Here is a 57671-nt window from a genome sequence, read left to right as displayed (position 1 = left end):
GCCGAAGAGCTTCCGCGACATGCAGGTGCAGACGCGGGGCGAGTTCGGCGGCCTGGGCATCGAAGTCACCATGGAAGACGGCCTCGTCAAGGTCGTCACGCCCATCGACGACACGCCCGCCTTCCGCGCCGGAGTGCGCGCCGGCGACCTCATCACCCATCTCGACGGCGAGCAGGTCCAGGGCCTGACGCTGAACGAGGCGGTGGAGAAGATGCGCGGTGCCGTGAACACCGACATCGAGCTGACGATCCGCCGCGAAGGCGTCGCGGAGCCGATGAAGATCTCCATCACGCGCGACGTGATCCGCATCAAGTCGGTTCGCTATCGCGAAGAAGACGACGTCGGCTATATCCGCATCACCCAGTTCAACGAGCAGACCTTCGACGGCCTGAAGGACGGACTGGAGACCCTTTCCAAGAAGATCGGCAAGGACAAGCTCAAGGGCTTCATCCTCGATCTGAGGAACAATCCCGGCGGCCTGCTGGATCAGGCGATCGCCGTCTCCGATGCTTTCCTCGACCGCGGCGAGATCGTTTCGACGCGCGGCCGGAATGCCGACGAGACCCAGCGCTACAATGCCCGGGCCGGCGACCTGTCGAGCGGCGCTCCGGTCATCATCCTCGTCAATGGCGGTTCGGCCTCCGCGTCCGAGATCGTGGCCGGCGCATTGCAGGATCATCGCCGCGCGACGGTGCTCGGCACGCGCTCCTTCGGCAAGGGTTCGGTGCAGACCATCATTCCGCTTGGCGCGAATGGCGCCATCCGCCTGACCACGGCGCGCTACTACACGCCGTCGGGCACATCGATCCAGGCGAAAGGCATTACGCCGGACATCGAATCGCTGCAGGAACTGCCCGAGGAACTGAAGGGCAAGGCCGAGACGACGGGCGAAGCCGGCTTGCGCGGTCACCTTGAATCCGAGGACGGCGCGGAGAACGAGGGCTCGGGCAGCCAGGCCTACGTGCCGCCGGATCCCAAGGACGACAAGCAGCTGAAATTCGCGCTCGACCTGCTGCGCGGTGTGCAGGCGAATACCGCCTTCCCGCCGATCGGCGACAAGAAGGCAGCCGTTCCCAACTGATCGGCTGGATCGCACGCCGGATTACCGAATATGGATGCGCGGGCAGAGCCCGCGCATCTTTCGTTTGGGAGGACGCATTTTCCGCAGGAATTTGCGCAGGGGTGGCCGAATCACGCCGCAAATGCGAGAGTGCCGGGGCGACGATGCTTCCCGCGCGCGCAGATGCGGCAACTGGCGGCGCGGAGTGGCAGGTCGCAGGACGAATGGGCAAGGCGCCGCCGAGAAGACGGCTTGCCTCGCAGCTGTTGATAGGGTCTCGGTTTGATCTGGAGGCGATTTGACCGGACATGGCGGCAAATGATCTGTCCGCACCGCTCGGGCTTGGCAAGCGCAAGCTGCTGAGCCTTCCCCTCGGCCTGGTAGGGGCCGGGCTCATCGCAATTATCGTGACCACGGCCCTCGTCTGGATCGGCGTCGTCGACGACCCGCTGGGCGGAGAGCCGACGGCCGTGGTTCGCCTGGAGCGTACGGTCGAGGGTCTGTCGGCGCGCGATATCGGCGTTGCCAACGTCGGAGCCGAAGGCGACACCATCGAAGGCGGGGAAGACGCGGACGGCAAGAAGGCGGCGGACGAAGCGACGCTCGGTCCCCGTTTCGAGCCTGCGCCCCAGGAGCAGGCCCGGTCGCAGCAAACGGCCGACGCACCCGCCTCCTCGCCCGTCACATTGTCGATCAGGCCCGATGCGCGCGTTCAGGAGGAAGGTCCCTTCGGCTCCCTGCCCAAGGTTGCCGACAACGGATTGCGCCCGCTCGACATCTATGCGCGGCCGGTCGACACGACGTTCCCGAATATTCCGCGCATAGCCATCATCGTCACCGGCCTCGGGCTTTCCCAGTCCGGCACCCAGTCGGCGATCGCCAAGCTCCCCTCCGAAATGACGCTCGCCTTCGCACCTTACGGCGGCAGCCTCGACCGCTGGATGCAGCAGGCGCGGCGGAAGGGTCACGAGCTGCTGCTGCAGGTGCCGCTGGAGCCGTTCGACTATCCCGACAACGATCCGGGACCGCACACGCTGCTCGTTACTCTCACGGGCCAGGAAACGGCCAAGCGCATCGACTGGCTTCTCGGGCGGATGACCAACTATGTCGGCGTGATCAACTATATGGGCGCACGCTTCACCGCCACGCGCGAGCCGCTGGAGCGCTTCCTCAAGGAGGTGACCCGGCGCGGGCTCATGTATGTGGACGACGGATCGTCCTCGCGCAGCCTCGCCAACGAGGTGGCCAGCGGGGCGCGCACGCCCTATTCGCGGGTGGACGTGGTGATCGACGAGGTGCCAAGGGCGGCCGACATCACCTCCCGCCTGCTGCAGCTTGAAGGCATCGCCCGCGCGCAAGGCATTGCCGTCGGCTCCGCTTCCGCGCTTCCTGTCACCGTGGATGAACTCGTCAAATGGTCGAGGGACCTTGAGGAACGCGGGCTTCAACTCGTTCCGGTCAGCGGGTCGATCGATCGCTCGGTCAGATAGGCCAACGAAAAACCTTTGCCCGAATCAGGGGATTTCCAGCCAATGGCGATTGACGCATCCGCCCTGCCCTATCGCCCTTGCGTGGGCATCGTGCTGCTTAACCGCGATCGTCTCGTGTGGATCGGCAAGCGCAATCCCAGGCATGACGCCGACGCCGCCTATGCCTGGCAATTGCCCCAGGGCGGCATTGACGAGGGCGAGGATCCCTATCATGCGGCAAGAAGGGAACTCTACGAGGAAACCTCGATCCGTTCGATCTCGCTCATCGGCGAGGCTCCGGACTGGTTCACCTATGATTTCCCGCCGGAGATCCTGAAGAACACGCGCAAGTCCAAATATCGCGGCCAGGCGCAGAAATGGTATGCCTTCCGCTTCGACGGCGACGAGAGCGAGATCGACATCCTGCAGCCGCCGGACGGCCATCGGCCCGAATTCGTCGACTGGCGCTGGGAGCATGGCGACCAGTTGCCCGACCTGGTCATCCCCTTCAAGCGCGACGTCTACCGGCAGGTGGTCGACACCTTTTCCCACCTCATGCTGTAGCGCCCGACGCCTTTCCTTTTGACGTGGAGCCGTCGCAGCCTAATCTTCCCTACAAAACAGGGAGGACTGGGAGCGATGGATCTCGGCGCGAAACTCAAGGGCAAACGGGTGCTGATCACCGGCGCGTCCGGCGGCATCGGCGCCCATCTGGCACGCGTTTCGGCGCGCTGCGGCGCAAGGGTTGCAATCGCCGCCCGCCGGCAGGACAAGCTGGAGGAACTGGCGAAGGAGCTTCTGGACCTCGGCGCCGAACGCGCGCTGGTGAGCTTTCTCGACGTGAGCGAGGAAGAATCGGTCGAAGCGTGCCTGTCCGGGGTCGTTGCGGCCTTCGACGGGCTCGACGTGCTGGTCAACAATGCCGGCGTAGCGCGCGATGCCATGGCGCTCGACCAGAATGCCGAGGATTTCGACGCGGTTCTCGACGTGAACCTCAGGGGCGTCTGGCTGATGGCGACCGCCGCCGGCCGGCACTGGCGGGCAAGCGGCACGCCCGGCTCGATCATCAACATCGCCTCGATCCTCAGCGAAAGGGTCGCCAAGGCGGTTGCCGCCTATGCGGTCTCCAAGGCCGGCGTGGTGCAAATGACCAAGGCGCTGGCCCTGGAACTTGCCCGCCACGACATCCGCGTCAATGCGATCGAGCCCGGCTACTTCGCAACGGAGATCAATGCCGGTTTCTTTGAAACGCCGGCGGGCGAGACGATGATCAAGCGTATCCCGATGCGCAGGATCGGCGCGATGGACGAACTGGACGGCCCCTTCCTTCTGCTGGCCACGGATGCCTCGCGCTTCATGACCGGGGCGGCCATACCCGTCGATGGCGGCCATCTCGTTTCCTCGCTCTGACCCAGGACAAAGCCCATGGACTTTACCCTCGACCCTCGTCACGACGGGCTCCGCCGCAAGGTTCGCGCCTTTGTCGAGGAGCATATCCTGCCGCTGGAATCCGACCCGGCGAGCTTCAACGAGCACGAGAACATCAAGATGAGCCTGCGCGACGAGGTTCGCGCCAAGGCGAAGGCCGCGGGCCTGTGGGCGCCGCAAATGCCGCAGTCGCGCGGCGGCCTCGGCCTGCCGATGGTCGGGCAGGCGGTCTTCTACGAGGAGGCCAATCGCTCGATCTTCGGGCCGTCCTGCTTCAACTGCGCGGCGCCGGACGACGGCAACATGCGCACGCTGGAAATGGTCGGCACCGAAGCGCAGAAGGAAAAATGGCTGCAGCCGATCATCGACGGCACGGTCAATTCCAGCTTCGTCATGACGGAGCCGCATCCCGGCGGCGGCTCGGATCCGTCGATGATCCAGACGAAGGCCGAAAGATACGGCGACAAGTGGCGCATCACGGGCCGCAAATGGTTCATCTCCGGCGCGGCCGTCGCCAGGCATTTCATTTTGATGGCGCGCACCGATCCGAACCCGCAGGAAACGCGCCGGCACCTCACCGCTTTCCTGTTCCATGCCGAGCAGCCCGGCTGGCACATCGTCCGCCGCATCCGCAACATGGGCCCGGACGAACATGGCGGCGTCTGCGAGCTGCAGTTCGACGGACTGGAAATTCCGGACGAGAACCGCCTCATGGAGGTCGGCGACGGCCTGCGCCTCACCCAGATCCGCCTTGGCCCGGCGCGTCTCACCCATTGCATGCGCTGGCTCGGCCTCGCCAAGCGGTCGATGGAGATCGCGCAGGCCTATGTATCGAGCCGCGAGGGTTTCGGCATCCGTCTGGCGGATCGGGAATCCGTGCAGTTGAAGCTTGGCGAGGTCGCGCACGACATCCAGATCGGCCGCCTGCTCGTCATGCATGCCGCCTGGAAGCTCGACCAGGGCGACAAGGCGCGCCAGGAGGTGTCCTCCGCCAAGATCCATGTCGCCGACACGCTGCACAAGGCGGTCGATACCGCGATCCAGCTCAACGGCGCGCGCGGTTATTCGGGCGATACGGTGCTTGAATGGATCTATCGCTATGCGCGTGCCGCGCGCCTCGTCGATGGCGCTTCGGAGGTGCACAAGATGGTGCTGGCGCGATCCTACGCCAAACTCGGCTCCGACTATTGGCAATGGGGCTGAGCCAGCCGCCACTCCTCCGAGACCCCGGCATCTTCCTCGCCCGGCTCGAGGCGGCTGCGCGCCGCCTCGAATTCCGCCTCGCCGGCAAGACGGGATAGCGCCCAGACGGCTGCCCCCCTGACCAGCGCCGCCTCGTCTGCCAGCAGACCCATGACCTGGGGCAGCAGGGTGCGGTCAGCCGAGTTTCCGGCGGCGATCAGCACGTTGCGCAGGAAACGGTTGCGCCCGATCCGCTTGATCGGCGACCCGGTGAAGAGCGCGCGAAACGCGGCATCGTCGAGAGCGAGAAGTTCGGCCAGCCGCGGCGCTTCGAGATCCTCTCGCGCCTGAAGCTTCGCCTCCCGCGCAACCACCGCGAACTTGTTCCACGGGCAGACGGCCAGACAATCGTCGCAACCATAGATGCGGTTGCCCATCGCCGCGCGAAACTCCGGCGCGATCGGCCCCTTGTGCTCGATGGTGAGATAGGAAATGCAGCGCCGCGCATCGATCCGGTAGGGCGCGGTGAAAGCCTCCGTCGGACAGGCCGCAAGGCAGGCGCGGCAGGAGCCGCAATGATCGACTTCCGCCTCGTCGGCCGGAAGATCGAGCGTGGTGAAGATCTCGGCAATGAAGAACCACGAGCCGAGCTCGCGCGATACGAGATTGGTATGCTTGCCCTGCCAGCCGAGACCGGCCCTGGCCGCAAGCGGCTTTTCCATCACCGGTGCCGTATCGACGAAGACCTTCACCTGCGGCGCTGTGCCGTCCTCGCCGGACGCGGCGTCGCGGGCGCGCGAAAGAAGGAACTGCGCCAGTTCCTTCAGCTTCCCCTTCATGATGTCGTGATAGTCGCGGTTGCGCGCGTAGACGGAAATCGTCGCGACATCCGGCCGGCCGAGCGTCGCGTTGGCCTCGCCGTCCGGGCCATAGCTCATCGCAAGCACGATGGCGGTCTTCGCTTCCGGCCAGAGGGCCTGCGGAGTGGAGCGCCGCTCGCGCGTCTCCGCCATCCAGTCCATGCTGCCGTGATGGCCGGCCTCGATATAGGCGGCGAGGCGTTGCCCGTGCGCGGCGTCGAGCCGGGCGGGCGCGATACGGCAGAGATCGAAACCGAGATCGTGCGCCTTGCGTTGCAGGGCGTCCTTGAGCTTTTGCGCGGCGCGCGGGGTCAGAAGTCCAGGTCCTCGTAGGTCGGCGACGGCGGCATGCCCAGGATCTTCTCCGCCAGCAGCGGCCGGAAGCTCGGGCGCGACTTGATGCGCGCGTACCAGGCTTTCACGTTGTCCTCTTCCGCCCATGGCACTTCGCCCAGATAGTCGGCGCAGGAAAGCTCGGCGGCGACGGCGAAGTCCGCGAAACTCAGGCGGTCGCCGGAGAGCCAGTTGCGCGTGGCGGCAAGATAGCCGAAATAGCGCATGTGGTGGTGGATATTGGTGCGGGCAGCACGCAAGACGGCCGAGTCGGGCGCTCCGCCGCCCGCCGACGAGGGCATCTCCTGCTTGTACACGCGTTCGCGCACGAAGGGACCGACGACTTCCTGATCGAGCTTGGCGACGGCCCAGTCGACGAGCCTGCGCGTTTCGGCGCGGGCGTCCGGATGGTCCGGCATCAGCCGGCGGTTGCCAACCGCATAGCCGCGTGTCTCGTCGATATATTCCATGATCGCGAAGACGCCGCAGATCGCCGGACCGTCATTTTCCCGCAATACCGGCACTGTACCGGCAGGATTGAGGAGCAGGAAATCGCGGCGGCGCTCCCATGGGCGCTCGACCTGCAGTTCCGTCTTGGCACCGTATTCGGCGAGAATCAGCCGCACGAAGCGCGCGGACGGCGAAAACGGGTGGTGGAACAGGGTCAGCATGAGGGTGATGGTAACCCGTTCGGTCGGAACAAGCGATGGTACGCGCAAATGCCGATATGCAGATATCTTGCGGCGCTACCGAAGCCCCGTATAGTCCGCGCGGGGGAATCAGACAATATGCCATTCAGGAAACTCACAGACGCCGGCGCTGCATGTCGCGAAATGCCGTTTGTCGAGCCCTACCGTAAGATCGGCGCGGAGACCGCTTTCGAATGACGTCAGACACGATCGCCGGCGCCCTGATTCTCGGTCTCGTCGAGGGGCTCACGGAATTCATCCCCGTCTCCTCCACCGGCCATATCCTGCTCCTGGGTCATTTCATCGGCTTTAACAGCACCGGCAAGACCTTCGAGGTGCTGATCCAGCTTGGCGCGATCCTCGCGATCCTGACGGTTTATTTCTCCCGCCTGCTGAACATCGCCCGCAACCTGCCGAGCGATCCCGTCGCCCAGCGCTTCACCATCGGCGTCGTCATGGCCTTCCTGCCGGCCGCGTTCGTCGGCGTTCTGGCCCATTCCTTCATCAAGACGGTGCTGTTCGAATCGCCTGCGCTGATCTGCTCGACGCTCGTGATCGGCGGGGTGATCCTGCTCCTCATCGATCGAATGAGCTTCAGCCCCAGATACACGGAAGCCATGGACTATCCGGTTTGGCTCTGCCTCGCGATCGGCTGTTTCCAGACGCTGGCCCTCATTCCGGGCGTTTCGCGCTCCGGCGCCACCATCGCCGGGTCCCTGCTGCTTGGCACCGACAAGCGCTCGGCGGCGGAGTTTTCCTTCTTTCTGGCCATTCCGACGATGAGCGGAGCCTTCGCCTACGACCTTTACAAGAACCGGTCGGCGCTGACCTTCGACGATGCCACGGTCATCGCCGTCGGCTTCGTCGCGGCCTTCGTGGCGGCCGTCTTCGTCGTGCGCGGGCTCTTGTCCTTCGTCTCCAGGCATGGCTTCGCGCCGTTCGCCTGGTGGCGGATCGCGATAGGACTCGTCGGCTTCGCCCTGCTGCACTTTCTGGGCTGAGCCGGCTTACGCCCGATAGGTCGCCGCCATCGCTTCCAGACTTCGGGCAAGCTTCTCGCGGAGATCCAGCGGCTTCAGCAATTCGGCTCCTGGCCCAAGCCAGCGGATCAGCGCGAAAAGCTCCCGCTCCGTCGGGTTCGGAATACCAATCAGCGTGTCGCCACTCGCCAGCCGGGTGAAGGCCGCGTGCCGGTAGAACCAGTCGCGCGCCAGGGTCTCCGCCTGTTCCGGTGTCACGCGGATTTCCGCGATATCGCCATCACTCTCCCAACGCCGCATGGCGCTTGCCAGCCAGGTGCGGCCAAGGTGATCGGCAATGTTGAAATCCTTCGGCGGGCGGAAGGAAATTCCAGCGACCTCGATCTCGATCACCCGGTCGGCGCGGAAAATGCGCGCCTCCGTTTCATCGACGCTGCGGCCGACGAGATACCACCGGTCACGATCGAACAGCACCCCATGCGGTTCCACCTCGTAATCGCGCACGCGCCCGCGATAGGGATTCTCATGGCGGAAACGGACGCGCCTCGCCGCCAGCAGCGCCTCCAGGAACCGGTCGACGGCGACCTGCATGTTGCCCCGCTCCACGGTCTGCTTCTCGCTGTGGAAGATATCGACCGGCGCCTGCTCGATGCCGACCACCCGGCCGCCCTCGATCAGGAGCTCCCTTGCGCGTCTCGGCAGTGCGGCCAGCAGCTTGCGCTCGGCAGTGTCGAGATCGGCGGAAAGCGGCGTCGCCTTCAATCCGCGGACCAGCGCCAGGGCGACGAGCAAGGAGGCGGTCTCATTCAACGTCAGCGCCACAGGCGGCTGGATATAGTCCTTGGCAAGCCGGTAGCCGCCTTCCGCCCCGCGCTCCGCATCGACCGGAATGCCCAGCGAAAGCAGGCGGTCCATGTCGCGATAGATGGTACGCAGGCTGACCTCGAAGCGGCGCGACAGCTCGGTCGCCGTCACCAGCTTGCCGCCCGTCAGCATCAGCAGGATGCCCAGCGCCCGGTCGATCGGATTCATGGTTTCTCCCTCTCGCCACCCATCAATACAAAAAAACCGCATCCTGGAACAGACCGTGATCAAACCTGACTCACTGCTGGCAGGATTGATCCGTCATTCTGCGCTCAAGACGGCGGCAGGAGAGATGGCAAGTAGCCGGACATCCTTCCCAAGCTCTTGTTTTGAAGGGCATTCAGGAAAAGGGGTGCATATCCCCGAACATGGAGGCAGACGATGACATCGCGAAGCATATCCCGGCCGATCGGCCTGCTGCGCATCGGCGGCTGGACGGCGACGATCGTGACCGCAATCAGCCGGCCGCTCGGCCTTTCCATCCGCAGCTACCGCACCCGGCGCGCGCTGGACGCTCTGGACGACCGCATGCTGAAGGATATCGGCCTCGCCCGCGGATATGAGGGCTACGAGCGCATCGACGAAATGACCGGCCGGCGCCGGCTCCGGCGCTGACATGAAGATTTCCAGGTCGAAACGAGATCGGGCGCCGGAAGGACACCGGCGCCCGATCTTTCATTCATCTCGATGTCGCGGTCTGGCTCAGGCGGCGCGATGGGCGTCGAACTGGCCGCGCACGCGGAAGCGCTCCAGATAGGTCGGCAGGATCGCCGCCAGCGTCCGCGCCTCGATGGAAAGGCCATCGAGCGTCCGGCTCTCGGCAATCGCCGCCTGCGAGACAACATTGTCCGATTTCAGGAGCGTCACCTGATCGGGCGTGATCGGCGCGCTCGGCAGCAGGCTCAGGATACGCGCCTGCATCATTGCCACGCCGAAGGGGATCGGCAGCAGCAGGCGCTTGCGGCGCACGATCTCCAGCATCAGCTCCATGCATTCGCGGAAGGTCTTGATGTCGGGGCCGCCCAGTTCATAGATCGTGCCGGCCTTCGCCTCGCCGGTCGCCGCCTTGGCCACGGCATCCGCGACATCGCCCACGAAAACCGGCTGGAACTTCGTCTCGCCGCCGCCGATCAGCGGCAGGACGGGAGACATGCGCGCCATCGCCCCGAAACGGTTGAAGAACTCGTCCTCCGGCCCGAAGACCACCGACGGCCGCAGCACGACCGACTGCGGCAGCGTCTCGAAGATCGCCTGTTCGCCAGCGGCCTTGCTGCGCGCATAGCCGGATTGCGAAGTCGCATCCGCGCCGATGGCGGAGATATGCGTCACCGCCGAAAGTCCCGCCGCGCGGGCGGCTTCCGCGATCGCGCGCGGTCCGAAGGCCTGCACCGCATCGAAGCTCTGGGCGCCGGAGGGGTTCATGATGCCGACGCAATTGACGACGGCGTCCGCCTTCTCGATCGCCCGGTCGACCGACCAGCGATAGCGCAGGTTCGCCTGCACCGGCATGATCTGTCCCGGCATGCCGAGCGGCTGGACATGTTCTGCAAGGTCCGGCCGGCGTACCGCCACCCGGATGCGATAGCCGCGCCGCGCCAGCGCGCGCACCACGTGCCGCCCGATGAAGCCCGATCCGCCGAATACCGTGACGAGCTTTCCGTTTACCGGCGCGTTTGCCGACCCGTTCCCCGCTATGGCCATGCCTGCCGCTCCCTTGCCGCATCCGGCTGTTCCGCCGGATCGAATTCCGAAGTCAAACCGCGCCTTGCACCATGCCGGAGCCGGCATGGAAAAAGGCCCGCGCAATCCCTGTCCACAGGGGAAAAGGATCGGCCCTGCGCTCTCTTATCCCCTGCATCGCGTGCTGTGAAGGCACGTTGTGCATGAAAAGCATTTTGTCGCCAAACACTCGTTGACAAGGCCGGGAGCGATGCTTAGAAGCTCCCCTCACGTGCCCAGGTGGCGGAATTGGTAGACGCACTAGCTTCAGGTGCTAGCGCTCGCAAGGGCGTGGAGGTTCGAGTCCTCTCCTGGGCACCAAATCATGGTTTCAGACGATCCAATTCAGTCTGAAATCTCGCAAAAAGGTCCGGTTTTCCGGGCCTTTTTTCGTTTTCAGCGTCCGACGTCATCCAATGACGTGTGTTGGTATCCGGCGCATTTGTTGGTATCTTTTCGGAGAAAGACCAACATTTAGGTCTTTCCTGCATTGTTGGAGACCAACAAATGCCGTTGACCGATGCCAAGATCCGAAACCTGAAAACTCCGGAAACGGAGAAAAAAATCAGCGATGGCCATGGCTTATATCTGCTTCTGAAGCCAGCAGGCGGCAGACTGTGGCGCGTGGCCTACAGGTTTGGCGGGAAGCAAAAGGCACTGGCGCTGGGCCAATATCCGCATGTAAGCCTTGCGGAGGCCCGTCAGAAACGGGACGCGGCGAAAGACCTTCTCGCGAAAGGGGTCGATCCTTCACAGCAGGTCAAAGTCGACAAGGCAATGGCCGCGCTGGCAAGCGGCAACATCTTCGATGTGATCGCTGATGAGTTCCTGGCAAAGGTGACGCGCGACGGTTTGGCGGAAACAACGCTGATGAAAAAGCGCTGGCTTCTGGACTTGGCGCGGCCGGACCTTGGACGCCGCCCTATCACTGCAATTACCGCCTCTGAAATCCTTGTGGCATTGCGAAAGGTGGAAGCACAGGGCAACTACGAGACCGCTCGCCGCTTGCGCGCGACAATTGGCCAAGTGTTCCGATATGCGATTGCAACAGCTAGGGCGGACAATGATCCGACCTTCGGATTACGTGGTGCCCTTACCACTCCGAAGGTCACTCACAGAGTTGCAATAACCGATTGGCAACGGCTTGCAGGACTGGTCCGCACGATCTGGGAATATGAAGGGGCTCTTGAAACCCGCGCTGCCCTGAAACTAATGGCCTTGCTTTATCCAAGGCCGGGTGAGCTACGGCAAGCCAATTGGGAAGAGTTTGAACTGGATAAGGGCGTCTGGACGATCCCCGCGACGCGAACCAAAATGCGCAAGGAACATCGAAAACCTCTGCCAGTCGCCGCAGTCGATATTCTTCGCGACCTCTACAAACTGACCGGAACACGCGATCTGGCTTTTCCATCAATTTCAGCGCCTGCACGCCCGATAAGCGAAAACACATTGAACGCGGCCTTGCGCCGGATGGGCTTCACAAAAGAGGAAATGACATCCCACGGCTTTCGGGCGACTGCCTCAACGTTGTTAAACGAAAGCGGCAAATGGAACCCGGACGCTATCGAAGCGGAACTGGGGCACGTTGGAGCGGACGAAGTGCGGCGAGCATACCACCGGGCTACTTATTGGGAAGAACGAGTTGCCATGGCTGCGTGGTGGAATAGCGAGATATTGAACCTCATGAGGTAAGAGACGAAAAACTATAATCCTTACCGGCAAACGCAAGTATTTTACATACAGCCTACGCACGCTATGCTGGCAAATTACCAAAATGGGATGCGCGCGTCCAATGTCCGACATATCTTACTGGAAATACGTGGACGTTTTCACTATCCACCAAGCTGCTTGCCTTTGGGGTGGTATGGACCCAGCAAGGAACTCCAAGTGGAGTTCGACTTTATCAAGCCAAGTGATTGCAATTAAACAGATGCTCGTTGGCGCCGCTATCAGTGGCGAATTAAATGCGGATTCATCGCGCAATTATTCGGCAAGCATTGGCGATTTATCGGACAGCCTAGTATCACGCGCGGATTTAATAGAGTTCGCACGACAAAAGGAACTCTTTCCAGCGTTCCTTTTTGATACGTTCCTAACTGAACACATCGGCATTGCGGAATCGATTTCACCGAACAAGGACCCTTTGGACGAGTTACTGGACACGTTGACCAAAGTCCCTTTTACCCCGCCCCCACCGCGTGCTGAGCCTATTAACAATAAGAATCCGAAATCCTTGCCGGCACCAAAGCCAAATGAAAAAAATCGCGGGGGACGCCCCCAAGAGTATGATTGGGACAGTTTCACTATGGAAATCGTCCGGCTCGCAAACGGACTAGACGGTCTACCGGATAAGCAAGCAGACTTGATTCGCATGATGCTTCAGTGGTTCACCGACACCTATGGCGCCGAACCTGCAGAAAGTAGCGTGAAAGAGAGAGTTTCTAAGATTTACAATTACTTAGAGAAGGCCAAAAACCCTTCCGGCTGAGTTTTTGGCCTTTCCGGCTTTCTGGCCACGAGAAGTTTGGCAGTCGTTATCCGTCATCACCGGACGGAAAAGAATCATGCCGGACCACAGCGAACTTCCCCAATCAGGTTTCCTTCGCCTGTCATCCATCCTTGCTCCCAATGGGCCCATTCCCGTTAGTAAATCGACGTGGTGGGCGGGAATAAAGGATGGCCGCTTCCCAAAGCCTGTGAAACTGGGCCCCCGCATCACCGTCTGGCGCGTTGAAGATATCCGCGCGCTGATCGAAAACGGGGCCGCCTAGGATGGCTCGTAAGCGCCCTGCCTGGCGTCGGATAAAGATTCATCGCAGCTATACCGTGGATGAAACCTCCCGCGTGCTGGGGATCGCCAAGGGGACCGTGCGGCGGTGGCTCAAGTCGGGCCTGCCATCGCTTGCCGATCAAAGGCCAACTTTGATCCTCGGCAGCGACTTGGTTGAATTCGGAAAGCGGCAATCCAAAGCGAAGCAGAAATGCCGGTTGGACGAATGCTTTTGCTTTTCCTGCCGTACGCCAAAACGCCCTGCATTCGGGGAAGCCGAATATATCCCGATGACACCGACAAACGGCAACCTGCGCGCCCTTTGCGAGACATGCGCGACGGTCATGCACAAGCGCATATCCAATGCCAATCTGAAAGCGCTCAGGGGGATTTTGGACGTGACGATCATGCAGGCAGAAGAACGCATAAGCGATAGCGGGAAACCCTGCCTGAATGATTACTTGAAGAAGGAGCCCAAACCCCATGCGTAAGCATCATCCGAAAAACGAACGGATCAAGCGTCAATATCTAGCCTATCTGGAAGAAGCCAAGCGGATGTCGGTGAAGAGCACGGATCAGGTCGCGGCAGCAATCGCCGTGTTCGAAGCCTCGACCGGCTACAAGGATTTTGCCCAATTCCATATCGAGCAAGCACGTAAGTTCAAGCGCCAGCTTAACGACCAAATCAACCCGGATACGGGCAAGCCATTGGCCAAGGCGACGATCCATTCCCGCCTCATGGCGCTGAAGGCCTTCTTCCATTGGCTCGCCGGGCAACCGGGTTACAAATCCCGTATCAGCTATTCGGACGCCGACTATTTCAATCCTTCCGCCAATGACAGCCGGATCGCGACGGCAAGGCGGGAAAGGCCTGTACCCAGCGCCGAACAAATTCGCCATGTCATTTTTTCGATGAAAGCGGTAAGCGATATCGAGAAGCGCAACCGCGCGCTGATCACCTTCGCCTATCTGACAGGTATGCGTGATGACGCAATGGCTTCGCTTTCGATCCGCCATGTGGATATGGACCGGCGCACGGTCGATCAGGATGCGCGAAGCGTGCGCACCAAGAACCGCAAGACCATCCATTCGTGGTTCTTTCCGGTCGGCAAGGATATCGAACAGATTGTCATCGAGTGGATCGATTTCCTGAAGACTGAAAAACTGTTTGGGCCGGACGATCCGCTGTTCCCGGCAACGGAAATCGGCTTGAACGCCGACGGCCTATTTGCGGCGAAGGGGCTATCGCGCGAACATTGGAAAAACGCCGACCCGATCCGCAAGATCTTCCGGCAGGCATTTGAGGCGGCTGACCTGCCCTATTTCAACCCGCATTCCTTCCGCAATACGCTGGCCCAAATCGGCGAGCGCATGTGCAAAACGCCGGAATATTTCAAAGCCTGGAGCCAGAACCTTGGCCATGAGCGCGTGCTGACGACCCTCATCAGCTACGGCGCCGTGGCGAGCCATCGGCAGGCGGAGATTATGGCCAACTTAGCGACGTCGGCGTCAGGCAATCGCCGCTACTGTTTCGAAGACAATATCGATGCACTTGCCGAATTCTTGTTGGAAAATATTAAGGCCCATCATGGAAAATAAGCCGAATTCAATCAAGAATGACAATTATATGCCGCATATGCTCTGGCTTGTATGGAACACTCTGATCTCCTTGTATTGACTAACGCAATCCGATTCAAGCAAATCATGAGCCAACAAATAGCGAAACGATATCTCACCGAAATCGACCAACTTGGTAAGCTCTACGGTTCCACTAAAAAATAATTCATCCGCCCGGCCTTTCGCCGTTTGCTCGATGTCCGGGGCGCGACCAATGAGTGCGTCTTTCTGGAAGAGACACGTTATCAGACACCAGCGACGAACATCGAATGTAAGCCTTGGCTGGGCAAGTCACAAATTTTGAACGTAAAACACGTTGAGTACTGCCTTCGAGGAACTCTAGATTGCGATGGTAGGGAATCACGGAGCAAAAATGAGAAATCTCAACATCAGCAATTTCATTTGGAACATTGCCGACGATGTCCTGCGTGACGTGTACGTCCGCGGCAAATACCGCGATGTGATTCTGCCAATGACCGTTATTCGTCGTCTCGACGCAGCGCTGGAGCCGACGAAGGAAGCGGTACTCACTATGAAGGCTCAACTCGACAAGGCTGGGGTTGCAAACCAGCATGCCGCCCTGTGTCAGGCATCAGGCGAGGCATTTTACAACACCTCTCAGTTTCGCCTCCGCGATTTGACTTCTAGAGGGCGCCACCAGCAGCTGAAGGCCGATTTCGAGGCGTATCTCGACGGCTTTTCGCCGAACGTTCAGGAAGTGCTAGATAAGTTTAAATTCCGCAACCAGATACCCACGCTCGTCGAGGCGGACGTCCTAGGCTTCCTGCTCGTAAAATTTCTCGATCCCTCTGTCAATTTGAGCCCAAAGCCGATCCTGCACCAAGATGGAAGTGTCCGGCTACCCGGTCTCGACAACCACTCAATGGGCACGATCTTCGAGGAGCTCATCCGCCGATTCAACGAAGAGAACAATGAGGAGGCAGGAGAGCACTTCACGCCGCGCGACGTGGTAGAGCTCATGGCCTACCTTATCTTCATGCCGATCGCCGACGACATTCAGTCGGGAACATACCTCGTTTATGACGGGGCCTGCGGCACGGGGGGCATGCTGACGGTAGCGGAAGAAACGCTGATCAAGCTGGCAACAGAACACGGGAAGGAAGTTTCGGTTCACCTCTACGGTCAAGAGGTGAACCCCGAGACTTTTGCCATCAGCAAGGCCGACCTGATCCTGAAGGGAGAAGGCGTCGAGGCCGAAAACATGAAATTCGGGTCGACTTTGTCGGCAGACGCGTTCCCGTCTCACGAATTCGACTTCATGCTGTCCAATCCCCCCTACGGCAAGTCCTGGAAGACCGACTTGGAGCGCATGGGAGGGAAAAAGGAACTGCGTGATCCTCGTTTCGTGATCGAGCACGGTGGAGATCCTGAGTTCAGCCTGATAACCCGGTCGAGCGATGGCCAGATGGTGTTCCTGGCTAACATGCTCAGCAAGATGAAGAAGGCTTCTCCGCTGGGGAGCCGCATCGCCGAGGTGCACAATGGGTCCTCGCTGTTCACTGGGGATGCGGGTTCCGGTGAAAGCAACGTCCGCCGCTGGATCATCGAGAAAGACTGGCTCGAAGCCATCATCGCCCTGCCGCTGAACATCTTCTACAACACAGGTATCGCGACCTACATTTGGGTCCTGAGTAATCGCAAGGCTGAGAGCCGCAAGGGCAAGGTGCAGCTCATCGACGCCACCGCCTGGTTCAAGCCACTGCGTAAAAATCTCGGGAAAAAGAACTGTGAGCTTGGTGCCGACGATATCAAGCGCATTTGTGACGCGTTGCTCCAGCAGAAGGAAGACGAGGCGTCGAAGGTCTTCCCGAACGACGCGTTTGGCTACCGGAAGATCACGGTAGAGCGTCCCTTGCGCCTGAAGACGGAGCTGACGGACGGCGCCTTGCGGCGATTCCGCAAGGCGTGCGCAGAAGCGGGTGAAGATGATCTCGTCCGCGCAGTCGAGGCGGTAGCGGAGGCTCGCGGCCCCGGCCCGCATCTGGATTTCAACGCCTTCGTTGCCCAGGTGGAGGATGCCGCCAGCTCATTGGGCCTTCGAATGACGGCCAAGCGGCAGAAGCTGCTCATGTCGGCGCTCGGCCAGAAGGATGCCGCTGCGGAACCGGTGATCCGCAAGACCTCGAAGCCGAAGGCCGGATCAGATGCGGCGCAGGACGCGCTCTACGGAAGCTACCACATGACGATCGGCGGCAAGCCGACCGTCGTGGAGTACGAGCCCGACACGGAACTGCGGGACACCGAGCAGGTGCCTTTCCTAGAAGAAGGGGGCATCGAAGCGTTCTTCCAACGGGAGGTATTGCCCCATGCCTTTGATGCGTGGATCGATGCCTCAAAAACGGTGGTCGGATACGAAATCTCTTTCACGCGACATTTCTACAGGCCGCAGCCCTTGCGCACGCTCGACGAGATCGAAGCGGATATTCGAGCGCTGGAGAAAGAGACGGAGGGCTTGCTCGAAGACGTCCTCGTGGGAGGACGTTAGGCATGGCGACACAGCGATATTCCGTCACTCCTCATCCGATCGAGACGCTTCTTACGTGGGTGAAGTCCGGCGAGATTGCGATTCCCGAGATCCAGCGCCCTTTCGTGTGGGATGCGACCAAGGTCAGGAATCTGCTGGACTCCCTCTATCAGGGCTACCCGGTGGGCTACCTGATTGCCTGGAGGAATCCGTCGGTCCGGCTGAAGGATGGCTCCACATCCTCGGGCAAGCGCATCTTGATCGATGGTCAGCAACGTGTGACCGCGCTCATGGCCGCGTTGCTCGGCCGGGAAGTGCTGACCAAGGACTACGAAACTGTTCGTATCCGAATCGCCTTCCATCCCGTCGAGGAACGCTTCGAGGTCTCCAACCCGGCCATCCAGAAAGACGCCTCTTGGATTCCTGATCTGGCCGCAGTGTTTTCACCCGATGCCAGCCTGACAGAACTGACGGACGATTATGCGGAGCGAAACCCTGCTGCTGATCGCAAGCAGGTATCGCGCATCCTCGAACGCGTCCGGAAGATCATCAACAACCACGTAGGCATTATCGAGCTCGCTGAAGACCTCGACATCGAAACGGTTACGGAGATCTTCATTCGGGTGAACTCTGCCGGGGCTTCGCTCAGCCAGGCCGACTTCGCTATGTCAAAGATTGCGGCGAACGACGCCTATGGCGGCAACATGCTGCGCAAGGCCATTGACTATTTCTGCCATCTGGCGGTAGCACCCGAGTTCCTCTCGCGCATCGAGAAGGGGGACAAGGCTTTTGCCTCGTCGGAATTCCTCCCGAAAATGCGATGGCTGAAGGACGTCAACGATGACCTCTACGACCCTTCCTACACCGACATGCTGCGCGTGGCGTTCACGTCCGAGTTTCGGCGCGGCAAGCTGCAAGACCTTGTAGCCCTGCTGTCGGGGCGTAACTTCGAGACCAAGCAGTACGAGGAAGCTGTCGCTGAGGAGGCGTTCGCCCGCCTGAAGACGGGCGTTCTCAACTTCATCAACAAGACGCATTTCGACCGCCTGACAATGATCCTGCGCTCGGCCGGGTTCGTCACGTCGAATCTCATCCGCAGCCAGAACGCTATCAACTTCGCCTACATCCTCTACCTGCGCGGCCGCGCGGAGGGCATGCCGGCTGCCGACATCGAGCGGCTGGTGCGGCGCTGGTATGTCATGTCGCTGCTGAGGGGGCGCTACTCGGGCAGCCCCGAGACGGCGTTCGATTTCGATATCCGCCAGATCGAGGCGCGCGGTCTTGCGACCTATTGCGAGGCGGTAATCGATGCGGAGCTTCCCGAAAGCTTCTGGTCCACGCTGCTCCCGCAGGAGATGGATACCTCCTCGGCGTCCAGCCCCTATTTCCTCGTCTACCAGGCGGCACAGGTGAAGCTGGGGGATCTCGGCTTCCTGTCGCGGGATATCACCGTGCGCGACCTGTTGCTAAACCGCAGCGACGTGCATCACGTCTATCCGCGCAACCACCTGAAAAAACAGGGCATGGCGCGTGGGCGGTATAACCAGATCGCCAACTTCGTCCTCGCACAAAGCGAGATCAACATCGGCATCGGCGATAAGGCGCCCGAGCTCTACTTCGCCGAGCTCGCAGATCAATGTAACGGCGGTGCTAAGAAGTACGGCGGCATCACGGAAATGACGGAGATGCGGGCAAACCTCCGCATGAGTTGTCTGCCTGAGGCGCTGCTCGATGGGGAGATTCCCGATTTTGGCGACTTCCTTGAAGCGCGCCGGAAGCTAATGGCGGCAAAGATCAAAACCTACTTCGAGGGGCTTTGAGATGCAGCTGGGGCACACAACGCACCCGGAGGTGGTCACATGAGCAACAGTATGATCGACGCCCTTTCCCCCTTGGCGAGCCGCATGCCGCGTGTCGTGCGCGAGCACGAGGTGCTGCGTGTGGCCGGCGGGATGCCGGGCGACGATCCTGCTGCCATTGCCAACGCAGCGGTCGGAGAAATCCTCAGATGGGCGCAGAAGCGCTGTGGCGGCCAGTTGCCGCGCGAGGCCTGGCAGCGAGAGTCCTTTGACTATCTGTCGGGCGGGCGGAACAGCAGCTGCGTGCGCCTCCAGTCCGGTACGTCCGATCTTTGGGCCATCCGCACCGACGACCCTGATAAAACCGTCGCCGAACGGGTCTGGACCACCGAGGTGGTCGTCGGCCTGCTGCCCGACCAGCCCGCGAAGTTCAGCGCCCGACTGTTGGTCAGCACGCCCGAAGACGAACTACAGATCGAGCCGCACACGCCTGGTTTCATCCAACAGGTCGTACAGAAATGCAGGCTAATCAGCGGCCAGAAACAGCTCTCCGTCTCACCGACGGTCTATGAGACCGATGCAGACGCCGAAGACTTGATCGATGACCTGATCGATCCGTCCCGGCAACTGCCCATCTTCGTGGTGACCCTGGCCGAGAGCGGGCAGGCCGATCATCCAACGCTCGACACGGCAGCCCTCAGCCGCGCCATGCTTGGCATCGGGCATGTTGCACTTCTCCACCCCGCGGCGACCTGGCGGCTGACCGATCGGTTTGGCAAGTTCAAATCGGTCTTCGGAGGTGCAGCGCGTGTCTATCTGCCGGGCTTTTCCGATGACGCCGACCCCTACATCCACCGCCTAGTTCTCGCCAATCAGCTGGATACGGCCGAGGGCGCAGCGCGGGCAACGCGCTGGATGCAGCAGCTGGCCGCGCAGGAAAGTATTCTGCGAACAAAGCTCGGACGCGATGTGCTGCCCTTCGCGGCGATCCGCAACGCTAACCTGAAACTGCGCCAGCAAAACCTCCGGAACGAGGACGCCAGTGCCAGCGACCAGCTCGCAGCCGCAAACGACCGGATTGATGCGCTTGAAAAACAAGTCGCTTCGCTGGGCTCGGAACAGGACTATTACATTTCTGAATACGAGAAGGAGCGGGCACGCGCTGAACTCTCGGAGTCCCAAGCACAAAAATCCGCGTATCGCATTCAGCAACTGACAGACCTGCTCAAAGCGAGGGGCGATGACCCCGATCTGGACATTGCGATGCCTGCAAGCTGGCAGGAACTGCCCGCTTGGTGTGATGAACAGTTGGCAGGGCGACTGGTTCTGACACCGAACGCGCATCGCGGGGCACGGAATCCGGAATTTACAGATGTCGAGACAGCAGCGCACTGCCTGCTTTGGCTGGCGTCGAAATGTAGGGACCAACGCATCAATGGCGGGGGCGGATCGATTAACAACGTGACGATCATGGATGGTATCCAGAACGCCTCCTGTGGTGCGGACACCTATGAGTTCGACTGGAATGGCCGTAGGTTTTCAGCTGACTGGCACATCAAGAACGGCGGCAACACACGCGACCCGACGCGTTGTCTGCGCATCTACTACTGCTTTGACCCGCAAACGCAGCAGATAGTCGTGTCCGACATGCCTGCACACCGCCGGACAGGGGCAACATGAGCGAGAACAGGATCAGTAAAGGTGGCCCCCGTGACGATCGTCTCAGGCCAATGCCGCCTAGCGCTTCCCAGCCTTCCCTATTTGAGCAGCCAATGATTTCCAGTGAACAAGCCATAGAGCGACGTCAACCTACCGCGCCCGACCAATCGGTCGCCGAGCCCGGCCGCTATCCCGCCTACAAAGCGGCGAGAGTGCATTGGCTGGGGGAAATCCCGGCGCACTGGTCGGAGAAGCGCGGGAAGTACTTCTTCCGTGAGATCGACGAGCGTTCGCAAACTGGCGAGGAGGAGCTGCTCTCGGTCTCCCACACCACTGGCGTGACACCGCGAAGCCAGAAGAATGTGACGATGTTCAAGGCCGAGTCCTACGTCGGGCACAAGGTCGCACGGCCCAACGATGTCGTCATCAATACGATGTGGGCATGGATGTCGGCGCTTGGCGTCTCGAAGAACGTGGGGATCGTAAGTCCGGCCTACGGCGTCTATCGACCGCTTAACTCTGACGATTTTCTGCCCGAGTACGTCGACTACCTCCTGCGCACGCCGATGCTGCGGTGGGAATATATCTGCCGCTCAACCGGCATTCGGGCATCGCGGTTGCGGCTCTATCCCGACAAGTTCCTCGACATCGCGTTTCCATGTCCGCCAATCGCAGAGCAGGAGCGCATGGTGGGCTTTCTTCGCGCCAAGGAGGCGCAGGTCCGTCGCCTGATCCGCAACAAGCGGCGGCTGATCGGGCTGTTGAACGAGCAGAAGCAGGCAATCATCAACCGGGCCGTCACGCGCGGCCTGAACCCAGACGCCCCGATGAAGCCCACCGGCATTGACTGGATGCCCGAGGTTCCGGCGCATTGGGATGTTCTGAAACTCAAGCGGTTCTCCCGGATGAAGAGTGGGGACTCGATTACAGCGGAGAGCATCGACGAGACAGGAACCTATCCCGTCTATGGTGGTAACGGGCTGCGCGGATACACAGACCGTTTCACTCACAAGGGAACTTTCGCGTTAGTCGGAAGGCAGGGCGCTCTTTGCGGAAATGTCCATCGCATCTCCGGGATTTTCTGGGCTTCTGAGCATGCGATTGTGACGACGTTGGAGCCACCTAACGACATCGAATGGTTTGTCGAATTGCTCCGGGTCATGAACTTGAACCAGTACTCGGAGTCAGCCGCGCAGCCGGGCCTTGCAGTCGACGACATTGCAAATCTCTACGCACCGCGACCACCCGCAGAAGAGCAGGCCGAGATCGCGCGATATTTCCGAGCCGAGTTCTCCAACCTGAACGCTGTTCTCGAACGCACGGGCAATGAGATCGCCCTAATTCGGGAGTACCGCGAGCGCCTGATTGCTGACGTCGTCACCGGCAAGCTGGACCTGCGCCATGTGGAGATCGCGGCACTGGCAGATGAGCCGATCGCGGACGAGGATGACACGCTGGAGGACGAGCTGGACGGCGACGACGTGGAGGTGATGGAGGGGGCCGATGCCGACGACTGACACCAGCGAAAAAGGTCTCGAAGCCCTCATCGTCCGCTCGTTGATCAACGAGGCGGGTTACGTCGCTGGTGCCTCGAAGGATTTCGACCGGGACCACGCTGTTGATATAGCAAAACTGTTCGACTTCCTGAATGCCACGCAGCCGGAATCCGTGGAGGCGCTCGGAATCGGTGAAGACGGCCCGAAGCGGCTGCAGTTCCTTCACCGCCTCCAAGGCGAGATCGCCAAGCGCGGCGTCATCGACGTGCTGCGCAACGGCGTGAAGCACGGCCCCGGCTCGGTCGAGCTGTTCTTCGGCTCGCCGACGCCCGGCAATTCGAAGGCCGAGGCGCTGTTCGCTGCCAACGTGTTCAGCGTCACCCGGCAGCTGCACTATTCTAAGGATGCGACCAAGCTGTCGCTCGACGCGGCGCTTTTCATCAACGGCCTGCCCGTCGCCACCTTCGAGTTGAAGAACAGCCTGACCAAGCAGACGGTCGAGGACGCGATCGAGCAGTACAAGCGCGACCGCGACCCGAAAGAGCTGCTGTTCCAGTTCGGCCGCTGTGTCGTCCACTTCGCCGTGGACGACCACGAAGTGCGGATGTGCACGCACCTGAAGGGCAAGGCGTCCTGGTTCCTGCCGTTCAATAAGGGCTGGAACGATGGCGCGGGCAATCCACCGAATCCACACGGGCTTAAGACCGACTATCTGTGGAAAGAGTACCTGACGAAACGGAATATCACCGACATTCTGGAAAACTACGCCCAAGTCGTCGAGGAGGTCGACGAGCGCGGCAAGAAGAAGCCGCCGAAGCAGGTCTTTCCGCGTTTTCATCAGCTGGACGTAGTGCGCAAGCTGCTGGCCGATGCCGAGGCACAGGGAGCGGGCAAGCGTTACCTGATCCAGCATTCGGCCGGTTCAGGCAAAAGCAACTCGATTGCCTGGCTCGCTCATCAGTTGATCGGGCTGGAGACAAGTGGCAAGACGACCTTCGACTCCGTCATCGTGGTCACCGACCGCCGCGTGCTGGACAAGCAGATCCGCGATACGATCAAACAGTTCGCGCAGGTGTCGTCGGTCGTGGGACACGCCGAAAAATCTGGTGATCTCCGAGCCTTCCTGAAGGCCGGCAAGAAGATCATTATCACGACGGTCCAGAAGTTCCCCTTCATCCTCGACGAGATCGGCGACGAGCATCGCGGGCGAACCTTCGCCATCATCATCGACGAGGCTCATTCCAGTCAGGGCGGCCGGACCACAGCGAAGATGAACATCGCGCTCGCCGCGAATGGCGCCGAGGAGGAAGAGGAAACGGTCGAGGACGCCATCAACCGTCTGATGGAGGCGCGGAAGGTGCTGCCGAACGCCAGCTATTTCGCGTTCACCGCCACGCCCAAGAACAAGACGCTGGAGGTATTCGGCGCGCCGGTCCCGCAGGGCGACAAGATCAAGCACGTTCCCTTCCACAGCTACACGATGAAGCAGGCGATCCAGGAGGGCTTCATCCTCGATGTGCTGAAACACTACACGCCGGTCGAGAGCTACTACCGGCTCATGAAGACGGTGGAGGACGACCCCAAGTTCGACACCAAGCGGGCGCAGAAGAAGCTGCGCAAGTATGTGGAATCCCACGACCATGCGATCCGCCAAAAGGCCGAGATCATGGTCGATCACTTCCACGACCAGGTCATGGCGCGCCGTAAGATCGGCGGCGCGGCCCGGGCGATGGTCATCACTAACGGGATTCAGCGCGCGATCCAGTACTTCCACGCCTTCCAGGAATATCTGAAGGAGCGCAAAAGCCCCTATCAGGCCATCGTCGCCTTCTCGGGCGAGCATGAATACGGCGGCCAGAGGGTCACCGAAGCGACGTTGAACGGTTTTCCGAGCAGCCAGATCGAGGGGCTGATCCAGAAGGACCCATACCGGTTCCTGATTGTCGCGGACAAGTTCCAGACCGGCTACGACGAGCCGCTGCTTCACACAATGTATGTGGACAAGACGCTGTCCGGCGTGAAGGCGGTGCAAACGCTGTCGCGCTTGAACCGGGCGCATCCGCAGAAGCACGATACCTTCGTGCTGGATTTCATGAACGATTTTGAGGCCATCAAGACGTCGTTCGAGCCATATTACCGGACCACGATCCTCAGCGAGGAAACCGACCCAAACAAGCTGCACGACCTGAAGGCCGCGCTGGATGGCTATCAGGTCTATGCATGGGACCAGGTGGAGGAGTTGGTGGCGCTCTACCTCGGCGGTGCAGACCGGGACAAGCTCGACCCGATTCTCGACGCCTGTGTCGCCGTCTACAAGACCGACCTCGATGAGGATGGGCAGGTCGATTTCAAGGGTAAGGCGAAGGCGTTCACGAGGACATACGGCTTCTTGGCCGCGATCCTCCCCTACAGCAATGCGGATTGGGAGAAGCTATCTATCTTCCTCAACTTCCTGACGCCTAAGCTGCCGGCGCCTGAGGAGCAGGACCTGTCCAAGGGGATCCTTGAAGCGATCGACATGGACAGCTACCGCGTCGAAGCCCAGGCAACCATGGCCATCGTGCTGCCGGACGCGGACGCCGAAATCGGACCGGTCCCTACTGCTGGCGGCGGTCGCAAACCCGAGCCCGAGCTCGATCTGTTGAGCAACATCCTCAAGACGTTCAACGAGATGTTCGGCAACATCGACTGGAAGGACCGGGACAAAATCGGGAAGGTCATCGCGGAGGAGCTTCCGGCTAAGGTGTCGGCCGACAAGGCGTATCAGAACGCCATGAAGAACTCGGACAAGCAGAACGCGCGCATCGAGCATGACAGGGCTTTAGAGCGCGCCGTCATCGAGCTGCTGTCGGACCATACCGAGCTATTCAAACAGTTCAGCGATAATCCGTCGTTCAAGAAATGGCTTTCTGAGACGATTTTTGCCGCTACCTATACTTGATCATAGCGAGATCTGCATACCTGTACAGGCTCCTGTTGTTTTGGAGACGCTCGGCCACAAGCTATCTGATACGCAATCTGGTCGCTTTAGTTTTGTCCTAAAGATAGCGTTACTGACTGTCGGCAAGCCATCTATTGCGTTTCGCACGTAACTATTTGTTTTGATCACGAGGATCTCATAATTCACCATCTGCGAGACATCTTACACATTATGCATGGTGAAGCTCGGATTTGTTGGTCTTTTTGTTGGTATATTGAAAACCACACAGAAAAAACATTATATTATACAGATAGATAATCGGCAAATTAGATGCCTCTCCTGGCACCAATTCCGGTTTCGGCGGGTAACCCCGATCCGAAATTCGATAAAAAGGTCCGGTTTGCCGGACCTTTTTTCGTTTCCGGCGTCCGCTTCTGCGCAACTGCCGCGCAAGGAGTTGCAGGGCACGGGCGCATATGCTGTAAAGCTCGCAAATCCGCCAGCTGCCGGTGGCGGCGGGGTGTCGATCGCACTCCGCGGGTCCGCCGGCACCGATACGCTAGAAGGCTGCGCCATGACGATCCGCGTGCACAGGAACGACCTGCCAGATCTCGACCATTACGCCAATGTCGAGGCCGTCGCGGTCGACACGGAGACGCTTGGCCTGAACCCGCATCGCGACCGGCTTTGCGTGGTCCAGCTTTCGCCCGGTGACGGCACGGCCGATGTGGTGCAGATCGCCCGCGGCCAGAAGGAGGCGCCGAACCTCGCCCGCCTGCTGGGCGATCCGGCCAGGACCAAGATCTTTCATTTCGCGCGCTTCGACGTCGCGGTCCTGCAGCACGGCCTTGGCATTGCCACCACGCCGATCTTCTGCACCAAGATCGCCTCGCGCCTCGTGCGCACCTATACCGACCGCCACGGCCTGAAGGACCTGGTGAAGGAGCTTTCGGGCATCGACCTTTCCAAGCAGCAGCAGAGCTCCGACTGGGCGGCGGAGACGCTCAGCGACGCACAGCTTACCTATGCGGCCTCCGACGTGCTCTACCTGCATGATCTCAGGGAAAAGCTCGCCGCCCTGCTGGAGCGCGAGGAGCGGGCCGATATCGCGAAGGCATGCTTCGAGTTCCTGCCGGTACGCGCCAGGCTTGATCTCGGCGGCTTCGCCGACGCGGACATCTTCGCCCATTCGTGATTGGACCGTGCCGGCCGGAACCTTCGGCCTGCGCGACGTCTCAAGACATTTACGGACGGCTCGCCTATATATGGGTCGGGCTCGCACTGGGCGTGCCGGCAACCCCGAAACGGATGATGGACGAACGCATCCTCACAGATCCATACCTTGCCGATCCCTACGGGTCGGACTGGTCCGCGGAGGATGACCGCAGGCGCGCCCGCGCGCGCCGCCAGGCCGTGCGCCACAGCCGTTTCGTCCGCTTGCTCAAATTCGCGATTCCGGCGATCGGCATGGTGATCCTCGCCGGCATGGGGATTGCCATCGCGGTATCCAGCTACCTTTCCGGCCTCGGGCTCGGCGCCGTCAGCCTGACGGCCGACGGCCTTGTCATGGACCGGCCGGAACTCTCCGGCCACGACGGCGAGCGTTCGTACCGGGTGGCGGCCACGCGCGCCATACAGCGCATATCGGATCCCCGCATCATAGATCTGGAAAACATCGTCGCGGAACTGCAGCTCGACGCCGAGCAAAAGGTGGCGATCAAGGCTGTGGCCGGCACCTATCAAAGCCAGCAGGAAACTCTGGAACTGAGGGGCGGCATCGACGTTTCCACCAGCCAGGGCCACACGGCGCGGTTCGACAGGCTCGACATCGACCTGAAGGGCGGGCGGATCGAGACCGACGACGCGGTGTCCATCGCGACGCCGCATGGTACACTGCGCGCCGCCCGGATGCGCTTCAATCAGGATGAGGGAACGCTTTCGTTCACCGACGGAATTTCGATGAGCCTGCGGCCATCGTCACAGGAGACCAGGAAATGAGCAGGACGACCGGCATCGTCACCCGCATTCTCGCAGTGATAGCGATCCTAGGCATGGGTCTTGCGCCCGCTTCGGCACAGACCTTTTCGGATGCCTTTGCCGGCTTCGGCTCGAACGACCGCGAACCGATCCAGATCGAGGCCAAGGAGCTGAAAGTCCAGGACAAGTCGCAGAGCGCCGTCTTCAGCGGCGACGTGCTGGTGACGCAGGGCGACGCGATCCTGAAGACGCAGCGCCTCGTTGTCTATTACGACGGCTCGGCCGCCGGCGCCGTGCAGCAGCGCATCTCGAAGCTTGAAGCCAGCGGACGCGTCTATATCGCCTCGAAGGACCAGACGGCCACGGGCGAGGAGGCGACCTTCGACATGAACAGCCAGGTCATGGTGATGACGGGCAAGGAGGTGGTCCTGTCGCAGGGCCCCAACGTCGTCGTCGGCAATCGCCTGACGGTGAACCTGAAGACCGGGCAGGCCGACCTCGAGGCGCCGAAGAGCGGCCGGGTGAAGGTCCTGATCCAGCCGAACAGCTCCGGCGGCGCCAGGCCGTCCAACTGACACGGCATTGGCGACGCGGGAACGCTCGACAGGCAACCGGCTGGCGCGCTAAACAGCTCGGAACCGGAATAATGTGCGCCCCATCAACGGTTACGGAAGCTCCTTGAAGATCCTATCAGCTCTCTCCCGCAGCAAGTCGAACGGCCGGCGTCACCATCATGAGGATATGGTGACGGACGAGGACGGCTACCTGGTCGTGGAGGGTATCGCCAAGAGCTATCGCAGGCGCCAGGTCGTGCGCCACGTCAGCCTCTATGTCCAGCGCGGAGAGGCCGTCGGCCTGCTGGGGCCGAACGGCGCCGGCAAGACCACCTGCTTCTACATGATCACCGGGCTCATCCAGCCGGATCAGGGGTCGATCCGCCTCGACGGTTTCGACATGACGCGGCTGCCGATGTATCGCCGCGCCCGGCTCGGCATCGGCTATCTGCCGCAGGAAGCGTCCATCTTCCGCGGACTGACGGTGGAGGAGAATATCCGCGCCGTGCTCGAAGTGGTGGAACCGAACCGCAAGCGCCGCGACGAGGAGCTGGATGCGCTGCTGGAGGAATTCGGCGTCACGCATCTTCGCAAGTCGCCGGCGATCGCGCTTTCGGGCGGCGAGCGGCGGCGCGTGGAAATTGCCAGGGCACTGGCAAGCCGGCCTTCCTTCATGCTGCTCGACGAGCCTTTCGCCGGCATCGACCCGATCGCGGTCGGCGATATCCAGCAACTCGTGCGCCACCTGACCCAGCGCGGCATCGGCGTTCTCATCACCGACCACAACGTGCGCGAGACCCTGGGGCTGATCGACCGGGCCTATATCATTGCCGCCGGCGAGGTTTTGACCGAGGGCAGCCCTTACGAGATCGTCGCCAATCCGGACGTGCGCCGCCTCTACCTTGGCGAGCAGTTTACCCTCTGATCCATTTTGCCATTGCCATCCCCGCAAGAATCCTTGCAAGAACTGGACCAATCGGCCAAAAAAAGAGCCGGCAGCCAGATAACCGGTCGGCCGACCGATCCCAGGGAAGCGAATGGCACTCTCACCCAAGCTCGAGGTCAGGCAAAGTCAATCGCTCGTCATGACGCCGCAGCTGATGCAGGCCATCAAGCTGCTGCAGATGTCGAACCTTGACCTCACGAGCTATGTGGAGACCGAGCTGGAGCGCAATCCCCTGCTGGAGCGTTCCGATCCGGAAGCCCCGGTCGCGGAGGACGCACAAGCCGGGCATGACGACGAAGGCGGCAAGGACGCCGTCGACGACAACGACTGGATGCAGAGCTCTCTGGAGGTTCGCGCCGAGGATATCGCCGCGCGGATGGATACCGATCTCGGCAATGTCTTTCCCGACGAGGCGGCAAGCAGGACGGAACCCGATCCCGCCTCGCTGAGGACCGACAGCTGGCAGTCGGGCGGCAGCGGCGGAGGCGGCATCGCGGGCGAAGACTATAATCTGGAAGCCTTCGTCGCCTCGCAGGAGACCCTGTTTGAGCATCTGGCCGAACAATTGGCCCTCGCGGTGCACGATCCGGTCGACCGGGTCATCGGGCAGCATCTCATCGACAGCCTGGATGCCACCGGCTACCTGCGGGCGGATCTCGACGAAATCGCCGAACGGCTCGGCGTCAGCCGGCATCGCCTCGACGCCGTCCTCGCGATCCTGCAGACCTTCGAGCCGACCGGGGTCTTCGCCACGTCGCTGAAGGAATGCCTGGCGCTGCAGCTGCGCGAGAAGAATCGCCTCGACCCCGCCATGGCGGCCCTGCTTGAGAACATGGAGCTTCTCGCGCGTCACGACTATGCGGCGCTGCGCCGCCTGTGCGGCATCGACGACGAGGACCTGGCCGACATGGTCGCCGAGCTGAAGGCGCTCGACCCGAAGCCCGGCAGCCGCTTCGGCAGCGAGACGATCCAGCCGGTGGTGCCGGATGTCTTCGTGCAGAGGGCGGCGGACGGCGGCTGGGCGATCGAGCTCAACAGCGACACCCTGCCCAAGGTGCTCATCAACCAGGGCTATTACGCGCGCGTCTCCAGGACTACCAGGAACGAGACCGAAAAGGCCTACCTGACCGACTGCCTCCAGACCGCGAACTGGCTGGTCAAGAGCCTCGACCAGCGGGCGCGCACCATCCTCAAGGTTTCCTCCGAGATCGTGCGCCAGCAGGATGCCTTCCTGACCCACGGCATTCAATATCTCCGGCCGCTCAACCTGCGGACCATCGCGGATGCGATCGGCATGCACGAGTCCACCATCAGCCGCGTCACCTCGAACAAGTACATGGCGACGCCACGCGGCATCTTCGAGCTGAAATACTTCTTTACCGCCGCCATTTCCTCGGCCGAAGGCGGCGAGGCTCATTCGGCTGAAGCAGTCCGCCATCGCATCAGGCAGATGATCGATGCCGAGAGCCCGGACGACATCCTCTCCGACGATACGATCGTCAAGGAGCTGAAGGGCGAAGGTATCGACATCGCCCGGCGCACGGTCGCGAAATACAGGGAATCCATGCGGATCTCTTCTTCGGTGCAGCGGCGGCGCGAAAAGCGCGCCCAGGCGGCACGCTCCTGACCGCCCCCCATCCTACAGCCGCGATCCAGCCCTTCTTTCGTCCTTCGCATTGTGACAGACGAGCGGTTGCGCCCTATGTTGAATCGTGCGGAAATCGCTTGTGGCGACCATCCGGGCTTCGGGCGAAACGCGGAACGGATTGAACGGATGGTCCGAAGCGGCATGATCCGGGGACGGTTGGGCCAGCGGCAACGGCGCGTGGGCCGCCGTGATTGCGGGAAAGAATATTCGGGCAGCAAAATAGCAGATGGTTCAAAAGCTTGCGGATAATCCCGACATTCCGGACACACCAGACGGGAGGAGACGGCATTCAGGCGAAATACCGACCTTGATTGACTTCGCATACGGGGCCCCTTATAGCACCGCCCGCAGCCGGCGGAGACCGGCCCCGAGGGCTGCGGCAGGGCATGGGGCGGACACTCGGCTTGAAACGCGACCGACGACCGGGCGTGGATGATAAGCGATTTGGCAGGTGCCCTTCGGGTTGCCCTGCCCGGTGCAAATGATCCACGGGACCAGCCATCGGTTGTGGTTCATCATTTTGAGTTCGTTGCAATCGGACCCCGGCGGTCCGTCGCAATGGGCTTTACAGGGCGGCTTGGACCAAAGGGGGCCTGATTTCATGGCCCGGGTCTGCGAAAAGAAGATGAGGCTCCCATGACGCTGCGGGTTTCGGGGAAGAACGTTGACGTGGGCGACGCACTGCGCAGCCATATCGTCGACCGGGTCGACGAAGCGCTATCGAAATATTTCGACGGCGGTTATACCGGCCATGTGACGATCGGGCGCGAAGGGTCGGGCTTCCGCACCGAATGCGCCCTGCATCTCGACACCGGCATCGTCCTGCAGGTATCGGCCGACAGCCACGAACCGCGGCCGAGCTTCGATGCGGCGGCCGACAGGATCGAAAAACGCCTGCGCCGCTACAAGCGCAAGCTGAAGGATCACAAGACGGCCCTGAACGGCCGCGACACCATCGAGGCCGCCTCCTACATTCTCGCATCCACGGAGGGCGAGGAGGAAGTGCCTGCCGATTTCACGCCCGTGGTGGTGGCGGAGACCTCGGCCAAGGTCAGGACCCTGACGGTCGGCATGGCGGTGATGGAACTCGACCTCGCGGAAGCGCCTGTCGTCGTCTTCCGCAACGCCGGCAACGGGGCGATCAATGTCGTTTATCGCCGAAGCGATGGTAATGTTGGCTGGATAGATCCGGAACTGGCCAAGAACGGTGAGGCAAAATAAGGAATTTGCCGCAGCGGAAGGTTTGAAAAACCTGCGTCCGCTGCCGCTTTTCGGGATACCGGCAGAATCATTTATGATACTGCGCCATTGAAGCGGGAACTGAAGATCGGCTCCCGCGCGGTGATCTTGTTGGAATCGGCAAGTCCGGGTCGAAACATGGCGCTGAAATCGAAAGCAGAGTTTGACTGATGGATCTGAGCGATCTGATCTCACCGCAAGCCGTGGTGCCTGCGCTGAAAGCGACCAGCAAGAAGCAGGCGATCCAGGAACTGGCGGCCAAGGCCGCCGCGGTGACCGGGCTTCCGCAGCGCGACATCTTCGACACGCTGCTGCAGCGGGAGCGGTTGGGCTCCACCGGCGTGGGCAATGGCATCGCCATTCCGCACGGCAAGCTCGTGGCGCTCGACAAGCTTGTCGGCCTGTTTGCCCGCCTCGACAAACCGATAGAGTTCGACGCGCTGGATGATCAGCCCGTGGACCTGATCTTCATCCTTCTCGCTCCCGAAGGGGCCGGGGCGGACCATCTGAAGGCGCTGGCGCGGATCGCCCGCCTGCTGCGCGATCCGAGCGTCGCCGCGAAGTTGCGCGCCACCGCCGATCCGGAAGCGCTCTACACCATCCTGATGCAGCCTGGCCCGTCCTCGAACGCGGCCTGACGCCCCGGCCGCAGGGAACCCGGACAAAAGAAAAGGGAAGGCTGTGGACGGTGCCTTCCCTTTTTTCATTGGCGCAAACGGTCTTGCGGCGGGAAATTCAGTGCAGGCTCACCGTCTGCAACTCGTTCTCCGCCGCGTTGGCCACTGCCGCCTCGCGGCTGTCCGCCAGCATGATCGGCGTGCCGTCCGCGTTGAGCAGCACCCAAAGCTTCATGCCTTTGCGCAGCTTCGGCGTATTCGGGAACAGCTCGTTCACATCTTCCGAGGCCATCGCCTTGACATAGGCGATGTGGCCGGCACCAAGCGTCTGGAACGCCTCGGGCGCCATGATCGGTTTGGTTCCATGTTCGGTCATCGCGTTACTCCTGTCGTGAAGTCGGACGTCCGCGGCTCAGTCTCGCGACGTGATCTCGATCCGGCGTACGATCCGCTCCGGTTCGGGGCGGAAAAGATCGATCGACAGGAGTCCATCCTTGAGTTCGGCCCCGAGGATCTCGATACCCTCGGCCAGGACAAAGGCGCGCTGGAATTGCCGTGCTGCGATACCGCGATGCAGGAAGTGGCGGGATTTGTCTTCCTCTTCCTGGCGCCCGCGGATGAAGAGCTGGCTTTCCTCGACGGAGACGTCCAGCTGGTCGCGGGTGAAGCCTGCGACGGCAAGGGTGATGCGGATGACATCGCCATGCTTGTCGCTCTTCGGCAGCCTTTCGATATTATACGGCGGGTAGCCGTCGTTGGCTGCCTTGCTGACCCGGTCCAGCACCCGCTCGATGTCATCGAATCCAAGCAGGAGCGGACTGGAAAACGCCGATACACGCGTCATGTCGTTAGCCCTTTTCAAAAGCGGCCCGTATTCAAAGGGATCCGTCACCGAACCCGCTGGCCGCCTCCCTTGGGAAAGCGGCCTACTCATACACCCGGACCCTTCAGCGGCATCCGGCTGGGGTACTCGACCCCGTTGAACAAGATATGGCGGCTTGCAGCAGGAGTTTCAAGAACGCCGGCAATCGCAGGCAGGACCTGCCGATCGCCGAAATGCAAAATGGCGGCGCAGGTAGCCGCCCGCGCCGCCATCATATTCTCCGCTCCCTCGCCGTCCCTCAGGCGTTGAGCCTCGCGCCGGTCTGCGCGTCGAAGATATGGAGCTTCTCGGGTACCGCGGTGAGCTTCAGCCTGGAGCCCGGCGCATAGTCCGTCTTCGGGCCGGCACGCATGACGATGTCGTCCTTCAGCCCCTCGACCGTGCCGTGAACGTAGCTCTCCGCGCCGACCGGCTCGACGGCGATCACCGTCATCTCCAGCGACAGCCCGCCTGGCGCCGCGACGCCGTCGGTCGCAAGCACCAGATCCTCCGGGCGCACACCCAGGATCGCCTGCGCGACGCCGTGGCCGTTGGGTGCAAGGAGGCCTTCGCCGGTCTCGAGCGCGAGCCCGCCCTCCTTCGCCTTGACGGGAATGAGGTTCATCGCCGGCGAACCGATGAAACCGGCCACGAAAGTCGTCGCCGGCGCTTCGTAGACGTCCAGCGGCGTGCCGATCTGCTCGATGCGGCCGTGGTTCAGCACCACGAGGCGGTTGGCGAGCGTCATCGCTTCCAACTGGTCGTGGGTCACATAGACGCTCGTGGTGCCGAGCGCCTTTTGCAGCCGCTTGATCTCGATGCGCATCTGCACGCGCAGCTTGGCGTCGAGGTTGGACAGCGGCTCGTCGAAGAGGAAGGCTGCGGGCTGGCGGACGATGGCGCGGCCCATGGCGACGCGCTGGCGCTGGCCGCCGGAAAGCTGGCGCGGCTTGCGGTCGAGGAACGTGCCGATCTCCAGGATGCGCGCGGCTTCCTTCACGCGGCTGTCGATCTCCCCCTTCGCCACGCCGCGATTGCGCAGGCCGTAGGCGAGATTGTCGTAGACCGACATGTGCGGATAGAGCGCGTAGTTCTGGAACACCATCGCGATGTCGCGGTCGGCCGGCTCCACGTTGTTGACGACGCGATCGCCGATGTGGATTTCGCCGCCCGAGATTTCCTCAAGGCCGGCGATCATCCGCAGAAGCGTGGATTTGCCGCAGCCCGAAGGACCGACGAGCACGATGAACTCGCCATCGGCGATGTCGATTGACACGCCTTTGACCGCTTCCACGTTGCCCGCATAGACCTTGCGGACCTGATCGAGAAGGATGGTTGCCATGTCTTCTTATTTCTCCGTCTCAACGAGGCCCTTGATGAACAGGCGCTGCATGAACACCACCACGAGCACCGGCGGGATCATCGCCAGGATCACGGTTGCCATGATCACGTGCCACAGAGGCTCGGAATCGGGCACGCTCACCATGCGCTGAATGCTGATGACGATCGTGTAGTAGCCTTCGTCCGTCGTCACCAGCAGGGGCCAGAGATACTGGTTCCAGCCATAGATGAAGAGGATGACGAACAGCCCGGCGATATTGGTGCGCGACAGCGGCAGCAGGATGTCGCGGAAGAATTTCATCGGGCCGGCGCCGTCGATGCGCGCGGCTTCCGACAATTCCTCCGGGATCGTCATGTAGAACTGGCGGAACAGGAACGTTGCCGTCGCGCTCGCGATCAGCGGCAGGGTCAGGCCGGTATAGCTGTTGAGCAGGCCGAGCCCCGCCGTCACCTCGAAGGTCGGCAGGATGCGCACTTCCACCGGCAGCATCAATGTGATGAAGATCAGCCAGAAGAACAGCACGCGCAGCGGAAAGCGGAAATAGACGATCGCGAACGCCGAGATGATGGAGATCGCGATCTTTCCGATGGCAATCGCCAGCGCCATGATGAGGCTGTTCATCATCAACAGGCCGATCGGCGGCGCGCCGGCCTTGGCCATACCTTCCACGAAGATCTCGTAATAGTTCTGGATGAAGCGGTCGCCGGGCCATAGCGGCACGACGCCGGACAGCATGTCCCTCGGGTCGTGGGTCGAGGCGACGAAGGCGACCCACACCGGAAACAGCACGATCACCACGCCGGCGAGCAGGATGAAATGGCTGAAGAACGTCAGCCAGGGGCGGTTTTCTACCATTATCCTGCCTCAGTATTCGACTTTGCGCTCTATGTAGCGGAACTGGATCACGGTCAGTGCGATCACGATCAGCATCAGGATCACCGACTGCGCCGCCGAACCGCCCAGATCCAGGCTTTCGAAGGCGTCGCGCCAGACCTTGTAGACGAGGATCGAGGTCGATTGCCCGGGGCCGCCTGCGGTCGTCGCATGTACGACGCTGAACGTATCGAAGAAGGCGTAGACCATGTTCACCACCAGCAGGAAGAAGCTGGTCGGCGACAGCAGCGGAAACACGATCGTCCAGAAACGCTTGAACGGGCTCGCCCCGTCGATGGCGGCCGCCTCGATCAGCGAGCGGGGAATGGACTGCAGACCGGCCAGGAAGAACAGGAAATTGTAGGAGATCTGCTTCCAGGCGGCCGCGATGATGATCAGGATGAGCGCGTCGTTGCCGTCGATCGTGTGGTTCCAGTCATATCCCATCTGGCGGATGGCATAGGCCGCGACGCCGATCGTCGGATTGAACATGAACCACCACAGCACGCCCGCCACCGCGGGGGCGACCGCATAGGGCCAGATAAGGAAGGTCTTGTAGCCCGTGGCCCCCTTGATGACGCGGTCGGCCATCACCGCCAGCATCAGCGCGACGCCCATGGACAGGAACGTGGTGCCGAAGCTGAAAACCATCGTTACCTTGAACGATGCAAGATACAGGGGGTCGGCGAACAGGTTCTCGAAATTCGCCAGCCCGACGAATTCCGTCCTCAGGCCGAAGGCATCCTGCTGCAGCACCGACTGGTAGAGCGCCTGGCTGGCCGGCCAGATGAAGAAGACAAGCGTCACCGCAAGCTGCGGCGCGACCAGCAGATAGGGCAGCCCCTTGGCCTTGAACGTTATGCGCTTGGTTTGCATTGAACCGCCGCTTTCACGTGACCTGCCCGCCTTTCGGCGGGTCGTTTTTTCTTGTGGTTTGCCGGCTGGCCGAACCGCCCCGCGCTGTCAGCGCGCGGGGCGGCCTCGGGAGATGACGGCGCTGCGAGGAGAGAAGGAACCGGCGGCAGGCGACCATGCGCCCCCTGCCGGTTCCCCCCGCACCTCACGCTAGGGAGTTCGCCGTCACTCGCAGTCCGGCGTCAGTTGTTGGCCTTTTCGAAATCGCGCAGCAGCTTGTTGCCGCGTTCGACAGCCGTGTTAAGCGCCTGCTCGGCGGTCTTCTCGCCCGACCAGACCAGTTCCAGCTCTTCGTTGATGATGTCGCGGATCTGGGTGAAGTTACCGAGACGCAGGCCCTTGGAGTTTTCGGTCGGGGCCTTGCCGGTCATCTGCTTGATGCCGACATCCGCGCCCGGGTTCTTGTCGTAGTAGCCCTGGCTCTTGGTCAGCTCGTAGGCGGCCGTGGTGATCGGCAGGTAGCCGGTGAACTGGTGCCAGTCGGCCTGCACTTCGGCGGAAGAGAGATAGGTGAAGAACTTCGCCACACCCTTGTACTCTTCGCTTTCATGCCCCTGCAGCACCCACAGCGTCGCGCCGCCGATGATGGAGTTCTGCGGCGCGCCGGCCACGTCCGGCCAGTACGGCAGCTGGGCGACGCCCACCTTGACGTCCTTCATGTTGGCGATCACGCCCGCGCGGCCCGCCGAGGAGTTCATGTACATGGCGCATTCGCCCGAATAGAACTTCGGCGCGGAATCCGACCGGCGCCCGCCGTAGTCGAAGGCCTTGGTCTTCTGCCAGTCGCCGAACTGGCCGATATGCTTCACATGCAGCGGCGAATTGAAGACGAGTTCGGTGTCGAGGCCGCCGAAGCCGTTCGCCTTGGTGGCGAAGGGAACGTTGTGCCAGGCCGAGAAGTTCTCGAGCTGGATCCAGGACTGCCAGCCGGTAGTGAAGCCGCAGGTGACGCCGGCCGCCTGGAGCTTCTTGGCAGCCTCGCCCATCTCCGGCCAGGTCTTCGGCGCTTCGGCGATGCCGGCCTTCTCGAAGAGGTCCTGGTTGTAGTAGAGCACCGGCGTCGAGGAATTGAACGGCATGGACAGCATGTGACCGTCCGCGTCGGTGTAGTAGCCGATCACCGGCTGGAGGAAGCCCGACTGGTCGAACGGCTCGCCGGCATCCTGCATCAGCTGGTAGACCGGATAGACGGCGCCTTTGGCGGCCATCATCGTGGCGGTTCCGACCTCGAAGACCTGCACGATATGCGGCTGCTGCTTGGCGCGGAACGCGGCGATCGCCGCCGTCATCGTCTGGGTGTAGTCACCCTTGTAGACGGCCTTCACCACATAGTCCGACTGCGACTTGTTGAAGTTCGCGGCGATTTCCTCGACCTTCTGGCCAAGCTCGCCGCCCATGGCGTGCCACCACTCGATTTCGGTCGCGGCGAAGGACGCCGTGGACATGCTTGCCAGCGCCGTAGCGGCGAACAGGCTTCTGATCGCTGTGCGATAAGACATCTCAACCTCCCTGATTAAACGGATTCAACAGGCCCTCGATCAAACCGGCGGATTGCCGTCTCCTCGCCCGATCGGCCGAGCTTGGTGAATGATCTTGAATAGCACCAAACGGTTTTCAGATGAAAGTACGATGGCGTTCAAATGAACATTCAGTGACAAAAGATCGAAAGGCCGGTCCCGCGCCGGCGCTTGCGCCGGCCGCCGGTCCCGCGTCTTCGAGAAAAATTTTCGGTTTCTTGCCGGTCAGTTAGTAACACAACCATTGCGCACAAAAGTGACGCCGCGTTGCCAATATGTTGCAGTGCGAAAGAGAGGAAATCCGCAGACGGCGTCGCGCCAGCATTCCCCGCATCCGAACAGACTGCGGCTTTTTACCATAGCGATTCCTTAACTGTCCGCATTATCCATTGTTCACAACGTTTGAAACAGAAAGGTGCGTTGATGTCGCTTTATGAAGCAATCGGCGGAAAAGAACCCGTAAATGCCGCTGTAGAAATTTTCTACAAGAAAATACTTGATGATAATAGCCTGAGTCATTTCTTTGACAACATGGACGTCCAGAAACAAAAAATGAAGATGCGTACGTTCCTGTACTACGCTCTTGGTGGCGAAAGCACCTATAGCGGCAGGGATCTTCGCAGCTCGCACAAGGATCTCAACCTTACCGACGAGCACTTCAACAAGGTTGCAGAACACCTTCAGTCCACGCTGGCCGAGCTTTCGGTGTCGGATTCCATCATCGCCGAAATTCTCGCAGTGGTTGAAACGACCCGCAACGATGTGCTGAACCGCCCTGCGGTCGCGGCCGAGTAAGACAAACCTGTCGCGGCGGGGGGATCGATATGCTCCCCGCCGCGGCGCGTTCGCTTTCGCCGGGCCCGCAGGAGGAAGCCGTCATGCGGGACGTTCCATAGCAGTTCAGGCGACTTTGCCGGGATCGAACTTCGCATGAACACGATACACGCCAAGGACACCGGACTGCCCGAAGATGCCGCGCTCAGCGCCCCGGTCTTCGCCTCTCTCATCAACCTGGCCGGCCGCCAGCGCATGCTGTCGCAGCGCGCGGGCCTGTTCCTGCTGCAATTCCACGCCCTGCAACAGGCCGGCATGCCGCCCTCCGATGATGATATCGAGGCGTTCGGCAAGACGGCGGACGATTTCCGCGCCGCTCACCGCACCCTGGTGGAGGGAAACCGCGAAACCGGCATCCCGAAACTCTTTTCCGGAAAGGTGCGCGACCTGCTTTTCGGAACGGCGCGCGGCAATCAAACAATCGAACATTTCTGCGAACGCTGCTGTCATTACGGCCGCCTGATAACGGGTGGAGGTGCATATGACCTCGCCGAATTTCTGCGTTTCGTCGATTTCATCAAGTCGGACCTGCTGAAGGTCCTGCAATCGGTCGTCGCCGCGCTCGAGGGCGACTTCCTGGACTTCAACAAGCGCAGCGACGAACGGCGCGCGGCGGAAACTGCCGCTGTCCTGTCCGCCCTGGGCCAGATCCAGAAATCGGCGCACATGTCTCGCCTTGTCGCCTTCAACGCGAAGATCTCCTCCATCCGGGCCGGCGACTACGGACGGGAGTTCGGCGCCCTGACGGATGAGCTGAAAAAGATCTCGGACGAGATCGGCGAGTCATCGAAGCTGATCGTGCGCAATATTTCCACAAAGGTCGCCTGATGCCGCAGACCGTGGCGTGCGCCGCCGCGGTCATCGCCGCACATCTCTTTGCCGCTGCCATGGGATAATGCCTCGTCGAGCGATTGCCGTTTCGCCCGAATCGTTGGCAGGAGAACGCGACCTCACCTTCATCCCGCCATGCGGCCTGGCCGGCACATTGCTGCATCGTCTCATCAACCGGATCGTCGGCTGGCTTCTCCGCAACGTCGCGACGTGATGCGGCAGCGAAGAGGCTTGCGCGCGGGATGCAATTGGCGCCTGGAAAGCCGCGGTTCCCCTGCGACGACGGAATTGAAATTCAACTTTAGATTGATATTGCCTTGCGTCAGATTCTTCTGGAAGTCAGCAAATACGTATAAATGCTGAACATTTTAAAATTCCGGAAAATCTCCATTGCGTTAACTACTCATACACGGCAGCAACGCTTGATTGCAGGGATATTCGCAGACGCCATGCAGGCGACAGCCCAAAAGAGGTTCGTATGCGCGCCCCCTGTCTCCAGCCCTTCCTGGCTGCCTTGGTGTTCGTTGGCACGGCCACCTTCGCACTTGCCGCCGACTACACTCCCGCCGACGCCTACCAGCGCGCGACCCGTCTCAAGACCATGGTCGCGTCCCTTCTCGCCGAGGATCTGCTGCCGGAGAAGCTGGCGGCGGATCCGGAACCCGTCGCCAGCAAGCCCCGTCATGTGCTCAGGCTCGCGGTCGATGTCTTCGAGCGGGTGCAGACCCTGCGGTCCCTTAACGGACTGCCGGAAAACCCGGCTCCCGACCTTCCGCCCGAGCAGGCGACGCCGGGCCATGTCGTCGACGTGCTGGAAGCCGCCACGCGTGATCTCGCGGAGCTTGCTCCCGTTTACAGCGTGACCTTCGATACCGCCCTGCCGGCGCGGGAGGACGGGCGCGGGCCGCACGATGTGCTTGCCCGCCTTCGGGCCATCAATGCGTCCCTGGAACATCTCGGCGTCCCGCCGGTCCTTCCCAACGACGTCTACCGCGCAGCCCTCGGTCTCGATGCCCAGCTGGCGAAAGTGGCGAAGCTGCGCGGCGCGACGACGGATGTCGACGCCCCCACGGTGACCAGCGCACAGCCGAAAGACGCCCTCGCGGAGGCCATTTCCTTCATCGCCGATCTCGAGCGCATTTCGGCCGAACGTCCGGACCTCGCGCTGCCGCAGGGCGTCGCGACGCCGCCCGTGCCGGCGGCAGGCCAGCCCGTCAAGCCGGCGGACGTGCTTCTCGCCACGCAATTCGCGCTCGCCGACGTCTATTCGCTCAGCGTTGCGCTCGGCAATCGCGACCCGCTCGAACCCTCCCCGCCCCAGGCGGGCAAGACACCGGCGGACACGCAAAACGCCATCGCCCATGCGCGCGCGCAGCTGGCCGCTATCGCGGCAACCCGATAGACCGGAGCTTCCAGTATCCATGCCCACTTCCGCAACTTCCCAGCTTGGCGGCCTGCGCCGCCTCATGGGCATCGACGCGCGCGTCGCCCTCCTCACCCTCCTTCCCATCGTGCTTCTTTCGGCGGCCATCGTATTCCAGGCCAGCACCATGCAGTCGACGATCGACGACGGCTTCAGCCGGCTGACGGAACAGTCAGCCGATCAGTCGGCCTCCCAGTCGCTCATCCAGCAGGCGCTCACTTCCAGCAACGAGCTGATCGATGCCGTCGCGGCGGTCGCCGACAATCAGCAGTCCGGGCTGCTGCGCCGGAACACCTCCTATCTCGACGAGCGCGGCGCATTGCTGAAGCATCTGGTCGAGGCGATGGAGCGCTACAGCGACACGTTCAAGGCATTCGGGGATTTCGAGGCCCTGATCGAGGCGACCGGCGACCTGGAGCTCCAGCGCCAGTACCGGTACCTCCTGCGCAGCGCCGTGACGGTACCGCGCACCATCGAAATCGCGGCGCAGTCGAACGAGCGCAGCAGCCAGCTTGCCGGGTCCGGGGATTTCGACCGCGCTGTCGCCAACTTCATCTTCGAAGAGCAGGTCAAGGTGGAGGGCATCAGGCGGCGGCTGTCGCGTTCGGCGGAAATCCTCGCCAGCGTCGCCGATGCCCTTCAGGTGGAACTGTCCGCCCGCTCGCAATCCACTTCGGAAGCGATCGTTACGGAAATCGACGAACAGAACACGAAGATACTCACCTTCGTCGCGATCTTCGTGCTCGTGATCCTCGCCGGCAGCCTCACCGTCTCCATGCTGACGATCACCCGGCCGCTGAAGCGGATGGCCAATGCCCTGCGCCGGATCTCGGAAGGCGACCTCGATACGCCCATTCCGGCGGCCGGGCGCGACGAAATCGGACAGCTTTCGGACGCGATCGTCACGTTTCGCGATACGATCACCGAAACGCGCCGGCTCGCCGATGAGCAGGAAATCATCAAGCAGGAGGCGTCCCGCAGGCAGAGCGAGGTCATGGCCGATCTCGCCGCCAATTTCGAGCGTACGGTCGGCGTCATCCTCGATGAGGTCCAGCGTGCCGCCAGCGAGCAGAGCCAGGCGGCGCAGAGCCTGAGCCACGCCATCCAGAAGGCTCAGGAGGAATCGACCTCCGTCGCGGCGACGTCCCGGCAGACCAGCACCAACGTCCAGGCGGTCGCCTCGGCCACCGAAGAGCTTGCCGCCTCCGTCAGCGAGATCGGTCGCCAGGCGGTGGAATCCGCGTCCAAGGCCAATAGCGCCGCGGCATCGGCCGATCACACGCTCCAGCTGGTGAATGCGCTTTCGGAGACCGCCGCCAGGGTCGGCTCCGTCGTCGGCCTGATCAGCGACATCGCCGAGCAGACCAATCTGCTGGCGCTCAACGCCACGATCGAGGCCGCGCGCGCCGGCGATGCCGGCAAGGGCTTCGCCGTCGTCGCCAGCGAAGTCAAGAGCCTGGCGGTGCAGACCGGTCGGGCGACGGCCGATATTTCCGAACAGATCGCCGCGATCCAGCAGGCGACCACCACTTCGGTGGAGGCGATCGCCGGCGTTTCGGCCTCGATCCGCGGCCTTGACGAGATCGCGGCGACCATTGCCAGCGCGGTTGAGGAACAGACCTCGGCAACGCAGGAAATCGCAGCGAGCGTCCAGCAGGTCGCGCTGGGGACGGAAGGCGTTTCGGCAAGCACGCAGCGCGTCCACGACGTCACCGACACGGCAAGCGACACCGCCGCCGCCAGCCTGAGATCCGCGCAAGGCCTCGCCGAGCATGCGGACCGGCTCGCCGCCGAGATCGCGACCTTCCTGCAAGGCCTGCGCGCGGCGTGAGGCATTGAAGACGCGAAGGCCGCCGCAACCCGCACGGTTGCGGCGGCCTTCACTTATTCGGGAAACCGCGGTCCCGGAGCATGGCAGACGGTCACGCCGGACGGCCGCCCGGCACTCAAACTGCAAAGCTATATGGAATGGGAGTTTGGTGGAGCCGAGGGGAATCGAACCCCTGACCTCTTGAATGCCATTCAAGCGCTCTCCCAACTGAGCTACGGCCCCATTCGCTTCGAGGCAATGCCTCCGGGGGAACCACCCCGTTGCGGGATATCTGCCGCATTCCGGTTGCAAGCCAAGACCGCTTGCCTATGCCGGAAGCGAGTTTCCTACCGCATCAAGAAACGCAAGACGCAATCGAAATGTCGGAAATGGTGGAGCCGAGGGGAATCGAACCCCTGACCTCTTGAATGCCATTCAAGCGCTCTCCCAACTGAGCTACGGCCCCTTCCGGCAATTCCGCAAAGCCTGGATTTCAGTACCTTGCATCGCTGTCGGCCAGCTTGGGAAACCGGCCTCGGTGCGGGCGGAAAATAGATTGTCCGCCCGCAGTGTCAAGCAGAATGTCGCCCCTCGCCCTGTCGCTTCCCGAACTGCCTCCGCCCGTTGTGGACAATGTCTGCGGGCAGGCGGAAATCGGCACTCCCGGGCGCGCGGGGTCAACGATCGGCGTCGTCGTCCTCGCGCTCGACCATGATGCCGGGCACTTCATCGTCGTCCTCATCCTCGTCCTCGATGAAGACATCGTCATCGTCATCGGCAAGGTTCTCGCCGACATCCACGTCGTCGTCCCCGTCGACATCCGTATCGGCATCGGCACCGGCTTCCGCATCCGCCTCCTCGAGGCTGACCAGTTCGGCGCCCTCCAGTTCCTCTTCCTCCTCGTCGTCTTGAACGACCACCTTGGAGGCCTTGGTCGGGCGGACGGCCGTCGTCGTCAGCTCGAAGATCGTTCCGCATTTCGGGCAAGTGATGGGATCACGATGGAGGTCATAATATTTCGCGCCGCATCCGCTGCACAGCCGCTTCGTACCGAGTTCGGGTTTTGCCACGGTCCTTACCCTTATCCTGAATGAGCGGGGACCGCATAAACGCTGCCCGCCGCCGTGTCAAAGCGAAATCTTGCCTTCGAACGCCCACGCCGATCTGTCAAGAATTTTCCCTTGTTTCGGCCTCGTTTGCCTACCGGGTTTTGTGATCCGCGAGCGGCCGCCGAAACGTGACGGATCGTTCCTGCCATGCTAGGAGGAGCGGCTTTGCGATGCCGATGCAACCCCCGGAATTGAAAATGTCACACTCTTCGAATGCCGTCCCACTGACCGCTCGCGCCGGTTCGCCGCTGAAAGGCCGCATCAGGGTCCCGGGCGACAAGTCGATTTCCCATCGATCGATCATGTTTTCCACGCTCGCCATCGGGCGGAGCACCGTCGAGGGGATACTTGAATCGGAAGACGTGCTGAACACGATCGGCGCCATGCGGGCGGTCGGAGCGCGTGTGGAAAGGCCTGCCGACGGGCGCTGGAGCATCGAAGGCATCGGGCTCGGCAGCCTGCTGGAGCCGGCAGGCGTCATCGATTTCGGCAATGCCGGCACAGGCGTCCGGCTGACCATGGGCATCGTCGGCTCGCATCCGATCGCGACCACCTTCGTCGGCGACGCCTCGCTCTCGCGCCGCCCGATGGGTCGCGTGCTCGATCCGCTGCGCATGATGGGCGCCGAAGTGGTGGCACGTTCCGGCGATCGGCTGCCGCTGTCGATCCGGGGACCGAAGACCGCAACGCCGCTGACCTATCGCGTGCCGGTTCCATCGGCCCAGGTGAAGTCGGCCGTCCTGCTTGCCGGCCTGAACGCGCCGGGCGTGACGACCGTCATCGAGCCCGTCGCGACCCGCGACCATACCGAAAAGATGCTGAAGGGCTTCGGCGCGAACCTGAGCGTGGAGCTCAACGACGCCGGAGAACGGGTGATCCGCCTGGCCGGGCGGCCGGAGCTGAAGCCGCAGGACGTGATCGTGCCGGGCGACCCGTCGTCGGCGGCCTTCCCGGTGGTCGCGGCCCTCATCACTCCGGGATCCGAGATCGTGGTGGAGAACGTGCTCCTGAACGAGCATCGCACCGGCCTGTTCAAGACGCTGCAGGAAATGGGCGCCGACCTTTCCATCGTCAATATCCGCGAGACGGGCGGCGAGGAGCTCGGCGACATCGTCGTGCGCCACAGCCGCCTGAAGGGCGTCACGGTACCGGCGGAGCGCGCGCCGTCCATGATCGACGAATATCCGGTGCTGGCGATTGCCGCCGCCTTCGCCGAGGGCGAAACCGTGATGCAGGGGCTGGAAGAGCTGCGCGTCAAGGAATCCGACCGGCTGGCTGCCGTTGCCCGCGGCCTCGAAGCCAATGGCGTCACCTGCAGGGAAGGCGAAAGCACCTTGTCGGTGACCGGCGGCGGCAGGTTCGGTGGCGGCACGGTCGTCACGCATCTCGACCACCGCATCGCCATGAGCTTCCTGGTGCTCGGACTGGCTGCCGAAAAGCCGGTGACGGTGGATGATGGCGCCGTCATCGCCACGAGCTTCCCGGGCTTCCGCGATCTGATGGCAAGTCTCGGCGCCGGCATCGATGAGGCGGAGGCGACCAACGCATGATCATCGCCATCGACGGACCGGCGGCGTCGGGCAAGGGGACGCTGGCTCGCCGGCTGGCTGCGCATTTCGGCTATTCCCACCTCGATACCGGCCTGACCTACCGGGCCGTGGCCGCGGCCCTGCTGGCGCGCGGCCTGCCGCTCGGCGACGAAGAGATCGCCATCGCCGTTGCCCGCAATCTCGATCTCGCCCGCCTCGACCGCGACATGCTGTCGTCGCACGAAATCGGCGAGGCCGCTTCGCGGATCGCCGTCCTGCAGGGCTTGCGCGACGAACTGGTGGCGCTGCAGCGCAATTTCGCCCGGCATGAACCGGGCGCCGTCCTGGATGGTCGCGATATCGGCACGGTGGTCTGCCCGCAGGCGCCGGTGAAGCTTTATGTCACCGCGAAGCCGGAAGTGCGGGCAAGGCGGCGCACCGACGAGCTTCTGTCCAAGGGCAAGGATGCCGACTACGGCGAAATCCTCGCCGACCTGAAGCGCCGCGATCAGCGCGACAGCAACCGCAGCGTCGCCCCCCTGAAGCCCGCCGAGGATGCCCACTTGCTCGACACGAGCGAAATGGATATAGAGACGGCGTTCCGTGCGGCTGTGGATATCGTCGACAAAGTCCAGCGAAGCAAGGCTGGATGACGCTGCGTTTTCCGCATTGCTGAGCGACCGGCAGAGATGCCGTCGATGAAAGCGAGCCCACCGCGGGGAACCGACAGGAACATTGAAACGGATCAGGCCGCCCGCATCGCCGGCACGCGAAGCCACTGGCTTCGCGAAAAGCTTGCCCGAAGGCAAGCCGGACGAGCCGAACTCCGAGTGCAACACCAGCCCGCCGGCGACAAGCCAGATTTGGCTTTCAGGAGAATTCATGAATAGTCTGAACCCCTCCCGCGAGGATTTTGCAGCCCTTCTCAACGAGTCCTTTGAAACCCAGGAGCTCTATGAAGGCTCCGTGGTCAAGGGCACCGTCATTGCCATCGAGAAGGACCTCGCGGTCATCGACGTCGGCCTGAAGGTCGAAGGCCGCATTCCGCTGAAGGAATTCGGCGGCCGCGGTCGTGAAGACGGCCCCGCCCTTTCGGTCGGCGACGAAGTCGAGGTCTATCTCGAGCGCGTCGAGAACGCGCTTGGCGAAGCCGTGCTGTCGCGCGACAAGGCGCGCCGCGAGGAAAGCTGGGTGCGCCTGGAAGTGGCCTTCGAGGCCGGCGAAAAGGTCAACGGCCAGATCTTCAACCAGGTCAAGGGCGGCTTCACCGTCGATCTCGACGGCGCCGTGGCCTTCCTGCCGCGCTCGCAGGTCGATATCCGTCCGGTTCGCGACGTCACCCCGCTGATGCACACCCCGCAGCCTTTCCAGATCCTGAAGATGGACAAGCGTCGCGGCAACATCGTGGTGTCCCGCCGCGTCGTGCTGGAAGAGACCCGCGCCGAGCAGCGTTCGGAGCTGGTGCAGAGCCTCGAGGAAGGCCAGATCGTCGAGGGTGTCGTCAAGAACATCACCGACTACGGCGCTTTCGTGGATCTCGGCGGCATCGACGGCCTGCTGCATGTCACCGACATCGCATGGCGTCGCATCAACCATCCGAGCGAGGTGCTGACGATCGGCCAGACCGTCAAGGTCCAGATCATCCGCGTCAATCAGGACACGCACCGCATTTCGCTCGGCATGAAGCAGCTTGAGACCGATCCGTGGGATGGCATCGACGCCAAGTACCCGGTCGGCGCCAAGTTCGCGGGCCGCGTGACCAACATCACCGACTACGGCGCCTTCGTGGAGCTGGAGCCGGGCATCGAGGGCCTGATCCACGTTTCCGAGATGTCCTGGACGAAGAAGAACGTCCATCCGGGCAAGATCGTTTCCACCTCCCAGGAAGTGGACGTGATGATCCTCGAAGTCGATCCGGTCAAGCGCCGCATCTCGCTCGGTCTCAAGCAGACCCTGCAGAACCCGTGGGAAGCCTTCGCAGAGAAGTATCCCTCCGGCACCGAGGTCGAGGGCGAGGTCAAGAACAAGACCGAATTCGGTCTGTTCATCGGTCTCGACGGCGACGTCGACGGCATGGTGCACCTGTCCGACCTCGACTGGAACCGTCCGGGCGAGCAGGTCATCGAGGAATACAAGAAGGGCGACGTGGTCCGCGCGGTCGTGCTCGACGTCGATGTCGACAAGGAGCGCATCTCGCTCGGCATCAAGCAGCTGGGCGGCGATCCGTTCGACACGGCTGCTGCGGGTGAAATCCGCAAAGGTGCCGTCGTGACCTGCGAAGTCACCGAAGTCAAGGAAGGCGGCCTGGAGGCGAAGATCGTCGATACCGACCTGACCACCTTCGTCCGTCGCGCCGACCTGGCCCGCGATCGCGCCGAACAGCGCCCCGAGCGCTTCTCGGTCGGCGAGAAGTTCGATGCCCGCGTGACGCAGTTCGACAAGAAGAACCGTCGCGTCTCCGTCTCCATCAAGGCGCTCGAAATCGCCGAGGAGAAGGAAGCGGTCGCCCAGTACGGCTCGTCCGACAGCGGCGCTTCGCTCGGCGACATCCTTGGCGCGGCCCTCAAGGCCCGCGAAGGCGGCGACGAATAAGCAGACCGGTCCAGTCTTTCCCGCGCCCGTCGGGTGCGGGAAAGACGCCCCTGCAACCAACGAAAAGCCCGGCTCGCGCCGGGCTTTTCTCGTTTTCGCATTCAATGACGGGTGCGCCTACCCGTAGCAGTGTTCCGGCGCGGGATAGGCGCCGCTTTCGACCTCCTCCACGAAGGCCTTGAGGGCGGCCGCCACGTCGCCGCGCCCCGCCAGATAGTCCTTCACGAAACGCGCCTTCCTGCCCCGTGTCAGCCCCAGCATGTCGTGCAGCACGAGAACCTGGGCGTCGGTGGAAGGTCCCGCGCCGATGCCGATCACCGGAACCTTCGCGCCGTCCGAAACGGCCTTGCCGACGGCATTCGGAACGCATTCAAGAAGCAGCATGCGAGCGCCGGCATCCTCCAGCAGACGGGCGTCGCGGGCGATGCGGGCGGCATCTTCCTCGCTCTTGCCCTGGATGCGATAGCCGCCGAGCATGTCCGTCGTCTGCGGTGTCAGGCCCAGATGGGCGCAGACAGGAATGCCGTGCTGCGTCAGGAAGCGGATGGTGTCCGCCATCGCCGCTCCGCCTTCGATCTTCACCATATTGGCCCCGACCTGCATCAGCCGGGCCGCCTCCCTTGCCGTCTCCAGCGGCGAGAACGTGCTGGCAAACGGCATATCCGCCATGATCAGCGGCCGGTCGGCGGCTGAAGCATCGAGGCCGCGCGCTACGCAGGCGGTGTGATAGATCATGTCGGCCATCGTGACCGGCGTCGTCGAAGCCCGGCCCTGGATCACCATGCCGAGGCTGTCGCCGACGAGGATGACACCCGCACCCGCGTCGGCGACGAGGCTCGCGAATGTCGCGTCATAGGCCGTCAACACGGCGAAGCGCCGACCTTCCGCCTTGCGGCGATCGAGAGCGGTGAGCGTAATCTGCGCCATGGTGTCCTCTCCCCTGCTGCCGGCCCCGCAGTGACGTGCGTCGGATCCGGGCAGCCTTTCGACGAAGCGGCAAACAGTGCGCCTGATACAGGCAGCACCTGCCGAAAGCAATCGCACCCCGCGGGCGAATACGGGCTTTTCATCGCGGGCTCAGGCATGTAGGCCTTGAGAACCAGACAACGGAGCTTGATCCTTCATGTCCTTCGATGCCGATGCGATCGTCGACCGCCGCCGTTTGCGCCGCAAGGTCACCTTTTGGCGGGTCGCCGCATTCGTCGCCCTGGCCCTTCTGCTTGGAGGCGCGCTTGTCGGCCTCTCCGGCCTCGGCGGTCCGAGCAAGCGTTCCGACCATATCGCCCGCATCGAGATCAGCGGCGTCATTGTCGATGATCGAAAGCGCATCGAAATGATCGAGAAGATCGCCAAGTCGGATGCGGTGAAGGGCGTGATCCTGTCGATCAATTCCCCAGGTGGCTCCACGACGGGCGGCGAGGCCCTCTATGTCGCGCTGCGCGAACTGGCCGGGAAGAAGCCGATGACGACGCTGATCGGCACGCTTGGCGCTTCGGCCGGCTACATGACGGCCGTCACCTCCGATCACGTCATTGCCCGCCACAACTCGCTGACCGGATCGATCGGCGTCTATATCCAGTTCGGCAACATCAAGGGCCTGCTGGACACGCTTGGCATCGAGGTCAATGTCGTGAAGAGCGGCCCCCTGAAGGCCCAGCCGAATTTCTTCGAGCCGACGACCGATGCCGCCAAGGCCAACCTGCAGGCGGTTATCGACGACAGCTACGACTGGTTCGTGAAGATCGTTGCCGAAAGGCGAAACCTGGACGAGGCCAAGGTGCGCAACCTCGCCAATGGCGGCATCTATTCGGGCGTTCGCGCCAAGTCGCTGGGGCTGGTCGACGATCTTGGAGGAGAGAACGAAGCGATCGCCTGGCTGGAAAAGGAAAAGGGCGTCGCCGAGGATCTGCCGGTCATTACCTGGTCGCCGCGTTCCGAGCTTGACGAGCTTCCCTTTGCGTCACAACTGGCCAATGCGCTCGGACAGGGGCTATCGCACGGCCTTCTTGGCCGAATCGGCGACGCCAAACACATTGTTCCTGCTGCCGTTTCGCTTGACGGCCTCGTATCGGTTTGGCACGCTCCCGAGACAATAAACGACAATGACACGACAGGGGCGGATCGATGATCAAGTCGGAACTGGTGCAGAGGATCGCGGAGCAAAATCCGCATCTTTATCAGCGTGATGTCGAAAACATCGTCAACGCCATCCTGGACGAGATCACAGACGCCCTCAAACGGGGAGATCGTGTCGAACTGCGCGGCTTCGGTGCCTTTTCGGTGAAAAACCGCCCGGCACGGGTTGGACGCAATCCGCGCACGGGCCAAAAGGTCGAAGTGAACGAAAAGAATGTGCCCTTCTTCAAGACGGGCAAGGAAATGCGCGAGCGCCTGAACGGCGGCGTCGATCACGGCGAAGACGAAGACTAGAGCGCTTTCCGGCCGGATAGGATCATCCGGTCGATAAGAAATCGCTCCAGGATCAATACCTTGAGCATTTCCTTGCCGCCAAATCCAGTTCGGATTTGGCGGGATATGCTCTAGGGCGCATTCCCGAAGGGCGAACGGTTCTCGGTATCATGCTCCGGGGAGATAACGGTGATACGCTTTTTGAAGAGCCTCATCCTGCTGCCACTTGCCGTCCTGCTTATCGTGGCGGCGGTTGCGAACCGGCACGACGCCACGTTGTCGCTCGACCCCTTCTCCGACGGTCAGCCGGCCCTCGCCGTGACGGCGCCCCTGTTCTGGTTTCTCTTTGCCGCGGTTGCCGTCGGCGTCCTGATCGGTGGCACTGCCGCCTGGGCGAAGCAGGGCAAATGGCGCCGCGAAGCTCGCGTCAAGCGGCGTGAGGCAAGTCATTGGCATGAAGAGGCCGACCGGCTGAAAGCGGTTTCCGACGCGACTTCCGCGCCCGCTCTCGGCGCGCCGCAGCACCGCGACGCCGCCTGACAATTCCACTTCGGGAATTATTCCGCCGTGTCCGGAGGGCGATATCCGGGCAGGCTCCAGCCATATTGGATCGCTCCCGCCCGAAGAGCGAAGGCGAATGCCCCACCCGCGATTGCCGCCGGCCAGTTTCCGACGCCAAGAAGCGTCAGGCAGACATATCCCGCGGCTCCGGCGAAGGCGGCGGTGAGGTAGATTTCGGATTTCACCAGGGCGGACGGCTGGCCGGCGATCGTATCGCGAATGATCCCGCCGAAGGTTGCCGTCGCCACTCCCATGAGAACCGCGACCACTGCCACATCGCCCTGCGACAGCGTCTTGGCCGCCCCCATGACCGAATAGGCGGAGATCCCGACGGCGTCCGCCCATCGCAACGGCTTGCCCCAGCTTTCGAAAAGCGGCGCGGCGAACCACATGGCGGCGCCGACGAGGAGGCAGACGATCAGATAGGTCTGATCCTCGACCCAGAAAACGGGAACCCCAAGCAGCAGGTCTCGGGCCGTGCCGCCGCCGATGCCGGTAAAAGTCGCGAAAAACAGGAAAGCGATTATGTCGAGCTTCAGGCGCGATGCGACGATCGCGCCTGTGATCGCGAAGATCGCCACACCGAGAAAGTCGAGGATAAGCAGCATCGGCGCCCCCGGACCAACGAGTTCAATACTCCGCCGGTGGCGGACGGACGCGCAGCCAGGGAGTCAGTGCGGCGTCAGGCCGTCTTGTCGACAGTCGCGCCTGGTTGTGCGTCGCCGTTTGCTGCGCCTGCTTCCTTCGGGCCGCCCTTGGAGACGCCGACGAGCGCCGGGCGCAGGACCCGGTCACCGATCGTATAGCCGGCCTGCATCACCTGCACCACGGTATTGGCGGGAATGGAGGGGTTCGGCACCTCGAACATTGCCTGATGGAAATGCGGGTCGAACTTCTGCCCTTGCGGATCGAGCTTCTTGACCCCGTGCTTCTCGAGTTGATTGAGCATCTCTCGCTCGGTCATCTCGACGCCCGCGATCAGGCCCTTCATCGCTTCATCGGCGCTATCGCGCGCATCGGACGAAAGAGATTCCAGCGCGCGGCGCAGATTATCGGTCACCGCCAGCATGTCGCGTGCAAATCCGGCCACCGAATATTGCTTGGCGTCACGGATTTCCTTCTCCGTGCGGCGGCGCAGATTTTCCATCTCCGCCATCACCCGCAAGGTGCGATCCTTGAGTTCTGCGTTTTCCGCAGCAAGAGCTGAGAGGGCGTCGCCTTCACCGCCAACCGAGGGGCCCGCGGTGGACTGCGCAGCGTTCGCCTGCTGCGGGTCGGCCGTGTTTTCGGAAGTTTCGGGAGTCTTGCCGTTTTCGTTCATATCACGCTCAACTCGTCATCTCATTATGCCCGACGGGGGCGGCACAAACCGGGGCAAATCGGGAGCAATGGTTCGGATTCAGCGGCCAGTGCCGGCTCCCGTCATACACGCATTTTCTCAGGCGTAAAGCCTGAAGGGCCTGCGGCAGGGCCTGAAGCGGGACATCATCATGGCCGCGCCCCTGAAACAGCGGTTTCAGAGGCGCGTATTCGAATGCGATCCACCGACCGGATCGGAGCTTCAGCCCGTTATCTATCCGGGCCTGCCCTATCAGGTCGAGCTCTTGATCCAGTCCGACAGCCGGTTCTTCGGCGCGGCACCCACCTGGGTAGCGACCGGCTCGCCGTTCTTGAAGACGATCAGTGTCGGGATCGACCGCACACCGTATTTGATGGCGGTATTCTGGTTCTCGTCGACATTGAGCTTGGCGATCTTCACCTGTCCCTTGAGCTCGGTTGAGATCTCCTCCAGCGCCGGAGCGATCATCTTGCAGGGACCGCACCATTCGGCCCAGAAATCGACCACTACGGGCTCGGACGAGTTCAGGACGTCCGTCTCGAAGGTGTCATCGGTGACGACATCAGTTGCCATGTCTTGCCTCACAATCATCCGGGCATGCCACCGGGCAGGCCGCTCGAGTTGGTTCGAAGGTAGGAATTGCCGCCCATTCCGTCAAGCAAGGGTTAAGTGGCCCGCGCCCGTCGGCCGGGAAGCAAGACGTGCCCCGCACAAATCCGTTACGACAGCGCGCGAAGAGCGGCATCCATCTTTTCGGCTGGAATTTCCATGAGAACCGGACCGGAAGTCCACAACAGTGCCGCCCGGATGAGGCGATCCGGATAGATGCCCTTCAGGAGGTGGCGATAGACGCCAAGCTGCGTCACATAATCGAGAGGAACGCTGTCGATATCAGCCGGAAGCAGCCTGTTGGTCTTGTAGTCGACTATGAGCACCTCCTCTTCGGTCACGCACAGACGGTCGATCTGCCCCGAAACGGCGACGATCTCGCCGTCGGGGGCTTGCATCTGGCCGACAATCGGCACTTCGGCGCGGGCTCTGGCGGAAAAGACTTCGGCAAAACGCGCGTCCGCGAGAATCGCCAGCACTTCCGCAAGCACGCCATCCTTCTCGCCGGCAAAAGCTGAGGGCAAGGCGCGGTTCAGGAACCGGTCGGCGGCTTCAATCCGCATTTCCGGCGAAACCTCCGGCAGGACCTCCAGCATCCGGTGGACCAACCGGCCCCGCTCCAGCGCCCAGTCGGAAGGCCCCCGCACGGCCCCCAGCATTGCCGCGCCGCTGAGCGCTTCGACGCCTTCCTTCGCCTCCATCGCCTCGAAGGCCTTCGAGGGCTGTAGGCGGCGCTGGCGAACCGGCGCCGATGCCGGCCGGTCCAGCCAGGCGGGACGATCGATCGACCGGGTCGCCTCCGTCTTACCGGAACCTTCGGCAACTATCGGGACCACCGCCTTCTGGCCTTCCCTTCGCCACAGCAGGCGGGAAAGGCTCCCGTCCGCCGAAAATTCTTCCGTGGAATCCCCTGCCAGCGCCCGATTGACCAGTGCGTACCAGGTATCTTCCCGGGGCGCGGTCTTGCCGGTCCAGCCGCAGACCACCAGCCGATCCTTCGCGCGCGTCATGGCGACATAGAGAAGGCGGCGATATTCCTCCTCCGCCTTGCCGCGCAGGTCTGCCAGCGCCTCCTCGTGCCAGGCGGTGCGCCCTGCCTTGCCGGGCAGCCAGACGAGCGCCGGCGGGCGGTCTTCATCGCTACCTAGCGCAAATTCCAGCATGGTCGGATCGTGCCGCGCCGAGACGGGCGCCGCCCCCGGATCGGCGAGAATGACTACCGGAGCCTCGAGGCCCTTGGCGCCGTGCACCGTCATGATGCGCACCACGCCCTCGGCGCTTGAGAGTTCCCGCTTGATCTCGGTGGGGGCAGCCGCTAGCCAGGCGAGAAAGCCTTCGAGCCCCGGCGTGCCCGTCTGCTCGAAGACGATGGTCAGGGCGAGGAACTCGTCGAGGATGTCGTCCACCTCGTCGCCGAAGCGGGACCGAAAGCGGCCGCGCCCGCCATCGGCTCCCAGAAGACGGGAATAGAATTCGAAAGGCGGCATGAAATCGGCCCGACGGCGCCAGGTCTCCAGCTGCTCGCGTATCTTGTCCCAGCGTTCATTGGCGCTCGCATGCCGCAGCAGTGACTGCCACAGCGTGCCGGCCCTCGGCTGCTCCGGAGTATCACGCGCGATCTCGAACAACGCGTCGTCGTCCAGGCCGAAGAGCGGGCTCTTCAGCACCGCGGCAAGCGAAAGATCGTCCTCCGGCAACAACAGGAACCGGCCGAGCGCGACGAGATCCAGCACCGCGATATGCTCGCTCAGCACCAGCCGGTCGCTGCCGGCAACCGGAACACCGAGCCGCTTCATCTCCCGCGTCAACGCTTCGACAAACGGCCCCCGTTTGCGCACCAGGACCAGCACATCACCGGCCGTTGCTGCACCACTCGTGCACCACTCATCGACCGCCTGCGCGATCCGCCGCGCCACGCGCATCATCGGGCTCGACGCGGAGACCCGGTCTATCGGCGCCGTCCAGTCGTCGGACGCCTCGACCTCTTCTTCCGCTTCGAGCGGCCAGATTTCCACCAGACCGGGATCGTTGCGGCGAATGGCCTCGTGCACGGGCGCGTCGCCGTCCTGCGACAGGCCCTTGCGCGCGGATGGATCGGCGAAAACCTTGTCGACCGCGCCGAGCACATCAGGCGTCGAGCGGAAGGAAAGCGTCAGGTCGACCGCTTCGAACGAGGTCGCAGCCTTTGCCGCCTGCTGCTGGAAGTGCCTGCGCATGCGGGCGAAATGCGCCGGCACCGCTCCCTGGAAGGAATAGATCGACTGCTTCTCGTCGCCGACCGCGAAAATGGTCCGCGCAGTATCGCGCGCACCATCCCCTGCGAAAAACTCCTCCGCCAGCGCCCGGATCACTTCCCATTGCCGCGGACTGGTGTCCTGCGCCTCGTCGACAAGGATATGGTCGAGCCCCCTGTCGAGCTTGTACTGCACCCAAAGGGCGGCATCCGAACGCGAAAGCAGGTTGGCCGCGCGCACCACAAGATCCTCGAAGTCGAGCAGGCCGCGGCGGGTCTTTTCGGTCTCGTAGGCGCCAAGCATGGCATCCGCCAAACGCAGGATCGCCGCCGTCCCCTCCATCGTCAGGACCGCGCGGCGGCGGTCGAGCAAGGCGAGGAGGCGTGCCTGTTCCTCTCCCATCAGCGCGGCAAGATGCGGATGCACCGCAGCGACCGCCTTCGTCGCCAGGGATTTGCGCGGCTCAAGCGATTTGGTCAGGAATATCTCCAGCCAGATATCGCGGAAAGGCGCCCCGTCCTGCCCGATCACACGCCGGATCGCTTCGGCATTCCTGCGGTCGGTGACACCGCCACCGCTCAACGCATCGGCAAGCGCCGCCTTCGCGCTGTCATCGAACAGCGATCCATCGAGGATTTCCTGCTCGATGTCGTCCACCTTCTCGCCGGGCGTGACGCCGAAACGCCGCGCAAGGTCGGCAAGTCCGTCCTCCAGCGACGGATAGTCGACGATCCAGCGCAGGAAAGCGTCGCGCCGGCCGACCATCTCCTTGAGCGCGCCTTCGACCGAAAGATCCGCCATCTCGCCGATGAGGAAGGAGAGCGCCTGCCCCAATGCGCTCTCCGGCTCGTTTTCGGCCGCGTTCAGCACCCGCGCCCGGGCTTCGGCAAGCAGCTCCGCCGACAACCTGTCGTCGAGCACGGTGAAATGGCCGGCGACATTGGCTTCCAGCGGGAACTGATGCAGCAGGGCCTCGCAGAAGGCGTGGATCGTCTGGATCTTGAGACCGCCCGGCGTTTCAAGCGCCTTGGCGAAAAGGTGCCGCGCACGGGCGATCCGCGCCGCCGTGGGCCTTCTGCCCTCGATGTCCTCAAGCTCTTCCGCCAGGGCTTCGTCATCGAACCCGGTCCAGGCGCCCAGGGTCTCGAAGACGCGGGTCGCCATTTCGGCAGCGGCAGCCTTGGTGAAGGTCAGGCACAGGATGCGCGAAGGCTCGGTTCCCGCAAGCAGCAGGCGGACGACACGACGAGCGAGGACGAAGGTTTTGCCGGAACCGGCATTGGCGCTCACCCAGGCTGACGTCGCCGGATCGGCGGCCGTGGCCTGGCGATGCAGGGTCGACGCCGGGATTTGCGGGCGGTTCATTAGGGGCAGGACCCATTAATTTGGCTGGAATGGCGATCGAGCTGACTTCGATCTGCCGCGTCAAAGCCCTCGACCGGGGGTATGACCCCGATCTTCGCGCTATTCCTTCCATCTCTCGTCATCTCGATCGCCATTCCAGTCTAATTAGTGAGTCCTGCCCCTAGTCCTCTCCCTCGCCGAGCGACCATTCCTGCACGCGGGCCAGATGGTCATAAGCACCACCGAAGGCGCGCTCCTCCATCACGCGGGCGCGCGACAGGTAACCCTTGTCCGGTTTCTCGTAAGCCGCAATCAGTTGCGTCGTGCGCGCGAGCGCGTCCTCCGCAAGTTCGGAGATCGACCGTTCCTTCGGATTGCGTGGCAGGACATCGAGCGGCGGCTTGCCGCCGGAAAGCCGGATGTAGACAAGCTCCGAGACATGAGCATCCGAAGAAATCCCGTCGAACCCGCCCGCCCGCACGAGTGCCGCTTCGAGCGGCATTTGCGGCGCGAGCAATGCCTCCACCTGCTTTAGCGACGGTGGCTGGCCGGTCTTGTAGTCGATGATCGCCAGCGAGCCGTCGGCCATTTCGTCGATACGGTCGGCACGGCCGACGAGGCGGACCGTGCGAGCGCCCGGGAAGGAGATCTCCATGCCGCCGCCGATTTCCAGATGGCGTCCGACAAGCTGCGGGGAGCGTTCCGCCTCGAAGCCGACGAAAGCCTGCGCAACGCGCAGGAAACGGGGCCACCAGAGCGCCTTGACGGCCGGAAAGGCTTCAAGCGGCGCAAATCGATCCCGGCCTATCGCGATCAGTTCATCGAGCGCCGAACTGTCGAACGGCCCTTTCCAGTTTTCCAGAAAGCGGGCGAGGCAGTCATGGATGATCTGTCCGCGCTCGGATGCTCCGGGCTCGCCACCGATCGGCTCAACTTCGTCCAGCCTCAGGATACGCCTGGCGAAGATCGCATAGGGATCGCGGATCAACGTCTCGATCTCGGTGACGGAAAGCCGGTCGGGCCGCGCGGCAAGCGGCGGCTTCGGCGCCGGCCGCGACGCAGGCACGACAGGCTCGTCGAGGCGGTCGAGCAGCCCCGCGAGACGGCGGTAGCGCTCGCCCCGCTCCCGCATCTCCGTCGTAACTTCCTTGCCAAGCAGGGTCGTCAGCCGTTGCAGCCAGCGCGAAGTCACCGTCGGGGCGCCATCGGCCCGCTCCGCCCGTGACA

Annotated in this window: 51 protein-coding genes and 3 tRNA genes (2 of these 54 only partly in view); 35 read left to right on the top strand and 19 right to left on the bottom strand. The window is 62.4% G+C overall.

Annotation, left to right across the window (positions count from 1 at the left end; translation table 11 throughout):
• The 5 genes from H2509_RS07850 to H2509_RS07830 form a co-directional block, all read left to right on the top strand.
• Window positions 1-1081 carry the 3' portion of a S41 family peptidase gene (locus tag H2509_RS07850; protein ID WP_182164059.1) on the top strand. Its footprint begins 260 nt before the window's first position, so the window shows 1081 of its 1341 coding nt (coding positions 261-1341); its start codon lies beyond the left edge, outside the window; the stop codon is at window positions 1079-1081.
• Window positions 1082-1368: 287 nt separating this feature from the next.
• The gene (locus tag H2509_RS07845; RefSeq protein WP_182164057.1) at window positions 1369-2550 is read left to right on the top strand and encodes a divergent polysaccharide deacetylase family protein; all 1182 of its coding nucleotides are present in this window, start codon (window positions 1369-1371) and stop codon (window positions 2548-2550) included.
• Between the two features lie 42 nt (window positions 2551-2592).
• Window positions 2593-3093 (top strand): RNA pyrophosphohydrolase, encoded by a 501-nt coding sequence (locus H2509_RS07840; RefSeq protein WP_182164055.1) that lies wholly within the window; start codon window positions 2593-2595, stop codon window positions 3091-3093.
• 75 nt (window positions 3094-3168) lie between these two features.
• Window positions 3169-3939, top strand: a complete 771-nt coding sequence (locus H2509_RS07835; protein WP_182164045.1) for an SDR family NAD(P)-dependent oxidoreductase — start codon at window positions 3169-3171, stop codon at window positions 3937-3939.
• Window positions 3940-3954: 15 nt separating this feature from the next.
• Window positions 3955-5160, top strand: a complete 1206-nt coding sequence (locus H2509_RS07830) for an acyl-CoA dehydrogenase family protein (RefSeq protein ID WP_182164043.1) — start codon at window positions 3955-3957, stop codon at window positions 5158-5160.
• On the opposite strand, the gene queG is transcribed toward H2509_RS07830, so the two are convergent.
• A complete protein-coding gene (gene queG / locus H2509_RS07825; RefSeq protein ID WP_235974804.1) occupies window positions 5142-6278 on the bottom strand; it encodes a tRNA epoxyqueuosine(34) reductase QueG in 1137 nt (378 codons plus the stop codon). The two genes, H2509_RS07830 and queG, sit on opposite strands and share 19 nt — an antisense overlap.
• A gap of 32 nt (window positions 6279-6310) precedes the next feature.
• Complete coding sequence (locus H2509_RS07820; RefSeq protein WP_182164041.1) at window positions 6311-7003, bottom strand: glutathione S-transferase family protein; 693 nt, start codon at window positions 7001-7003, stop codon at window positions 6311-6313.
• Window positions 7004-7215: 212 nt separating this feature from the next.
• Here H2509_RS07820 and H2509_RS07815 point away from each other — a divergent pair, with 212 nt between their 5' ends.
• Window positions 7216-8022 carry an undecaprenyl-diphosphate phosphatase gene (locus tag H2509_RS07815; RefSeq protein WP_182164039.1) on the top strand — a complete coding sequence of 269 codons (807 nt, stop codon included), beginning with the start codon at window positions 7216-7218 and terminating at the stop codon, window positions 8020-8022.
• 6 nt (window positions 8023-8028) lie between these two features.
• On the opposite strand, the gene H2509_RS07810 is transcribed toward H2509_RS07815, so the two are convergent.
• The gene (locus H2509_RS07810) at window positions 8029-9033 is read right to left on the bottom strand and encodes a helix-turn-helix transcriptional regulator (RefSeq protein WP_182164037.1); all 1005 of its coding nucleotides are present in this window, start codon (window positions 9031-9033) and stop codon (window positions 8029-8031) included.
• A 213-nt stretch (window positions 9034-9246) separates the two neighbouring features.
• Between H2509_RS07810 and H2509_RS07805 the strand changes: the two genes are divergently transcribed.
• Window positions 9247-9480, top strand: coding sequence for a DUF1127 domain-containing protein (locus H2509_RS07805; protein ID WP_182164035.1), 234 nt, complete (start codon window positions 9247-9249; stop codon window positions 9478-9480).
• A gap of 87 nt (window positions 9481-9567) precedes the next feature.
• Here the strand turns inward: H2509_RS07805 and H2509_RS07800 are convergent, their stop codons facing one another.
• Window positions 9568-10566 carry a complex I NDUFA9 subunit family protein gene (locus H2509_RS07800; protein WP_182164033.1) on the bottom strand — a complete coding sequence of 333 codons (999 nt, stop codon included), beginning with the start codon at window positions 10564-10566 and terminating at the stop codon, window positions 9568-9570.
• Between the two features lie 252 nt (window positions 10567-10818).
• Between H2509_RS07800 and H2509_RS07795 the strand changes: the two genes are divergently transcribed.
• The 18 genes from H2509_RS07795 (at window position 10819) to ptsN (ending at window position 32332) form a co-directional block, all read left to right on the top strand.
• A tRNA-Leu gene (locus H2509_RS07795) sits at window positions 10819-10905 on the top strand.
• 186 nt (window positions 10906-11091) lie between these two features.
• The gene (locus H2509_RS07790) at window positions 11092-12276 is read left to right on the top strand and encodes a tyrosine-type recombinase/integrase (RefSeq protein WP_182164031.1); all 1185 of its coding nucleotides are present in this window, start codon (window positions 11092-11094) and stop codon (window positions 12274-12276) included.
• A 100-nt stretch (window positions 12277-12376) separates the two neighbouring features.
• Entirely contained in the window at window positions 12377-13072 is a 696-nt protein-coding gene (locus H2509_RS07785) for a hypothetical protein (RefSeq protein WP_182164029.1), read from the top strand.
• A 76-nt stretch (window positions 13073-13148) separates the two neighbouring features.
• Window positions 13149-13355 carry a helix-turn-helix transcriptional regulator gene (locus H2509_RS07780; protein ID WP_182164027.1) on the top strand — a complete coding sequence of 69 codons (207 nt, stop codon included), beginning with the start codon at window positions 13149-13151 and terminating at the stop codon, window positions 13353-13355.
• A 1-nt stretch (window position 13356) separates the two neighbouring features.
• Entirely contained in the window at window positions 13357-13845 is a 489-nt protein-coding gene (locus tag H2509_RS07775; RefSeq protein WP_182164025.1) for a helix-turn-helix domain-containing protein, read from the top strand.
• Window positions 13838-14953 carry a site-specific integrase gene (locus H2509_RS07770; RefSeq protein ID WP_182164023.1) on the top strand — a complete coding sequence of 372 codons (1116 nt, stop codon included), beginning with the start codon at window positions 13838-13840 and terminating at the stop codon, window positions 14951-14953. The genes H2509_RS07775 and H2509_RS07770 overlap by 8 nt, the downstream gene beginning before the upstream one ends.
• A gap of 391 nt (window positions 14954-15344) precedes the next feature.
• Window positions 15345-17477, top strand: coding sequence for a type I restriction-modification system subunit M (locus H2509_RS07765; protein WP_182164021.1), 2133 nt, complete (start codon window positions 15345-15347; stop codon window positions 17475-17477).
• 2 nt (window positions 17478-17479) lie between these two features.
• A complete protein-coding gene (locus H2509_RS07760) occupies window positions 17480-19276 on the top strand; it encodes a GmrSD restriction endonuclease domain-containing protein (protein ID WP_182164019.1) in 1797 nt (598 codons plus the stop codon).
• A gap of 39 nt (window positions 19277-19315) precedes the next feature.
• Window positions 19316-20935, top strand: coding sequence for a hypothetical protein (locus H2509_RS07755; RefSeq protein ID WP_182164017.1), 1620 nt, complete (start codon window positions 19316-19318; stop codon window positions 20933-20935).
• 92 nt (window positions 20936-21027) lie between these two features.
• The gene (locus tag H2509_RS07750; RefSeq protein WP_182164015.1) at window positions 21028-22431 is read left to right on the top strand and encodes a restriction endonuclease subunit S; all 1404 of its coding nucleotides are present in this window, start codon (window positions 21028-21030) and stop codon (window positions 22429-22431) included.
• Window positions 22418-25351: a type I restriction endonuclease subunit R gene (locus tag H2509_RS07745; RefSeq protein WP_182164013.1), complete on the top strand. Its 2934-nt coding sequence runs from the start codon at window positions 22418-22420 to the stop codon at window positions 25349-25351. Before H2509_RS07750 ends, H2509_RS07745 begins: the two co-directional genes overlap by 14 nt.
• Window positions 25352-25904: 553 nt before the next feature.
• Complete coding sequence (locus H2509_RS07740; RefSeq protein ID WP_182164127.1) at window positions 25905-26525, top strand: ribonuclease D; 621 nt, start codon at window positions 25905-25907, stop codon at window positions 26523-26525.
• A 116-nt stretch (window positions 26526-26641) separates the two neighbouring features.
• A complete protein-coding gene (gene lptC, locus H2509_RS07735; RefSeq protein WP_209001863.1) occupies window positions 26642-27328 on the top strand; it encodes an LPS export ABC transporter periplasmic protein LptC in 687 nt (228 codons plus the stop codon).
• The gene (locus H2509_RS07730) at window positions 27325-27882 is read left to right on the top strand and encodes an LptA/OstA family protein (RefSeq protein WP_182164009.1); all 558 of its coding nucleotides are present in this window, start codon (window positions 27325-27327) and stop codon (window positions 27880-27882) included. The genes lptC and H2509_RS07730 overlap by 4 nt, the downstream gene beginning before the upstream one ends.
• A 166-nt stretch (window positions 27883-28048) precedes the next feature.
• Window positions 28049-28786: an LPS export ABC transporter ATP-binding protein gene (gene lptB / locus H2509_RS07725; protein WP_182164125.1), complete on the top strand. Its 738-nt coding sequence runs from the start codon at window positions 28049-28051 to the stop codon at window positions 28784-28786.
• Window positions 28787-28898: 112 nt separating this feature from the next.
• Complete coding sequence (gene rpoN / locus H2509_RS07720) at window positions 28899-30434, top strand: RNA polymerase factor sigma-54 (protein WP_182164007.1); 1536 nt, start codon at window positions 28899-28901, stop codon at window positions 30432-30434.
• 657 nt (window positions 30435-31091) lie between these two features.
• On the top strand, window positions 31092-31676 hold the full coding sequence (gene hpf / locus H2509_RS07715) for a ribosome hibernation-promoting factor, HPF/YfiA family (RefSeq protein WP_182164005.1): 585 nt from the start codon (window positions 31092-31094) through the stop codon (window positions 31674-31676).
• 188 nt (window positions 31677-31864) lie between these two features.
• A complete protein-coding gene (gene ptsN, locus H2509_RS07710) occupies window positions 31865-32332 on the top strand; it encodes a PTS IIA-like nitrogen regulatory protein PtsN (RefSeq protein WP_182164003.1) in 468 nt (155 codons plus the stop codon).
• A gap of 97 nt (window positions 32333-32429) precedes the next feature.
• On the opposite strand, the gene H2509_RS07705 is transcribed toward ptsN, so the two are convergent.
• The 6 genes from H2509_RS07705 to ugpB form a co-directional block, all read right to left on the bottom strand.
• The gene (locus tag H2509_RS07705) at window positions 32430-32687 is read right to left on the bottom strand and encodes a BQ00720 family protein (RefSeq protein ID WP_182164001.1); all 258 of its coding nucleotides are present in this window, start codon (window positions 32685-32687) and stop codon (window positions 32430-32432) included.
• Between the two features lie 36 nt (window positions 32688-32723).
• Window positions 32724-33155 (bottom strand): Hsp20 family protein, encoded by a 432-nt coding sequence (locus H2509_RS07700; protein WP_182163999.1) that lies wholly within the window; start codon window positions 33153-33155, stop codon window positions 32724-32726.
• Window positions 33156-33432: 277 nt separating this feature from the next.
• Window positions 33433-34515, bottom strand: coding sequence for a sn-glycerol-3-phosphate import ATP-binding protein UgpC (locus tag H2509_RS07690; RefSeq protein WP_182163995.1), 1083 nt, complete (start codon window positions 34513-34515; stop codon window positions 33433-33435).
• 6 nt (window positions 34516-34521) lie between these two features.
• Window positions 34522-35370, bottom strand: coding sequence for a sn-glycerol-3-phosphate ABC transporter permease UgpE (gene ugpE, locus H2509_RS07685; RefSeq protein ID WP_182163993.1), 849 nt, complete (start codon window positions 35368-35370; stop codon window positions 34522-34524).
• Between the two features lie 9 nt (window positions 35371-35379).
• A complete protein-coding gene (gene ugpA, locus H2509_RS07680; RefSeq protein ID WP_182163991.1) occupies window positions 35380-36264 on the bottom strand; it encodes a sn-glycerol-3-phosphate ABC transporter permease UgpA in 885 nt (294 codons plus the stop codon).
• Window positions 36265-36485: 221 nt separating this feature from the next.
• Window positions 36486-37802 (bottom strand): sn-glycerol-3-phosphate ABC transporter substrate-binding protein UgpB, encoded by a 1317-nt coding sequence (gene ugpB / locus H2509_RS07675; protein ID WP_182163989.1) that lies wholly within the window; start codon window positions 37800-37802, stop codon window positions 36486-36488.
• A 441-nt stretch (window positions 37803-38243) separates the two neighbouring features.
• Between ugpB and H2509_RS07670 the strand changes: the two genes are divergently transcribed.
• The 4 genes from H2509_RS07670 (at window position 38244) to H2509_RS07655 (ending at window position 42739) form a co-directional block, all read left to right on the top strand.
• Entirely contained in the window at window positions 38244-38615 is a 372-nt protein-coding gene (locus tag H2509_RS07670) for a group I truncated hemoglobin (RefSeq protein ID WP_182163987.1), read from the top strand.
• A gap of 135 nt (window positions 38616-38750) precedes the next feature.
• Window positions 38751-39482 (top strand): type IV pili methyl-accepting chemotaxis transducer N-terminal domain-containing protein, encoded by a 732-nt coding sequence (locus tag H2509_RS07665; RefSeq protein ID WP_182163985.1) that lies wholly within the window; start codon window positions 38751-38753, stop codon window positions 39480-39482.
• A 481-nt stretch (window positions 39483-39963) separates the two neighbouring features.
• Window positions 39964-40887 carry a hypothetical protein gene (locus H2509_RS07660; protein WP_182163983.1) on the top strand — a complete coding sequence of 308 codons (924 nt, stop codon included), beginning with the start codon at window positions 39964-39966 and terminating at the stop codon, window positions 40885-40887.
• Window positions 40888-40906: 19 nt separating this feature from the next.
• Window positions 40907-42739: a methyl-accepting chemotaxis protein gene (locus H2509_RS07655; RefSeq protein WP_182163981.1), complete on the top strand. Its 1833-nt coding sequence runs from the start codon at window positions 40907-40909 to the stop codon at window positions 42737-42739.
• 146 nt (window positions 42740-42885) lie between these two features.
• Here the strand turns inward: H2509_RS07655 and H2509_RS07650 are convergent.
• The 3 genes from H2509_RS07650 to H2509_RS07640 form a co-directional block, all read right to left on the bottom strand.
• Window positions 42886-42961: transfer RNA gene (locus H2509_RS07650), tRNA-Ala, on the bottom strand.
• A gap of 147 nt (window positions 42962-43108) precedes the next feature.
• Window positions 43109-43184 (bottom strand) — tRNA-Ala (locus H2509_RS07645).
• A 211-nt stretch (window positions 43185-43395) separates the two neighbouring features.
• Window positions 43396-43788 (bottom strand): TIGR02300 family protein, encoded by a 393-nt coding sequence (locus H2509_RS07640; protein WP_182163979.1) that lies wholly within the window; start codon window positions 43786-43788, stop codon window positions 43396-43398.
• A gap of 236 nt (window positions 43789-44024) precedes the next feature.
• On the opposite strand from H2509_RS07640, the gene aroA reads away from it, so the two are divergent.
• From aroA to rpsA, 3 genes are all read left to right on the top strand, one after another.
• Window positions 44025-45377, top strand: coding sequence for a 3-phosphoshikimate 1-carboxyvinyltransferase (aroA, locus tag H2509_RS07635; protein WP_182163977.1), 1353 nt, complete (start codon window positions 44025-44027; stop codon window positions 45375-45377).
• Window positions 45374-46009 (top strand): (d)CMP kinase, encoded by a 636-nt coding sequence (cmk, locus tag H2509_RS07630; RefSeq protein ID WP_182163975.1) that lies wholly within the window; start codon window positions 45374-45376, stop codon window positions 46007-46009. Before aroA ends, cmk begins: the two co-directional genes overlap by 4 nt.
• Before the next feature lie 229 nt (window positions 46010-46238).
• Entirely contained in the window at window positions 46239-47948 is a 1710-nt protein-coding gene (gene rpsA, locus H2509_RS07625) for a 30S ribosomal protein S1 (RefSeq protein WP_182163973.1), read from the top strand.
• Window positions 47949-48065: 117 nt separating this feature from the next.
• Here rpsA and panB read toward each other — a convergent pair whose 3' ends face one another.
• The gene (gene panB / locus H2509_RS07620) at window positions 48066-48875 is read right to left on the bottom strand and encodes a 3-methyl-2-oxobutanoate hydroxymethyltransferase (protein ID WP_182163971.1); all 810 of its coding nucleotides are present in this window, start codon (window positions 48873-48875) and stop codon (window positions 48066-48068) included.
• A gap of 196 nt (window positions 48876-49071) precedes the next feature.
• Here panB and sppA point away from each other — a divergent pair, with 196 nt between their 5' ends.
• The 3 genes from sppA to H2509_RS07605 all read left to right on the top strand — a co-directional run bounded on the left by sppA (window position 49072) and on the right by H2509_RS07605 (window position 50897).
• Window positions 49072-50076 (top strand): signal peptide peptidase SppA, encoded by a 1005-nt coding sequence (sppA, locus tag H2509_RS07615; protein WP_182163969.1) that lies wholly within the window; start codon window positions 49072-49074, stop codon window positions 50074-50076.
• Window positions 50073-50378, top strand: a complete 306-nt coding sequence (locus H2509_RS07610) for an integration host factor subunit beta (protein ID WP_182163967.1) — start codon at window positions 50073-50075, stop codon at window positions 50376-50378. Before sppA ends, H2509_RS07610 begins: the two co-directional genes overlap by 4 nt.
• Window positions 50379-50546: 168 nt before the next feature.
• Window positions 50547-50897, top strand: a complete 351-nt coding sequence (locus H2509_RS07605) for a lipopolysaccharide assembly protein LapA domain-containing protein (protein ID WP_182163965.1) — start codon at window positions 50547-50549, stop codon at window positions 50895-50897.
• Window positions 50898-50914: 17 nt separating this feature from the next.
• Here the strand turns inward: H2509_RS07605 and H2509_RS07600 are convergent, their stop codons facing one another.
• From H2509_RS07600 to addB, 5 genes are all read right to left on the bottom strand, one after another.
• A complete protein-coding gene (locus tag H2509_RS07600) occupies window positions 50915-51526 on the bottom strand; it encodes a trimeric intracellular cation channel family protein (protein ID WP_182163963.1) in 612 nt (203 codons plus the stop codon).
• A gap of 74 nt (window positions 51527-51600) precedes the next feature.
• Window positions 51601-52239, bottom strand: a complete 639-nt coding sequence (grpE, locus tag H2509_RS07595; protein ID WP_182163961.1) for a nucleotide exchange factor GrpE — start codon at window positions 52237-52239, stop codon at window positions 51601-51603.
• 270 nt (window positions 52240-52509) lie between these two features.
• Window positions 52510-52830 (bottom strand): thioredoxin, encoded by a 321-nt coding sequence (gene trxA / locus H2509_RS07590; RefSeq protein ID WP_182163959.1) that lies wholly within the window; start codon window positions 52828-52830, stop codon window positions 52510-52512.
• A gap of 146 nt (window positions 52831-52976) precedes the next feature.
• Window positions 52977-56465 (bottom strand): double-strand break repair helicase AddA, encoded by a 3489-nt coding sequence (gene addA / locus H2509_RS07585; RefSeq protein ID WP_182163957.1) that lies wholly within the window; start codon window positions 56463-56465, stop codon window positions 52977-52979.
• Window positions 56466-56625: 160 nt separating this feature from the next.
• Window positions 56626-57671, bottom strand: the final stretch of a protein-coding gene (gene addB / locus H2509_RS07580; protein WP_182163955.1) for a double-strand break repair protein AddB. The gene runs 2065 nt beyond the window's last position; 1046 of the gene's 3111 nt are visible here — the last part of the coding sequence; its start codon lies off the right edge, out of view — the gene reads right to left on this strand; its stop codon occupies window positions 56626-56628.

It is taken from the genome of Stappia albiluteola, from assembly GCF_014050225.1.
Lineage (GTDB): Bacteria > Pseudomonadota > Alphaproteobacteria > Rhizobiales > Stappiaceae > Hongsoonwoonella > Hongsoonwoonella albiluteola.
This window is presented reverse-complemented; position numbering and strand designations above follow the sequence as displayed.

Excerpts from the sequence above, each read along its gene's own strand:
- ugpA (WP_182163991.1), bottom strand. The coding sequence starts at position 36,264 with ATGCAAACCAAGCGCATAACGTTCAAGGCCAAGGGGCTGCCCTATCTG.
- H2509_RS07840 (WP_182164055.1), top strand. The coding sequence starts at position 2,593 with ATGGCGATTGACGCATCCGCCCTGCCCTATCGCCCTTGCGTGGGCATC.
- H2509_RS07665 (WP_182163985.1), top strand. The coding sequence starts at position 38,751 with ATGAACACGATACACGCCAAGGACACCGGACTGCCCGAAGATGCCGCG.
- H2509_RS07845 (WP_182164057.1), top strand. The coding sequence starts at position 1,369 with ATGGCGGCAAATGATCTGTCCGCACCGCTCGGGCTTGGCAAGCGCAAG.
- H2509_RS07765 (WP_182164021.1), top strand. The coding sequence starts at position 15,345 with ATGAGAAATCTCAACATCAGCAATTTCATTTGGAACATTGCCGACGAT.
- H2509_RS07790 (WP_182164031.1), top strand. The coding sequence starts at position 11,092 with ATGCCGTTGACCGATGCCAAGATCCGAAACCTGAAAACTCCGGAAACG.
- ugpE (WP_182163993.1), bottom strand. The coding sequence starts at position 35,370 with ATGGTAGAAAACCGCCCCTGGCTGACGTTCTTCAGCCATTTCATCCTG.
- rpsA (WP_182163973.1), top strand. The coding sequence starts at position 46,239 with ATGAATAGTCTGAACCCCTCCCGCGAGGATTTTGCAGCCCTTCTCAAC.
- H2509_RS07600 (WP_182163963.1), bottom strand. The coding sequence starts at position 51,526 with ATGCTGCTTATCCTCGACTTTCTCGGTGTGGCGATCTTCGCGATCACA.
- H2509_RS07820 (WP_182164041.1), bottom strand. The coding sequence starts at position 7,003 with ATGCTGACCCTGTTCCACCACCCGTTTTCGCCGTCCGCGCGCTTCGTG.
- H2509_RS07770 (WP_182164023.1), top strand. The coding sequence starts at position 13,838 with ATGCGTAAGCATCATCCGAAAAACGAACGGATCAAGCGTCAATATCTA.
- H2509_RS07700 (WP_182163999.1), bottom strand. The coding sequence starts at position 33,155 with ATGACGCGTGTATCGGCGTTTTCCAGTCCGCTCCTGCTTGGATTCGAT.
- aroA (WP_182163977.1), top strand. The coding sequence starts at position 44,025 with ATGTCACACTCTTCGAATGCCGTCCCACTGACCGCTCGCGCCGGTTCG.
- H2509_RS07610 (WP_182163967.1), top strand. The coding sequence starts at position 50,073 with ATGATCAAGTCGGAACTGGTGCAGAGGATCGCGGAGCAAAATCCGCAT.
- lptC (WP_209001863.1), top strand. The coding sequence starts at position 26,642 with ATGGACGAACGCATCCTCACAGATCCATACCTTGCCGATCCCTACGGG.
- trxA (WP_182163959.1), bottom strand. The coding sequence starts at position 52,830 with ATGGCAACTGATGTCGTCACCGATGACACCTTCGAGACGGACGTCCTG.
- addA (WP_182163957.1), bottom strand. The coding sequence starts at position 56,465 with ATGAACCGCCCGCAAATCCCGGCGTCGACCCTGCATCGCCAGGCCACG.
- H2509_RS07745 (WP_182164013.1), top strand. The coding sequence starts at position 22,418 with ATGCCGACGACTGACACCAGCGAAAAAGGTCTCGAAGCCCTCATCGTC.
- rpoN (WP_182164007.1), top strand. The coding sequence starts at position 28,899 with ATGGCACTCTCACCCAAGCTCGAGGTCAGGCAAAGTCAATCGCTCGTC.
- H2509_RS07830 (WP_182164043.1), top strand. The coding sequence starts at position 3,955 with ATGGACTTTACCCTCGACCCTCGTCACGACGGGCTCCGCCGCAAGGTT.
- panB (WP_182163971.1), bottom strand. The coding sequence starts at position 48,875 with ATGGCGCAGATTACGCTCACCGCTCTCGATCGCCGCAAGGCGGAAGGT.
- H2509_RS07670 (WP_182163987.1), top strand. The coding sequence starts at position 38,244 with ATGTCGCTTTATGAAGCAATCGGCGGAAAAGAACCCGTAAATGCCGCT.
- sppA (WP_182163969.1), top strand. The coding sequence starts at position 49,072 with ATGTCCTTCGATGCCGATGCGATCGTCGACCGCCGCCGTTTGCGCCGC.
- ptsN (WP_182164003.1), top strand. The coding sequence starts at position 31,865 with ATGGATCTGAGCGATCTGATCTCACCGCAAGCCGTGGTGCCTGCGCTG.
- H2509_RS07785 (WP_182164029.1), top strand. The coding sequence starts at position 12,377 with ATGTCCGACATATCTTACTGGAAATACGTGGACGTTTTCACTATCCAC.
- H2509_RS07660 (WP_182163983.1), top strand. The coding sequence starts at position 39,964 with ATGCGCGCCCCCTGTCTCCAGCCCTTCCTGGCTGCCTTGGTGTTCGTT.
- H2509_RS07780 (WP_182164027.1), top strand. The coding sequence starts at position 13,149 with ATGCCGGACCACAGCGAACTTCCCCAATCAGGTTTCCTTCGCCTGTCA.
- H2509_RS07705 (WP_182164001.1), bottom strand. The coding sequence starts at position 32,687 with ATGACCGAACATGGAACCAAACCGATCATGGCGCCCGAGGCGTTCCAG.
- H2509_RS07815 (WP_182164039.1), top strand. The coding sequence starts at position 7,216 with ATGACGTCAGACACGATCGCCGGCGCCCTGATTCTCGGTCTCGTCGAG.
- lptB (WP_182164125.1), top strand. The coding sequence starts at position 28,049 with ATGGTGACGGACGAGGACGGCTACCTGGTCGTGGAGGGTATCGCCAAG.
- H2509_RS07730 (WP_182164009.1), top strand. The coding sequence starts at position 27,325 with ATGAGCAGGACGACCGGCATCGTCACCCGCATTCTCGCAGTGATAGCG.
- H2509_RS07775 (WP_182164025.1), top strand. The coding sequence starts at position 13,357 with ATGGCTCGTAAGCGCCCTGCCTGGCGTCGGATAAAGATTCATCGCAGC.
- ugpB (WP_182163989.1), bottom strand. The coding sequence starts at position 37,802 with ATGTCTTATCGCACAGCGATCAGAAGCCTGTTCGCCGCTACGGCGCTG.
- cmk (WP_182163975.1), top strand. The coding sequence starts at position 45,374 with ATGATCATCGCCATCGACGGACCGGCGGCGTCGGGCAAGGGGACGCTG.
- H2509_RS07690 (WP_182163995.1), bottom strand. The coding sequence starts at position 34,515 with ATGGCAACCATCCTTCTCGATCAGGTCCGCAAGGTCTATGCGGGCAAC.
- H2509_RS07800 (WP_182164033.1), bottom strand. The coding sequence starts at position 10,566 with ATGGCCATAGCGGGGAACGGGTCGGCAAACGCGCCGGTAAACGGAAAG.
- H2509_RS07760 (WP_182164019.1), top strand. The coding sequence starts at position 17,480 with ATGGCGACACAGCGATATTCCGTCACTCCTCATCCGATCGAGACGCTT.
- H2509_RS07755 (WP_182164017.1), top strand. The coding sequence starts at position 19,316 with ATGAGCAACAGTATGATCGACGCCCTTTCCCCCTTGGCGAGCCGCATG.
- H2509_RS07750 (WP_182164015.1), top strand. The coding sequence starts at position 21,028 with ATGATTTCCAGTGAACAAGCCATAGAGCGACGTCAACCTACCGCGCCC.
- grpE (WP_182163961.1), bottom strand. The coding sequence starts at position 52,239 with ATGAACGAAAACGGCAAGACTCCCGAAACTTCCGAAAACACGGCCGAC.
- hpf (WP_182164005.1), top strand. The coding sequence starts at position 31,092 with ATGACGCTGCGGGTTTCGGGGAAGAACGTTGACGTGGGCGACGCACTG.
- H2509_RS07810 (WP_182164037.1), bottom strand. The coding sequence starts at position 9,033 with ATGAATCCGATCGACCGGGCGCTGGGCATCCTGCTGATGCTGACGGGC.
- H2509_RS07655 (WP_182163981.1), top strand. The coding sequence starts at position 40,907 with ATGCCCACTTCCGCAACTTCCCAGCTTGGCGGCCTGCGCCGCCTCATG.
- H2509_RS07740 (WP_182164127.1), top strand. The coding sequence starts at position 25,905 with ATGACGATCCGCGTGCACAGGAACGACCTGCCAGATCTCGACCATTAC.
- H2509_RS07805 (WP_182164035.1), top strand. The coding sequence starts at position 9,247 with ATGACATCGCGAAGCATATCCCGGCCGATCGGCCTGCTGCGCATCGGC.
- H2509_RS07835 (WP_182164045.1), top strand. The coding sequence starts at position 3,169 with ATGGATCTCGGCGCGAAACTCAAGGGCAAACGGGTGCTGATCACCGGC.